51 protein-coding genes, 8 tRNA genes and 1 rRNA gene (1 of these 60 running past the window's edge) are annotated in these 57,671 nt (G+C 33.2%); 42 read left to right on the top strand and 18 right to left on the bottom strand.

What is annotated here, in order from left to right; all coding sequences use genetic code 11:
- The 8 genes from BUA73_RS05230 to dnaA all read right to left on the bottom strand — a co-directional run.
- Nucleotides 1-119 (bottom strand): 16S ribosomal RNA (locus BUA73_RS05230); the annotation flags it as partial.
- A 561-nt stretch (nt 120-680) separates the two neighbouring features.
- Nucleotides 681-3,161 (bottom strand): DNA gyrase subunit A, encoded by a 2,481-nt coding sequence (gyrA, locus tag BUA73_RS05235; RefSeq protein ID WP_072903108.1) that lies wholly within the window; start codon nt 3,159-3,161, stop codon nt 681-683.
- 30 nt (nt 3,162-3,191) lie between these two features.
- A complete protein-coding gene (gene gyrB, locus BUA73_RS05240; RefSeq protein ID WP_072903109.1) occupies nt 3,192-5,099 on the bottom strand; it encodes a DNA topoisomerase (ATP-hydrolyzing) subunit B in 1,908 nt (635 codons plus the stop codon).
- Between the two features lie 122 nt (nt 5,100-5,221).
- Complete coding sequence (remB, locus tag BUA73_RS05245; protein ID WP_072903110.1) at nt 5,222-5,521, bottom strand: extracellular matrix regulator RemB; 300 nt, start codon at nt 5,519-5,521, stop codon at nt 5,222-5,224.
- Between the two features lie 12 nt (nt 5,522-5,533).
- Nucleotides 5,534-6,640, bottom strand: a complete 1,107-nt coding sequence (gene recF, locus BUA73_RS05250; protein WP_072903111.1) for a DNA replication/repair protein RecF — start codon at nt 6,638-6,640, stop codon at nt 5,534-5,536.
- Nucleotides 6,641-6,709: 69 nt separating this feature from the next.
- Complete coding sequence (locus BUA73_RS05255) at nt 6,710-6,916, bottom strand: RNA-binding S4 domain-containing protein (RefSeq protein ID WP_072903112.1); 207 nt, start codon at nt 6,914-6,916, stop codon at nt 6,710-6,712.
- A gap of 76 nt (nt 6,917-6,992) precedes the next feature.
- A complete protein-coding gene (gene dnaN, locus BUA73_RS05260; RefSeq protein WP_072903113.1) occupies nt 6,993-8,099 on the bottom strand; it encodes a DNA polymerase III subunit beta in 1,107 nt (368 codons plus the stop codon).
- A 290-nt stretch (nt 8,100-8,389) separates the two neighbouring features.
- On the bottom strand, nt 8,390-9,751 hold the full coding sequence (gene dnaA, locus BUA73_RS05265; RefSeq protein WP_072903114.1) for a chromosomal replication initiator protein DnaA: 1,362 nt from the start codon (nt 9,749-9,751) through the stop codon (nt 8,390-8,392).
- Nucleotides 9,752-10,432: 681 nt separating this feature from the next.
- Here dnaA and rpmH point away from each other — a divergent pair.
- From rpmH to BUA73_RS05325, 12 genes are all read left to right on the top strand, one after another.
- On the top strand, nt 10,433-10,567 hold the full coding sequence (gene rpmH / locus BUA73_RS05270) for a 50S ribosomal protein L34 (protein ID WP_072903115.1): 135 nt from the start codon (nt 10,433-10,435) through the stop codon (nt 10,565-10,567).
- Nucleotides 10,568-10,631: 64 nt separating this feature from the next.
- Entirely contained in the window at nt 10,632-10,964 is a 333-nt protein-coding gene (gene rnpA, locus BUA73_RS05275; protein WP_072903228.1) for a ribonuclease P protein component, read from the top strand.
- A gap of 1 nt (nt 10,965) precedes the next feature.
- Nucleotides 10,966-11,175 carry a membrane protein insertion efficiency factor YidD gene (gene yidD, locus BUA73_RS05280; RefSeq protein ID WP_072903227.1) on the top strand — a complete coding sequence of 70 codons (210 nt, stop codon included), beginning with the start codon at nt 10,966-10,968 and terminating at the stop codon, nt 11,173-11,175.
- Nucleotides 11,176-11,194: 19 nt separating this feature from the next.
- The gene (gene yidC, locus BUA73_RS05285) at nt 11,195-11,866 is read left to right on the top strand and encodes a membrane protein insertase YidC (RefSeq protein WP_242942334.1); all 672 of its coding nucleotides are present in this window, start codon (nt 11,195-11,197) and stop codon (nt 11,864-11,866) included.
- A 59-nt stretch (nt 11,867-11,925) separates the two neighbouring features.
- Nucleotides 11,926-12,558: an RNA-binding cell elongation regulator Jag/EloR gene (gene jag, locus BUA73_RS05290; protein WP_072903116.1), complete on the top strand. Its 633-nt coding sequence runs from the start codon at nt 11,926-11,928 to the stop codon at nt 12,556-12,558.
- A 144-nt stretch (nt 12,559-12,702) separates the two neighbouring features.
- Nucleotides 12,703-14,094 carry a tRNA uridine-5-carboxymethylaminomethyl(34) synthesis GTPase MnmE gene (gene mnmE / locus BUA73_RS05295; protein WP_072903230.1) on the top strand — a complete coding sequence of 464 codons (1,392 nt, stop codon included), beginning with the start codon at nt 12,703-12,705 and terminating at the stop codon, nt 14,092-14,094.
- A 7-nt stretch (nt 14,095-14,101) separates the two neighbouring features.
- The gene (gene mnmG, locus BUA73_RS05300) at nt 14,102-15,982 is read left to right on the top strand and encodes a tRNA uridine-5-carboxymethylaminomethyl(34) synthesis enzyme MnmG (protein WP_072903117.1); all 1,881 of its coding nucleotides are present in this window, start codon (nt 14,102-14,104) and stop codon (nt 15,980-15,982) included.
- 25 nt (nt 15,983-16,007) lie between these two features.
- The gene (gene rsmG / locus BUA73_RS05305; RefSeq protein ID WP_072903118.1) at nt 16,008-16,727 is read left to right on the top strand and encodes a 16S rRNA (guanine(527)-N(7))-methyltransferase RsmG; all 720 of its coding nucleotides are present in this window, start codon (nt 16,008-16,010) and stop codon (nt 16,725-16,727) included.
- Between the two features lie 92 nt (nt 16,728-16,819).
- On the top strand, nt 16,820-17,602 hold the full coding sequence (noc, locus tag BUA73_RS05310; RefSeq protein WP_072903119.1) for a nucleoid occlusion protein: 783 nt from the start codon (nt 16,820-16,822) through the stop codon (nt 17,600-17,602).
- A 216-nt stretch (nt 17,603-17,818) separates the two neighbouring features.
- On the top strand, nt 17,819-18,589 hold the full coding sequence (locus tag BUA73_RS05315) for a ParA family protein (protein ID WP_072903120.1): 771 nt from the start codon (nt 17,819-17,821) through the stop codon (nt 18,587-18,589).
- A 2-nt stretch (nt 18,590-18,591) separates the two neighbouring features.
- A complete protein-coding gene (locus BUA73_RS05320) occupies nt 18,592-19,473 on the top strand; it encodes a ParB/RepB/Spo0J family partition protein (protein ID WP_072903121.1) in 882 nt (293 codons plus the stop codon).
- Between the two features lie 99 nt (nt 19,474-19,572).
- Entirely contained in the window at nt 19,573-20,043 is a 471-nt protein-coding gene (locus BUA73_RS05325; RefSeq protein WP_072903231.1) for a DUF4446 family protein, read from the top strand.
- Between the two features lie 36 nt (nt 20,044-20,079).
- Here BUA73_RS05325 and yyaC read toward each other — a convergent pair whose 3' ends face one another.
- Nucleotides 20,080-20,694: a spore protease YyaC gene (yyaC, locus tag BUA73_RS05330; RefSeq protein WP_072903122.1), complete on the bottom strand. Its 615-nt coding sequence runs from the start codon at nt 20,692-20,694 to the stop codon at nt 20,080-20,082.
- A gap of 97 nt (nt 20,695-20,791) precedes the next feature.
- On the bottom strand, nt 20,792-21,949 hold the full coding sequence (locus BUA73_RS05335; protein ID WP_072903123.1) for an aminotransferase class V-fold PLP-dependent enzyme: 1,158 nt from the start codon (nt 21,947-21,949) through the stop codon (nt 20,792-20,794).
- A 205-nt stretch (nt 21,950-22,154) separates the two neighbouring features.
- Between BUA73_RS05335 and yedF the strand changes: the two genes are divergently transcribed.
- From yedF to BUA73_RS05395, 12 genes are all read left to right on the top strand, one after another.
- Nucleotides 22,155-22,733 (top strand): sulfurtransferase-like selenium metabolism protein YedF, encoded by a 579-nt coding sequence (gene yedF / locus BUA73_RS05340; protein WP_072903124.1) that lies wholly within the window; start codon nt 22,155-22,157, stop codon nt 22,731-22,733.
- 10 nt (nt 22,734-22,743) lie between these two features.
- A complete protein-coding gene (locus BUA73_RS05345) occupies nt 22,744-22,989 on the top strand; it encodes a putative Se/S carrier protein (protein WP_072903125.1) in 246 nt (81 codons plus the stop codon).
- 44 nt (nt 22,990-23,033) lie between these two features.
- Nucleotides 23,034-23,222 (top strand): DUF951 domain-containing protein, encoded by a 189-nt coding sequence (locus tag BUA73_RS05350; protein ID WP_207649863.1) that lies wholly within the window; start codon nt 23,034-23,036, stop codon nt 23,220-23,222.
- Between the two features lie 108 nt (nt 23,223-23,330).
- Complete coding sequence (rpsF, locus tag BUA73_RS05355) at nt 23,331-23,618, top strand: 30S ribosomal protein S6 (protein WP_072903127.1); 288 nt, start codon at nt 23,331-23,333, stop codon at nt 23,616-23,618.
- A 27-nt stretch (nt 23,619-23,645) separates the two neighbouring features.
- Nucleotides 23,646-24,095, top strand: coding sequence for a single-stranded DNA-binding protein (locus BUA73_RS05360; RefSeq protein ID WP_072903128.1), 450 nt, complete (start codon nt 23,646-23,648; stop codon nt 24,093-24,095).
- Nucleotides 24,096-24,118: 23 nt separating this feature from the next.
- Entirely contained in the window at nt 24,119-24,358 is a 240-nt protein-coding gene (rpsR, locus tag BUA73_RS05365) for a 30S ribosomal protein S18 (protein WP_072903129.1), read from the top strand.
- Between the two features lie 212 nt (nt 24,359-24,570).
- Nucleotides 24,571-24,897 carry a MazG-like family protein gene (locus BUA73_RS05370; protein WP_072903130.1) on the top strand — a complete coding sequence of 109 codons (327 nt, stop codon included), beginning with the start codon at nt 24,571-24,573 and terminating at the stop codon, nt 24,895-24,897.
- 1 nt (nt 24,898) lies between these two features.
- A complete protein-coding gene (locus tag BUA73_RS05375) occupies nt 24,899-25,897 on the top strand; it encodes a DUF2232 domain-containing protein (RefSeq protein WP_072903131.1) in 999 nt (332 codons plus the stop codon).
- Between the two features lies 1 nt (nt 25,898).
- Nucleotides 25,899-27,878, top strand: a complete 1,980-nt coding sequence (locus BUA73_RS05380; RefSeq protein WP_072903132.1) for a DHH family phosphoesterase — start codon at nt 25,899-25,901, stop codon at nt 27,876-27,878.
- Nucleotide 27,879: 1 nt separating this feature from the next.
- Nucleotides 27,880-28,329, top strand: coding sequence for a 50S ribosomal protein L9 (gene rplI / locus BUA73_RS05385; RefSeq protein WP_072903133.1), 450 nt, complete (start codon nt 27,880-27,882; stop codon nt 28,327-28,329).
- A 92-nt stretch (nt 28,330-28,421) separates the two neighbouring features.
- The gene (lonC, locus tag BUA73_RS05390; RefSeq protein ID WP_072903232.1) at nt 28,422-30,278 is read left to right on the top strand and encodes a Lon family ATP-dependent protease; all 1,857 of its coding nucleotides are present in this window, start codon (nt 28,422-28,424) and stop codon (nt 30,276-30,278) included.
- 55 nt (nt 30,279-30,333) lie between these two features.
- On the top strand, nt 30,334-31,662 hold the full coding sequence (locus BUA73_RS05395; protein ID WP_072903134.1) for a replicative DNA helicase: 1,329 nt from the start codon (nt 30,334-30,336) through the stop codon (nt 31,660-31,662).
- A 36-nt stretch (nt 31,663-31,698) separates the two neighbouring features.
- Here the strand turns inward: BUA73_RS05395 and trpB are convergent, their stop codons facing one another.
- Nucleotides 31,699-32,862, bottom strand: coding sequence for a tryptophan synthase subunit beta (trpB, locus tag BUA73_RS05400; protein WP_072903233.1), 1,164 nt, complete (start codon nt 32,860-32,862; stop codon nt 31,699-31,701).
- Nucleotides 32,863-33,395: 533 nt separating this feature from the next.
- On the opposite strand from trpB, the gene BUA73_RS05405 reads away from it, so the two are divergent.
- Nucleotides 33,396-33,752 (top strand): hypothetical protein, encoded by a 357-nt coding sequence (locus BUA73_RS05405; RefSeq protein WP_072903135.1) that lies wholly within the window; start codon nt 33,396-33,398, stop codon nt 33,750-33,752.
- Between the two features lie 62 nt (nt 33,753-33,814).
- Here BUA73_RS05405 and BUA73_RS14055 read toward each other — a convergent pair whose 3' ends face one another.
- Complete coding sequence (locus tag BUA73_RS14055; RefSeq protein ID WP_178139228.1) at nt 33,815-33,967, bottom strand: hypothetical protein; 153 nt, start codon at nt 33,965-33,967, stop codon at nt 33,815-33,817.
- Between the two features lie 180 nt (nt 33,968-34,147).
- Between BUA73_RS14055 and BUA73_RS05410 the strand changes: the two genes are divergently transcribed.
- The 3 genes from BUA73_RS05410 to BUA73_RS05420 all read left to right on the top strand — a co-directional run bounded on the left by BUA73_RS05410 (nt 34,148) and on the right by BUA73_RS05420 (nt 36,802).
- A complete protein-coding gene (locus BUA73_RS05410; RefSeq protein WP_072903136.1) occupies nt 34,148-35,470 on the top strand; it encodes an LCP family protein in 1,323 nt (440 codons plus the stop codon).
- 116 nt (nt 35,471-35,586) lie between these two features.
- Complete coding sequence (locus tag BUA73_RS05415) at nt 35,587-36,546, top strand: 3'-5' exoribonuclease YhaM family protein (RefSeq protein ID WP_093426678.1); 960 nt, start codon at nt 35,587-35,589, stop codon at nt 36,544-36,546.
- A 43-nt stretch (nt 36,547-36,589) separates the two neighbouring features.
- A complete protein-coding gene (locus BUA73_RS05420; RefSeq protein WP_072903137.1) occupies nt 36,590-36,802 on the top strand; it encodes a DUF3006 domain-containing protein in 213 nt (70 codons plus the stop codon).
- Nucleotides 36,803-36,840: 38 nt separating this feature from the next.
- Here the strand turns inward: BUA73_RS05420 and pgsA are convergent, their stop codons facing one another.
- Both pgsA and BUA73_RS05430 read right to left on the bottom strand, forming a co-directional pair.
- Nucleotides 36,841-37,353 carry a CDP-diacylglycerol--glycerol-3-phosphate 3-phosphatidyltransferase gene (gene pgsA, locus BUA73_RS05425; RefSeq protein WP_242942339.1) on the bottom strand — a complete coding sequence of 171 codons (513 nt, stop codon included), beginning with the start codon at nt 37,351-37,353 and terminating at the stop codon, nt 36,841-36,843.
- A 68-nt stretch (nt 37,354-37,421) separates the two neighbouring features.
- Nucleotides 37,422-38,651: a BaiN/RdsA family NAD(P)/FAD-dependent oxidoreductase gene (locus BUA73_RS05430; RefSeq protein WP_072903139.1), complete on the bottom strand. Its 1,230-nt coding sequence runs from the start codon at nt 38,649-38,651 to the stop codon at nt 37,422-37,424.
- Nucleotides 38,652-38,911: 260 nt separating this feature from the next.
- Between BUA73_RS05430 and BUA73_RS05435 the strand changes: the two genes are divergently transcribed.
- The 8 genes from BUA73_RS05435 (at nt 38,912) to BUA73_RS05470 (ending at nt 39,615) form a co-directional block, all read left to right on the top strand.
- Nucleotides 38,912-38,986, top strand: a tRNA-Glu gene (locus BUA73_RS05435).
- A gap of 24 nt (nt 38,987-39,010) precedes the next feature.
- Nucleotides 39,011-39,086: transfer RNA gene (locus BUA73_RS05440), tRNA-Val, on the top strand.
- Nucleotides 39,087-39,092: 6 nt separating this feature from the next.
- Nucleotides 39,093-39,169 (top strand) — tRNA-Asp (locus BUA73_RS05445).
- Between the two features lie 14 nt (nt 39,170-39,183).
- A tRNA-Thr gene (locus BUA73_RS05450) sits at nt 39,184-39,259 on the top strand.
- Nucleotides 39,260-39,267: 8 nt separating this feature from the next.
- A tRNA-Glu gene (locus BUA73_RS05455) sits at nt 39,268-39,342 on the top strand.
- Between the two features lie 24 nt (nt 39,343-39,366).
- Nucleotides 39,367-39,442: transfer RNA gene (locus tag BUA73_RS05460), tRNA-Val, on the top strand.
- Between the two features lie 6 nt (nt 39,443-39,448).
- Nucleotides 39,449-39,525, top strand: a tRNA-Asp gene (locus tag BUA73_RS05465).
- A gap of 14 nt (nt 39,526-39,539) precedes the next feature.
- A tRNA-Thr gene (locus tag BUA73_RS05470) sits at nt 39,540-39,615 on the top strand.
- An 85-nt stretch (nt 39,616-39,700) separates the two neighbouring features.
- Here the strand turns inward: BUA73_RS05470 and BUA73_RS05475 are convergent.
- Both BUA73_RS05475 and BUA73_RS05480 read right to left on the bottom strand, forming a co-directional pair.
- Complete coding sequence (locus tag BUA73_RS05475; protein ID WP_072903140.1) at nt 39,701-40,693, bottom strand: ATP-binding protein; 993 nt, start codon at nt 40,691-40,693, stop codon at nt 39,701-39,703.
- Nucleotides 40,686-41,672, bottom strand: a complete 987-nt coding sequence (locus BUA73_RS05480; RefSeq protein WP_072903141.1) for a DnaD domain protein — start codon at nt 41,670-41,672, stop codon at nt 40,686-40,688. Before BUA73_RS05480 ends, BUA73_RS05475 begins: the two co-directional genes overlap by 8 nt.
- A gap of 649 nt (nt 41,673-42,321) precedes the next feature.
- On the opposite strand from BUA73_RS05480, the gene BUA73_RS05490 reads away from it, so the two are divergent.
- The 3 genes from BUA73_RS05490 to BUA73_RS05500 all read left to right on the top strand — a co-directional run bounded on the left by BUA73_RS05490 (nt 42,322) and on the right by BUA73_RS05500 (nt 49,652).
- Complete coding sequence (locus BUA73_RS05490; protein ID WP_072903143.1) at nt 42,322-43,212, top strand: DUF6414 family protein; 891 nt, start codon at nt 42,322-42,324, stop codon at nt 43,210-43,212.
- Between the two features lie 178 nt (nt 43,213-43,390).
- Nucleotides 43,391-44,257 (top strand): type I methionyl aminopeptidase, encoded by an 867-nt coding sequence (map, locus tag BUA73_RS05495; protein WP_072903144.1) that lies wholly within the window; start codon nt 43,391-43,393, stop codon nt 44,255-44,257.
- Between the two features lie 37 nt (nt 44,258-44,294).
- On the top strand, nt 44,295-49,652 hold the full coding sequence (locus BUA73_RS05500) for a tetratricopeptide repeat-containing diguanylate cyclase (RefSeq protein WP_072903145.1): 5,358 nt from the start codon (nt 44,295-44,297) through the stop codon (nt 49,650-49,652).
- A gap of 69 nt (nt 49,653-49,721) precedes the next feature.
- Here the strand turns inward: BUA73_RS05500 and pgmB are convergent, their stop codons facing one another.
- Together pgmB and BUA73_RS05510 are read right to left on the bottom strand one after the other, a co-directional pair.
- Nucleotides 49,722-50,375: a beta-phosphoglucomutase gene (gene pgmB / locus BUA73_RS05505; protein WP_072903146.1), complete on the bottom strand. Its 654-nt coding sequence runs from the start codon at nt 50,373-50,375 to the stop codon at nt 49,722-49,724.
- A gap of 26 nt (nt 50,376-50,401) precedes the next feature.
- Nucleotides 50,402-52,732: a glycoside hydrolase family 65 protein gene (locus BUA73_RS05510; RefSeq protein ID WP_072903147.1), complete on the bottom strand. Its 2,331-nt coding sequence runs from the start codon at nt 52,730-52,732 to the stop codon at nt 50,402-50,404.
- 265 nt (nt 52,733-52,997) lie between these two features.
- Here BUA73_RS05510 and BUA73_RS05515 point away from each other — a divergent pair, with 265 nt between their 5' ends.
- The 3 genes from BUA73_RS05515 to BUA73_RS05525 all read left to right on the top strand — a co-directional run.
- Entirely contained in the window at nt 52,998-55,925 is a 2,928-nt protein-coding gene (locus BUA73_RS05515) for an insulinase family protein (protein WP_072903148.1), read from the top strand.
- A gap of 24 nt (nt 55,926-55,949) precedes the next feature.
- On the top strand, nt 55,950-56,516 hold the full coding sequence (locus BUA73_RS05520; RefSeq protein WP_072903149.1) for a hypothetical protein: 567 nt from the start codon (nt 55,950-55,952) through the stop codon (nt 56,514-56,516).
- A 153-nt stretch (nt 56,517-56,669) separates the two neighbouring features.
- A protein-coding gene (locus BUA73_RS05525) for a DUF342 domain-containing protein (RefSeq protein WP_072903150.1) crosses the window boundary here: on the top strand, nt 56,670-57,671 show its 5' portion. 783 nt of this gene lie beyond the right edge of the window; only the first 1,002 of its 1,785 coding nucleotides appear in the window; it begins with the start codon at nt 56,670-56,672; its stop codon lies off the right edge, out of view.

Raw genomic sequence — 57,671 nt, forward strand, 5'->3', positions numbered from 1 at the left:
CCACGTGTTACTCACCCGTCCGCCGCTAATCCATCCCCGAAGGGATTTCATCGCTCGACTTGCATGTGTTAAGCACGCCGCCAGCGTTCGTCCTGAGCCAGGATCAAACTCTCAATTTAAGATGATGCTAGAAACTTGTTTCGTGCAGCATCTTACTCATCAGCTGCGCTGAGGAGTTCCTTGCTACCCTAACTTGTATCTGCTCTTTTATTGAGATATTATCTCTTGCTCGAAGCATTACTTGCTAAGCATTTTACTTACTTGTTATTCAAAAGAATACGAGTTTGTTTATTTCTTTTATTCTGTTTAATTTTCAAAGACCATTTATCTTCGTCGCCCTCAAGCGACTTCTTTATTCTATCAAATCTGATTCATCTTGTCAACAGTTTTTTTAACTTTTTTCTCTTGTTAACTGCGTCTCAGAAAAGACAAGATATATAATATCACATTGATTTTAATGCATTACATATATTATAACTATTATTTTAAATTATATTCATATTTCTTTATTTATCTCTTATTTTCATTGTTTTTTACCTATAGATACACAAGGAAAAGTTTATCTTATGGCTAGACCTTGTAACACCCCTCTTATAGGCGAGAGCTGACATATGACAACCCCTATATAAGAAATTTTTTAAAAAAGCTGTATCAAAATAAATTTGATACAGCCCATTAATTTATTCTTCAGTTATTTTTTCTTCATTACCTTCGATTTTCTCTTCGCCATCCCTTATGATTTTTGCTATAGCAACTACAAATTCGCCCTCTTTGGCCCTCATAAGTTTTACACCCATGGCATTTCTACCAGTGGATGATATGCCATTTACTTCAAGTCTTATGGCAACCCCAGTGTCATTTATAAGCATAATTTCATCTGTATCATTTACAATTCTAGCCCCTACTAAAGCACCTGTTTTGTTAGTTACTTTGTAAGTAATAACGCCTTTTCCACCCCTGTGTCTTAGGGTGTATTCTGCTACAGAGGTTCTCTTGCCATATCCCTTTTCACTTACTACAAGAAGTTCCTGGCTCTCTTTTACAACTTCCATGCCAACAACAATATCTGATTCTCTAAGAGTGATTGCCTTAACACCTGTTGCAGATCTACCTGTTGACCTTACATCATCTTCATTAAATCTAGTGGAATAACCATTTTTTGTTATGATAAGTATTTCACTACTACCGTCGGTCATTCTTACAGATACAAGCTCATCATTTTCTCTAAGCTTAATAGCAATTACTCCATTTTTTCTTATAGATGAGTATGCAGCTAACGGAGTTTTCTTTATTATACCGTCCTTTGTACCCATTATTACATATTTGTCTTCTTTTGATTCCTCAGATTTCTTCACAGGAAGTACAGCTTGAATTCTCTCATCTTGATCGAGTGGAAGTATGTTTACGATATTCATACCCTTTGCTGTTCTTCCACCTTCAGGAATTTCATATACCTTTAGAGAATATCCTCTTCCTTTGTTTGTAAAGAATATTATATTGTCAAGAGTTGATGACACAAACACATGCTCAACAAAGTCATCTTCTTTTGTTGTCATAGCCTGGATACCCTTTCCGCCTCGCTTCTGTGCAGTATAATTATCTACAGGTAGTCTTTTTATGTATCCATTGTGAGTAAGAGTTATGACTACTTCTTCGTCATCTATAAGATCCTCAATATCGATTCCAGATTCTATTACACTGCTATCAATTTCAGTTCTTCTCTCATCCCCATACTTTTCTTTTATTTCTATCAATTCATTTTTAATAACTTCTTCAACTAGTTTCTCATCCCCAAGGATAGCATTTAATTCACTAATCAACTTCATAAGCTCATTATATTCTTCCTCAATTTTTTCTCTTTCAAGACCAGTAAGCCTTTGCAATTTCATATCAAGTATAGCTTGAGCCTGTTTTTCAGATAAATTGAACGTGTCCATAAGCCCATCTCTTGCTTCAGATGTGCTCTTTGATGCCCTTATGAGTTTTATAACTGCATCTATATTGTCCAATGCAATCTTTAATCCCTCTAGTATGTGAGCACGCTCTAAGGCCTTATTAAGGTCAAATCTCGTTCTTCTTACAATGACTTCTTTTTGGAATGTTATGTAATGATTTAGCATATCCTTTAGATTCAATACTTTTGGCTCACCATCTACAAGTGCAAGCATAATAGCACCAAATGTATCTTGCATTTTGGTATGCTTAAACAGTCTATTTAAAGTTATGTTTGCATTGGCATCTCTCTTAAGTTCTATAACAATTCGCATACCATCTCTATCTGATTCATCTCTAAGATCTGATATACCATCTATCTTTTTGTCTTTTACAAGTTCTGCAATGTTTTCTATAAGCCTTGCCTTATTTACTTGATAAGGCAGTTCTTTTACTATAATTCTCTGTCTTCCTTTATGCTCTTCAATTTCAGTTTTGGCTCTTACGATTATTCTACCTCTTCCAGTTTCATAAGCGCTTTTTATACCAGATCTGCCAAGTATTATGCCTGCTGTTGGAAAGTCCGGTCCTTTTATTTTGCCCATAAGATTGCTTATGGTGATATCTGGATTTTCCATTAACATTACTACTCCATCTATTACCTCACAAAGATTATGTGGCGGAATGTTTGTAGCCATACCAACTGCTATACCTGAAGATCCATTTACAAGAAGGTTAGGGAATCTAGATGGAAGTACCACTGGCTCTTCTTCCTCACCATCAAAGTTTGGCATAAAATTTACAGTGTCCTTGTTTATATCTTTTAACATCTGTATTGCAATTTTATCCATCTTAGCTTCTGTGTATCTCATAGCAGCTGCTGGATCGCCATCTACAGAACCAAAGTTACCGTGACCATCAACCAGTGTATATCTAATAGAAAAATCTTGGGCCAATCTTACAAGAGCGTCGTATACAGATGCATCTCCATGTGGATGGTATTTACCAAGGACATCTCCGACGATTCTTGCACATTTTCTATATCCTTTATCCGGTGTAAGTCCTAAGCCTTGCATAGAGTAAAGAATTCTTCTATGAACTGGCTTTAACCCGTCCCTTACATCTGGAAGAGCACGACTTACGATTACACTCATGGCATAATCGATATACGACGTTCTCATTTTTTTCTCTATATCAACTTCTAACACTTTTCCAGTATTATTATCCATGTACTACACCTCTTTAAATTTTGATTATCTTTAAACATCAAGGTTTTTAACGTATTTTGCATTTTCTTGTATAAATTCTCTACGCGGTTCAACCTTATCTCCCATTAAAATCGTGAATATTTCATCTGCAGCCATGGCATCCTCTATAGAAACCTTAAGAAGAATTCTATTCTCAGGATCCATTGTTGTTTCCCATAACTGTGAAGCATTCATCTCTCCAAGACCTTTATATCGCTGTATAGACGTGTTCTTGTCCTTTCCTCCCATTTCCATAAGAGTTCTTTCTAGTTCATCATCACTATACGCATATATATCTTTTTTATTTTTGCTTATTTTATATAAAGGTGGTTGAGCAATATACACATGGCCAGTCTTAACAAGCTCATTCATGTATCTATAGAAAAATGTTAATAGCAAAGTAGCAATGTGGGCACCATCAACATCGGCATCCGTCATGATTATAACCCTATTATACCTTATTTTTGACACGTCAAAATCACTAGCAACACCAGCACCAATAGCTGTTATTAGGTTTCTTATTTCATCGGAATTCAGCATTTTGTCTAGTCTTTGCTTTTCCACATTCATTATTTTACCTCTAAGAGGGAGTATCGCTTGAAAAGATCTGTTTCTTCCTTGCTTTGCAGAACCTCCCGCAGACTGACCCTCTACTATATACATTTCACATTCGTCCGAATTTTTTGATGAACAATCTGCAAGCTTTCCTGGAAGAGAAGTACTATCTAAAACGGATTTTCTTCTTGTAAGTTCTCTAGCTTTTCTTGCAGCCTCTCTAGCCCTACTTGCTCCAAGAGCCTTGTCAACTATGATTTTAGCAACCTGAGGATTTTCCTCTAAGAAATATCCAAAAGCTTCACCAAAAATAGAATCTACAATACCCCTTACCTCACTGTTTCCAAGCTTTGTTTTTGTCTGCCCTTCAAACTGTGGTTCAATTATCTTTACCGATACAACAGCTGTAAGTCCTTCTCTTATATCTTCTCCAGATAAGTTTTTATCATTTTCCTTTAGAAAACCAAACTTTTTTGCATAATCATTAAGCACCCTTGTAAGAGCAGTTTTAAAACCTGCAAGATGTGTACCACCTTCAATAGTATCGATATTGTTTGCAAAGGAGAATATGTTTTCAGTGTAGGAATCATTGTATTGAAGAGCGAGCTCCACAGTGGTTGTATCCTTAATTCCCTCTACATAAACAGGCTCTTCATGAAGATTTTGCTTATTTCTATTAAGGTACTGTACAAAAGATTTAATACCACCTTCATAATGGAACTCTTCCACCTTTCCAGTTTTTCTAAAATCTAAATGAATTTTTATACCTTTGTTAAGAAAAGCTAACTCTCTCAATCTCTGCGATAATATATCATATTGAAAATCTATTTCTTCAAAAATTTCAGGATCAGCCTTAAAATAAACTCTCGTACCATGTCTGTTTGTCTGTCCTTCAATTTCAACTTCAGTCAATACTTTACCCTTTGAAAATGTTTGTTTATATACATTTCCATCTCTTTTTACTTCTACTTCACAAAAGCTAGATAAAGCGTTTACCACTGATGCTCCTACACCGTGAAGTCCTCCTGAAACCTTATAACCTGATCCACCAAATTTACCGCCAGCGTGAAGCACCGTCATAATTACTTCCATGGTAGGTCTATGTAGCTTAGGATGCATTCCTACAGGCATACCTCTTCCATCATCTATAACCTCAACTGAATCGTCTTCGTGCACTATTACCTTTATATTCTTACAGTATCCGGCCAATGCCTCATCTATACTATTATCTACAATTTCATAAACTAATTGATGAAGCCCCCTAATACTTGTACTTCCAATGTACATACCTGGTCTCTTTCTAACAGCTTCTAATCCTTCTAAGACTTGTATTTGGCTCTCATCATATACTTGTTCTTTATTCATGATTTACTGCTACTAAAAATACGGGCCAAAACACTCTAAGTACTTTAAATGCCATGAGCATTCTGCCTAGTAGCAACTCCTTTCTTAATTTTTTCTTTCTAGTGTCCATATTTACTTAAACACTATTTTTTTAAATCGAAGTCTAAACTAAAGCCCCCCTCTGACAAATCAGAGAAATTTTCTACTCTTTTAGCTAGAGTTGTAGATGATATTGGAGATAGAAACACTTTACTTTTTTTATCTACCTCGGCAATAATAAAAGATTTAGGTCTTTTATTGTTTATGCGCTCCACAAATCCATCTTCCTCCGATAGTCGCAAAAACTGTGCCGTATCACAACTATACATAGTGGTTTCCATATCGAAAATACCGATAATATCTTCAATAGGAACCACAATATTTTTACCTAAATGTAAAAACATATATTCCCTCCTTTAACAATGCTTACTTATATTCCCACTTGAAACATTAAATATAGCACAGTTGTTTAAATTTACATATTCTCGAATAGAATTTATACCCGTACAAGTTATTATAGTCTGCACATCGTTTATAGAATTTAAGATATATTTTTGCCTTGTCACATCTAACTCTGACAGTACATCATCAAGTAAAAGCACAGGATATTCTCCAGTAAGTGATTTTATTATTTTTAGAGATGAAAACTTTAGGGTCAATACCGCCGTCCTCTGCTGGCCTTGTGAGCCATATACTCTTGTATTAACGTTGTTTATCTCTATATCAAAATCATCTCTATGAGGTCCCACCGAAGTAATTCTGTACTCTATATCCTTTACCCTATTTTTCACTAGTGCTTTATACATCTTATCACGTATAATATTTTCATCATTTTCATTTATCTTAAATATATTGGTCACATATTCAAAATGTATTTGCTCTCGATTTTCAGTAATTTCACCATGTATTTCTTGAGACATTTTATTTATAAGATCAATGTATTCAATTCTCTTTTTTACAATATACGCCCCAATTTCACTTAATTGAGTGTCATATACATCTAGTAGTTCTTTATCTTTTATTTTTTTCAAGACCATATTTCTTTCAGATAAAACTTTTTTAAATTGTCCTAGATTATAAAAATACTTGCCGTCAATTTTTGAAATTTCAATATCTAAAAATCTGCGCCTATACGACGGAGATTCTTTTATTATTTTCAAATCTTCCGGTGAAAAAATGATCACGTTTAGAACACCTATAAGCTCAGATAATTTATTTACTTTTATTGAGTTAATATTTACGCCTTTAATCCCCTGCTTAAATATTTTTAACTGTATTCTCTTATCTATGGGATGCTTTATTACCTTCAAATCAACATAGGCCTCTTGAGCTTCCCAGTTTATCAATTCTTTATCGGAGCTAGTTCTATATGACTTTCCTATACTACACATATATATTGCCTCAATGATATTTGTCTTTCCCTGAGCATTATCCCCTACAAATACATTCACATACTTATTTAGACTAATATATTGATTCTTGTAGTTTCTAAAGTTAATTAAATTCATATCTTTTATATACATAAAATACACCTAAATTTCATTATAGCATAAACAAGTGATTATTACTATTATGCCTATGTTATATGACCTCTATACCACTTTGTAATCCTCACTATTATAGCTTACAATATCACCCTTATATAGTTTTTTCCCTCTTTGAAACTCAACTTCACCGTTTACCTTAATTTCGCCATCATTTATAAGAAATTTGCCCTCTGCACCCATGCCAGTAATGCCAGCCCATTTTAAAAAGGAATCAAGTTTTATAAATTCTGAATTTATGCTTATTTCTTTCATGTTTACTACCTTCCCCATATTTTGTTGTTAATTACTATTTTACTCTTTCCAAAATTTTTTTTCTAATAAAAATTTACTATCTGCTTTCCATTATCCTTACTGGTAACAATAAGTATGAACAATTATCAGTTTCTTTATTTTTTATTACACATGGACTTATGCTGCTTGAAAGATCCATGATTACATTTTCTTCATCCATGATTTTAAAAACATCGATAAGATACTTTGAATTAAATCCTATTCTTAAACTTTCGCCCTCTAGTTTAATTTGAACCTCTTCTCTAGACTTACCTAACTGAGAATTTGATGTGATTATTAAAGTATTATCTTCAATTTGGAGTTTTACAAGATTTGTGTTACCTTCTTTTCCCACCAAAGATGCTCTTTCTATAGCATTTAGAATGTCAAATCTATTTACTTCCAATCTTAAATTGTATTCCTTTGGAATAATACTTTCGTATTTTATAAATTCACCTTCTAGCAATCTAGATATAACTCTTGTATTTCCAAGGTTAAATAGAATGTGATTTGGGGTGAAGGTTATATTTGTTGGGGTTTCATCATCAAGTAGTATTTTCGAAACCTCATTCAATGTCTTTCCTGGTATAACCGCTTTAATATTTTCATCAGTATTTATATATTCACTTCTCAATGCAACTCTATATCCATCAAGAGCTACAAGATTAAGTTTATTATCTTTAACCTCAAATAGAACTCCAGTAAGTATTGGCCTTGATTCATCTTGAGCAATGGCAAATATAGTACCCTTAATCATGTTTTTTATAAGTCCCTGTGGAATTCTAAACATGTTATTATCATTTATTTTTGGCAGATTAGGATAATCTTCGCCTTTCATGTGAATAAGTGCAACTGCTGATTTTAAACATGTAAGGTTAATGGTATTTTCATTCATAGATTCGATAGTTAATGTTTCGTTTGGAAGTTTTCTTAGGATATCTCCAAAAATTTTTGAATCAATAACCATAGAGCCTTCTTCTTCGATATGAGCTGCAATCTTTGTTTCAATAGTTAAGTCTTTATCTGAACCAATTACTGTGAGTTCATTATCCCGTGCATTTATATATATACCTTGTAATATTGGCATAGTAGTTTTAACTGCAATTGCTTTTTGAGCATTAAATACGGCATCTTGTAATATGTTTTTCTCTATTGATATTTTCATAAATCTTTTAGCTAAAAAATTAGCATCCTCCTTATTAATTTCTTAAAGTTATTAACAGCTGTGCGTTGTTATATAGGTAGAGAATATATATATTTTTATTAGTAGTAATAGTAGTAGGGGGAGTGGATATGTGGATAAGTGGTTACACCATATAAAACACAAGGATTCTGTCAAAAAAAATACTGTGGATAACCTAAAGAATAACCATCAAACATATCCACAGTAATCCACAAGTAATTGTGTCATTTATAATTACCCACAAATTATCAATACTATATTATCAACAACTGTTAGTTTTGTTTTATTTTTTTCGTAAGTTCTAATATGACACTGTCTAGAGTTTCATCTTTTTTTATACCTTCTGAGATTTTATCATAGGCGTGTATTACGGTGGTGTGGTCGCGCCCACCGAATTCTTCACCTATTTTAGGCAAGCTCATATCAGTTAGTTTTCTAGAAAGGTACATTGCTATTTGTCGCGGAAAAGCTATGTTACGTGTTCTCCTAGAGGATTTTAAATCTTCTATTTTTAAATTGTAATAGCTTGAAACTATATCTTGTATGCAGTCAATAGTGATTTGCTTTGACTGTTTGTTGGATATTATGTCTTTTAGAGCTTCAGCTGCAAGATCCACACTTATGTTTTTATTTGTGAGAGACGAATATGCAACGACTCTGATAAGAGCTCCTTCAAGCTCTCTTATATTGGATTTAATTTTGTTTGCTATGTATACGAGAACTTCATTGTCTATGTCAAGATTTTCTACGTCTGCTTTTTTCCTTAATATAGCTATTCTAGTTTCAAAATCTGGGGCCTGTATATCTGTTATTAATCCCCACTCAAATCTAGAGCGCAGTCTATCTTCTAGTGTTGGAATCTCTTTTGGAGGACGATCACTAGATAGGATTATTTGTTTATTTGCTTCGTGAAGAGCATTGAAGGTATGGAAGAACTCTTCTTGTGTCCTTTCCTTTCCGGCAATGAATTGAACGTCGTCTATAAGTAAAACGTCTACGTTTCTATACTTGCTTCTAAACTCTTCATTTTTATCATCCTTTATGGAATTGATAAGTTCATTTGTGAATTTCTCAGAGGTTACATATACAACTCTGCTTCTAGAATCATTTTGCAATATATAATGCCCTATAGCGTGCATAAGATGGGTTTTCCCCAGTCCCACTCCCCCGTATATAAAAAGCGGATTATAGGCTTTGGCAGGAGATTCAGCTACTGCAAGAGAGGCTGCGTGTGCAAATCTATTGCTGTTGCCTATGACAAAGGAATTAAAGGTGTATTTTGGGTTTAGTGTTGATGAATAAGTATCCTTGAAAGATGAATTCTTTTCGTTTCTGACAGATTTATCTCTGTCATTTTTTATTTCTACAGGTTCATCTATATAATTTCCGCCTATTACAAGGTTTATTGTATATTGTTTGGAAGAAATCATTTGTATTGCATTGTTTATTAATGTTATGTATTTTGCTTCTAAAATATCTTTTGTGAAAGTGTTTGGGACAGACAATGTCAAAGTTGTATCTTTTAGGGATATTGGATCTATACTTTTTATCCAGGTATTGAAGCTAACTTCAGATAATTCACCCTTAATTATGTTTATACACTTTTCCCATAATGTTGCCAGTTGTATATCCATTTGTATTCCTCCGTATATAGTGATTAAAAAAATTTTTATCTTGCTATTTTATCAACACATTATAAACATATAATTATTATAAAAAATAGTTCTATTTATGTTGTTAACAAATTCAAATATATTTATACACATGTTGATAATTATGTGTATAGATAAAAAAAGTAACAAAAGATTATTGTTACGTATAAAAAGTTATGCACTACACCTATTTGTATTTTATCTGTAGTTTCAATGGAAATGAGGTATTAAAGATTATAATCAACAATTTATATAACAAGTTATGCACAATTTTATCCACAGCCTGTGCATAACTAAAGTTATCCATATGTTAATAACATTATAACATAAATATATCAAATTTCTAAGTTGTATTCAATAAGTTATCCACAAAAACCACAATTTAATATTAAAAGTTATGCACAAATGGCCAATTTTATATGACATATAGCTGTCTGTTTATAAGACTTATGGCACTGAGATTTGTTTGATTAAAATGAATAATTTTATTTCTTATTGAGACAATACTTTTCTTGACATAATTGAAGAGTGACTATATAATTGAAGAGTGATACTCAAAATGAGTTATAATTTTAATATGTTAATACATATTTATAGGCAATGTCTAAGAGACAGGACTATGATTAAAAATAACAATAACTAAAAAGAAAGGAGTGGATACATATGAAAATGACATTCCAGCCAAAAAAGAGACAGAGACAGAAGGAACATGGCTTCAGAAAAAGAATGAGCACTGCTAATGGTAGAAACGTTCTTAAGAGAAGAAGACAAAAAGGAAGAAAGAAATTAACAGCATAGGCCGCTTATGTGGCCTTTTTCTGTAGAAACAGAAAAAGCTTTAGGGAGCCATAAGATGAAAGAGATTAAGAAATTTAAAATAAGGAAGAATTCTGATTTTCGTATCATATATAGGAAGGGAAAATCTTTATCAAATAAATTTCTTGTGTTGTACGTTAAAAAGAACAATCTAGGTTATAATAGAATAGGTATTTCTGTAAGCAAAAAAGTTGGTAAGAGTGTGGTTAGAAGTCGAGTTAAAAGATTAATAAGAGAAAGCTATAGATTAAATGAATTTAATTTTAAAAAAGGATTTGATTTTGTTATTATAGCTAGGGTAGCTTCTAATAGTCAGAAATACAGTGTTATGGAATGTGCTTTGAAGGATTTATTTAAAAAGGCAGGTTGTATTGGTTAAAGTGAAAAAAATATTGATTTTTATGATAAAATTGTACAGGAAGTATATATCTCCGTTAAAGCGCCCTTGTTGTAGGTTTTATCCTACATGTTCTCAATATGCCATGGAGGCAATTGAAAAGTATGGTGTCTTCAAAGGTGGAATTATGGCTATAAAAAGAATATGTAAATGCAATCCTTATAATAAGGGAGGATATGATCCTGTAAAATAACTTTAGGAGGTATTATTAAGTGAATTTTTTAGTAAAGCCCATGGAAGCGGTATTAGAGTTTCTTCATAGTTACATGGCTATGGTATTTTCAAATCCAGGTGTAGCATATGGTTTAACTATTATACTGCTTACTTTTATTGTGAGACTTATAATTTTCCCTTTAAATTACAAGTCAACTAAATCTATGATGAAGACAGCTGAGATTGGTCCTAAAATGAAGGCAATCCAAGAAAAATATAAAAGCAATCCTCAAAAGCAAAATGAAGAAGTTATGAAGCTTTATAAGGAGGAAGGTGTAAATCCTATGGCTGGATGTCTTCCTTTATTAATCCAAATGCCTATATTATTTGGTCTCTTTGGTGCGTTTAATGAGCTTAAAGGTATACAAGGAGTAAGCTTTTTGTGGTTACAGGATCTTGCATCACCAGATAAGTTATATATTTTACCTATGTTATCTGGAATAACTTCTTATTTTATCGGAAAAATTACTCCTACTGTGGTTATGTCAACAGATAGTGCTCAGCAAAACCAGCAGAAGACAATGAATATTGTGATGACAGTGATGATGGTAGTTATGACTATTCCAATAAAATCAGCTCTTGCTTTGTATTGGGTTACTAGTAATGTAATTCAATTGATTCAAAATCTATTTATGATTTGGATATTTAAAAAACAGAAAAAAAATGATTAGCCTTTAGGGGGAAGACGTTCCTTTCTATGAGTTTATTAAGATTGAGGTAGGTGTTTAGAGTGAAAACCTTAGAAATGACAGGGAAAACTGTAGATGATGCTATTGAGAATGCATTGTTGCAGTTGGATGTTGTCAGAGATGATGTAGATGTTGAGATAATTGAAAAAGGTAGTAAGGGTTTTTTTAGTATATTTGGTGCGAAACAGGCTAAAGTTAAAGTAATGGTTAAGAAAAACTTTGTAAAGGATGCTCATAAGTTTTTATCTGATGTTCTAAATACCATGGGAGTTAAAGCTGAAATTTCCATTAATGAAGTTAAGGATACATTGCATATAGAGTTAATTGGTGATGGAATGGGCATACTTATTGGCTACAGAGGTGAGACATTAGATGCACTACAATATTTAGTAAGCTTAGCTATAAACAAGGGCATTGACGATGGATATAAACGAGTTGTGCTGGATACTGAAGGTTATAGAAAAAAACGTGAGGAAACATTATTAAGGCTTTCGGATAAATTGGCAAAGAGAGTTAAATTGTATGGTAAAACTGTTAAGTTGGAGCCTATGAATCCGTATGAAAGAAGAATTATTCATTCTAGATTACAGAACAATCCTTATGTAAAGACTTATAGTGAGGGTGAAGAACCTTACAGAAGAGTTATTATTGAGTCAAAAAAGACTTTCAGATAGTGAGATTTCTTTTGAGCTGTTGACTTTTGTCAGCAGCTTAATTTATTTAATTTTAAACATAATAATTTTGAAGCTTAATTGTATATGTGGTAAAATAGTTTAAGTGGTTTTCCATATATGATTGATTTAGAAAGGAATAGAATTATGAGAGAATTTGATACCATCGCTTCAGTTGCTACAAGTATTGGTGAAGCAGGAATTTCTATAATAAGAGTTTCCGGAAAGGATTCTCTTAAAATTGTGGGAAAAATTTTTAAATCTAAGAATGGTGAAGATATAAATCAGATGAAAACGTACACCATGAGATACGGTTTCATTGTTGATGATATGGGAAATGAGATCGATGAAGTTATTGTTAGTTTTATGAAGGGGCCTAGAAGTTTTACTGCAGAGGACACTGTGGAGATAAATTGTCATGGCGGTGTTGTTGTAACTAGCTGTGTTTTAGAGCAGGTTATAAAATCAGGTGCAAGATTAGCTGAGCCTGGTGAGTTTACAAAAAGGGCTTTTCTAAATGGAAGAATTGATTTGAGTCAGGCGGAAGCCGTCATTGATATTATACAGGCTAAAACTAAATTAAGTGCTCAAACCGCTATAAGGCAGTCAAAGGGCATGATTTCCAGGGAAATACAAGAGCTTAGAGAAAATATTCTTGATATAATAGCAAAAATAGAAGCTACTGTTGATTATCCAGAGGAAGATTTAGAGGAAGTAACCAATGAAATGGCTACAGAAGAGATTAAAGTTTTAATTAATAAGATTGATAACCTTTTAGTGAAAGCTGATGAGGGAAGGATTATTCGCCAGGGAATCCGCCTCGTCATAGTTGGAAAGCCTAATGTAGGAAAATCTTCGCTTTTAAATGCTCTTTTGAAAGAGAAAAGGGCTATTGTAACGGATATTCCTGGAACTACTCGAGATGTAATTGAGGAGTTTATAAATATTGATGGTGTTCCCGTTCAAGTTGTGGATACCGCAGGTATAAGAGATACAGAGGATGTTATAGAGAAAATTGGAGTTGAGAAATCTAAGGAAAAAATCGGCGAAAGTGATCTTATAATATTTATGTTAGATACTAGCAGGAAAATTGACAATGAGGATAAGGAGATTTTTAACTATATAAAAGATAAAAAATATGTAGTTCTTTTAAACAAGGTTGATTTATTTTCAGAGCAAGATAAGGACGCGGCTCTATGTGAAGATTTTATTATGTCTATGGAGGCAAAAAAATACTTTATATCCGCTAAAACGGGGCAAGGTATTGATATGTTAAAGCATATCATTAAGGATATGTTCTTTAAAGGCCAAATTGATACTGATGACATATTTATCACCAACAATAGACACAAAGAAGCTTTGGTAAAATCTAGAGAAAACCTTTGCAATGCTCTTGAAACTCTATCTAATTGCTTTGCTATTGATCTTGCTTCTATTGATTTAAGAAATTCGTGGAGTGATTTAGGTCAGATAACTGGTGATACAATGGAAGAGGATATTGTACATAAAATCTTTTCAAAGTTTTGTCTAGGAAAGTAGAGGTGATATTGTGTATAATGGCGGAGATTTTGATGTAATCGTTGTGGGTGCAGGTCATGCTGGTTGTGAAGCAGCTTTAGCTTCATCTAGAATGGGATGCAAAACCCTAGTTTGTACTATAAACTTAGATAGTATAGCCCTTATGGCTTGTAACCCTAATATAGGTGGTACGGCAAAGGGGCATCTTGTAAAAGAAATAGATGCCCTTGGTGGTGAAATGGGAGTTAATATAGATAAGACTTTTATTCAATCTAGGATGTTGAATACTTCAAAGGGCCCAGCTGTTCATTCTTTGAGAGCTCAGGCAGATAAGAAGAGGTACTCGGAGTCTATGAAGCATGTGCTAGAAAATCAACCTAACTTGACTTTAAGGCAGTTGGAAGTTGTTAGCCTTGATATTGAAGATAATCGTGTTAAGGGTGTTGAAACGAGAAATGGTGCCTATTTTAGCGCAAAAGCCGTGGTAATTACTACGGGAACGTATTTAAAATCTAATATTATTATAGGAGATGTTCAATTTCAAGAGGGGCCTGCGGGCCTAAGCTCTTCATTATATTTGTCATCTTCATTAGAAAAGGCAGGTTTAGCTTTGAGAAGGTTTAAAACCGGAACTCCTTGTAGAGTTAATAGGAGAACTGTGGATTTCTCAAAGATGACAATTCAAAATGGTGACGAAAATATAGTTCCATTTTCATTTTTAAATGATGGTTTGGATGTGGAACAAATCCCATGTTATCTTACATATACAAATGAAGAAACTCATGATGTTATAAGAAAAAATATCAATAGAAGCCCTTTGTATAACGGATCCATTAAAAGTACGGGTCCAAGATACTGCCCTTCAATTGAGGATAAGGTTATGCGTTTTCCTGATAAGGAGCAACACCAGGTATTTATTGAACCAGAGGGGTTAAATACTGAAGAAATGTACGTTCAAGGTATGTCTAGCTCTCTTCCAGAAGATGTGCAAATAGAGATGCTTAAAACTATCCCAGGTCTAGAAAATGTGGAGATCACAAGGACGGGGTATGCTATTGAATACGATTGTATAGATCCAACTGAATTGAAGTTGTCTTTAGAAACAAAGAAAATACAAGGGTTGTTTACTGCAGGGCAGATAAATGGAAGTTCTGGATATGAGGAGGCTGGCAGTCAAGGATTAATTGCTGGCATAAATGCAGCTAGGATGGTGAAATGTCAGGAGCCACTAGTATTAAAGAGGTCTGACGCATACATTGGGGTATTAATAGATGATTTAATAACTAAGGGTACTAATGAACCCTATAGGATGATGACATCAAGGGCTGAGTATAGATTGGTTTTGAGACAGGATAATGCTGATTTAAGGCTTACTGAAATAGGTAGAGAGTTTGGGTTGGTAGATGATATAAGGTATAGCAAGTTTATCAACAAAAAGAATCAAATAGAAGATGAATTAGATAGAATAAAAAAACTCCAGGTAACTGGTAAAAAGGAAATTGAAGAATTTCTTATTGAGAAGGGTTCTACTCCTTTGAAGAAGCCAATTTCTCTGTATGAGCTAATTAAACGCCCAGAATTAGACTATTTTATTGTAGAAGGTTTAGATGTCAGTAGGCCTGAATTGCCCCATGATGTCAGAGAACAAGTTAATATTATGGCAAAATATGAGGGGTACATCACAAAGCAGCTAGAACAAATTTCTCAGTTTAAAAAGTTTGAAAATAAGAAGATCCCTTATGATATAAATTATGAGGAGATAAGTGGGCTTAGAATAGAAGCAATTCAAAAATTAAGTAAGCTTTCTCCGGACAATATAGGTCAGGCTTCTAGGATATCTGGTGTTTCACCAGCGGATATTTCGGTTTTACTTGTATATCTTGAACAATATTACAGAAATAATAAATGATTAATAAAAGGTAAGGTATGTGTATATGATATACTATGATATTTTAAATGAAGCATGTAAGGATGTTGGAATTGATTTTAATGAGACTATGTATAATCAGCTCATTCTTTACAAAGATTTAATAAAAGAATGGAATGAGAAGATTAATCTTACTGCAATTACTGAGGACCACGAGATTATAACGAAGCATTTCATAGATTGTATAAAAATTTTTAAGTTTGATGAGCTTAAGGAACAAAAAACAGTTATCGATGTGGGAACTGGTGCAGGTTTCCCTGGTATACCTATGAAGATTGTATGTCCCTCTATGGAAGTTGTATTGCTTGATTCACTTAATAAAAGAATTAATTTTTTAAATCTTGTAATTGAAAAGCTGAATTTAAAGGGTATTTCAACTATTCATGGAAGAGCTGAGGATTTTGCAAGGCCTGACAAGTTAAGAGAAAAATTTGATGTTGCAGTTTCAAGAGCTGTGGCAAATATGTCTGTTCTCAGTGAATTTTGTATGCCTTACGTAAAGAATGGTAAATTCTTCATTGCATTAAAAGGGCCTGCAGTGGAGGAGGAGTTGAAAGAAAGTAGGTTAGCTATTGAAAAGCTCGGCGGAAAGATGTATCAATTAATTCCTGTGGATATTCAAGATAGTGATTTAAATCATAATCTTGTTGTTGTAAAAAAAATCACAAATACACCAAAACAATATCCTAGAAAAGCTGGAGTAATAACTAAAAAACCGCTAAAGTAGTGTCTATTTAATTCACATAAAATGAATAATGTAGTAAAATATAGATATATGGTGGAAATAATTTCTTATATTTAGGGAAAAGGAGTGTTTTTATGGAAAGTAAGGTACATACCATTTCAATTGAGTGTATTAGACCTAATATAAATCAACCAAGACAGATTTTTAATGACGAGGGTATAGAGGAATTGTCACAGTCTATAAAGGCTTATGGCATACTTCAGCCATTGACTGTAAGATGTGTTGGAGTCAATAAATATGAGATCATTGCAGGTGAAAGGCGCTTTCGTGCAGCTCAGATGGCGGGACTTACACAAGTTCCAGCCATAATAAGAAATGTTGATGACAAGGATTCTGCTGTTCTCGCTTTATTAGAAAATCTGCAAAGGGAAGATTTAAACTTTCTAGAAGAAGCAGAAGCTTTTCAAAATCTAATCAAGACGCATTCTTATAAACAAGAACAGTTAGCTGAAATTATTGGAAAGAGTCAATCTACTATTGCCAACAAGCTCAGGGTTTTAAAGTTGGACAAGGATATTAGAGATTTATTACTTGAAAATAATCTAACCGAAAGACATGCTAGATCTTTATTAAAATGTAAGACCAAAGAAATGCAAATGTATGTTATGGATTCCATCATTAAAAAAGATTTAAATGTTAAGGAAACAGAACGATTAATTGAGCATTTATTGTGTAAAGAAAGTGATGAAGAATCGAAAAAGAAAAAAAAGGCCATCAAAGGTTATTTTAATCCTAAAATATATGTAAATACAATAAGAGAAGTTTTCGACAAATTTGGCATAAAAGCAGATTATAAGTCAAAGGAGTCAGAGGATTTTGTAGAAGTTACGGTTCGTATAGCGAGGAAAGATTTATAATATGAAATTATAACTATAGATAATTAAGCAAACAGAAAAACCTCAAATTTTGAGGTTTTTTTATGTTTCACGTGAAACATTCTTAATATACCTTTTAAAGTTATGGAAATGATTATATAATAATATTATAATGTTAACAAGGGCTAATAAATAAGAGAGAATCTAAATAGTATATTTTGTCATGTGTAAAACATAATATGAAGATGAGGTGATATTTTGAAAGTAATCTGCGTTTTTAATCAAAAAGGTGGAGTAGGGAAAACCACTACAAATATTAATTTATGTACATACCTTGCATTATCGGGATACAGGGTACTTTCCATAGATATAGATCCTCAGGGAAATAGCACTAGTGGTTTTGGCATAGAAAAATCTAAATTGGAAAAATCTATGTATGATGTGCTTGTGGATGATACCTCCTTAGATGATGTAATTATAAAAATGGAGGATATAAAAAATCTGTATGTGGCCCCATCCACTGTGGATTTGGCAGGTGCAGAGATTGAAATGATTGATGTTAAAAACAGAGAATTAGTGTTATTAGACAAATTACTTGATATGCAGCAAAAATTTGATTATGTATTTATTGATTGTCCACCATCCTTAGGGTTGATTACCATAAATGCTTTGACAGCAGCTAACAGTGTTATTATACCTATACAATGTGAATTTTATGCTTTAGAAGGTGTGCAGCAATTAATGAACACATACAATCTTGTAAGGCGATCTTTAAACTCTGATTTAAAAATTGAAGGTGTAATTTTGACCATGTTCGATAATAGAACAAAGTTGTGCAATGAAGTAGCTGCGGAAGTTATTAAGACATTTAAGAAGAAAGTATATAAGTCTGTGGTTACAAGAAATGTTAGGTTAGCAGAGGCTCCTAGCTATGGTATGCCGATAGCATTGTATGATAATGAAAGTAAGGGGGCTAATTGCTATAAAAATATTTGTAAGGAATTTATTAAAAGACAAAAGGGGGAATAACTTTGGCTAAAAGACAAGGTGGTCTTGGAAAAGGGTTAGGTGCTCTTATACCTGATAGATCAGATACAATGGAATTAAGCAATAATTGTGAGGATAAAAAAAATATGGTCGAGCTAAATCTAATTAAGCCCAATCCAAATCAACCGAGAAAAAATTTCGATTATGAAAAGATAAAACAGCTTTCACAATCTATAAAGGAAAATGGAATAATACAACCTATAATTTTAAAAAGAACTTCTGAGAACACTTACATAATTGTAGCTGGTGAAAGAAGATGGAGAGCTGCGAAGGAATTGGGGCTAAAGCAAGTGCCAGCAATATGTGCAGATGATATAACTGATGAAAAATTGTTAAAGCTTTCTTTAATTGAAAACATTCAAAGGGAGGATTTAAATCCTATTGAAGAGGCTCAAGCCTATGAGAAGTTGATGAATGAACTTCATATGACTCAACAAGAACTAAGTGAATCCATGGGAAAATCTCGTACTGCTATTACAAACTGTCTTAGGTTATTAAACCTTAACAAGGATGTTCAGGAGTATTTAATCGATGGAGTAATTTCAGAAGGCCATGGTAGGGCACTGTTAGGTCTTAATGAACCGGAATTGCAAAGTGAGTTGGCGAAGAAAATAATTGATGAGAGCCTGTCGGTTCGTCAAACAGAAATGATAGTGAAACACATAAATGATAAAAAAGTGGTAAAGACAAAAGATAGACTTTCTCATTTAAATCAACCTTATTATAAAGATATTAAGCAACGTTTGGAAAATTACTTTGGTACCAAGGTGGCTCTGAATTGTAAGAATAACAATAAGGGGAAAATTGAAATTGAGTATTATTCTGAAGAAGATTTACAAAGAATAATAGAAATCTTAAATATATAATATAAAATGTTTCACGTGAAACATTTTTGAAGGAGAGTATTAATTTTGGACGTTATAACACAGTTTTTACAGGAATACAGCGATGTAGTTATAATTGTAATGGGAACTATGATACTTTTATTGACCATTATAGCTATAGTATTGTTTGCTAGAATAAACAAAATAGAAGATAGATATTTGAAATTGGTTAGGGGAACGAATGTTAAAAATTTAGAGAGTACTATTGTAGATTATTTTGACAGAATTGATGAGACAAAAGGCAAAATTGATGAAGTATGTGATGAGATGAAATCTATAGATAAGAGAATTGGTAGATGCGTTCAGAAAATGGCTATTATGAGATATCAGGCTTTCAATGACGTTGGATCGGATTTAAGTTATTCTATGGCTTTATTGGATTATAAGGACAACGGTGTTATTTTAACAAGTATATACGGAAGAAATGAAAGTACATCTTATGCTAAGCCCATCGACAAAGGTATATCTAGATACGCATTGTCAGAGGAAGAACAAGAGGTACTTGAAAAGGCAATTAACGATTATAGTACAAAATACGATAAGGATATTTAGCTAGAAGCCACCGCAAAATGAACGGTGGCTTTATTTTTATGCTCTTTCATCCTCAGATGATAGGAGAGAAGGTTTACTAAAGTTTGTCATAAAATTAAAGGTGTTAGAGTGCGATAGTTTTTGAATACAGGTAGATATACCTAAAGAGATTTTATCTGCTAGCGTCATAACTGTGTAAAGGCGAGTGCTTTGTAGTGTCATAAACTCCATGGCACCGTATATGTTTACAATGCCTGTAATACTTAAATCTCCTACGGCAGGCAGGGATTTAGACAAAGCGGCACCTGGGGTCAAGGATTTTTCCTCTATGAATATCTTGCCGATGTTTTCTGCGGATCCAAGGGCAGAATCTATTGCTACTATATAAGGGTTTGAAAAGGTGGTATTGATAAATTTAATAACATCGCTAAGATTAAGAGCGTGTACGGGTGAAGACAAGTTTCCAACTATGGAGAAATTGCTCTTGGAACGATATTTTAGTTTTTCACCTACCAAAGGCCCTAAACAATCACCAGTGGCTCTGTCTGTTCCTATGCATAAAAATACTATGTGCTTATTTTCTTCTATAACAGGTGATAAGATGGTGGAAAGATTACTGGCAAGCATGTGTGAACAACCGGGTTCGCATGTATTTAAAACGATTTTATTCATAAAAAACAACCTCTCATAAATAGATATTTCGAAACAACAAATATATCTATATTATTGACAGGTTGTTGGTTTTATATACCATGAATAAAATGTTTACTTATATACACGTCTTTATAATTTTGTTAATGCAATCAACTGCATATTTTACATCAGATACGGTATTGAATACTCCAAAGCTAAATCTTATTGTTCCAGTAGGAAATGATCCGATGGTTTCGTGGGCCAATGGAGCACAGTGTAAACCAGTCCTCGTAGCTATGCCGTATTCGGAATCTAAAATATATCCTAATTCAGAATTGTCAATTAGAGATGAATTAAGAGAAACGGTGGATGTCCTCTTGCTGCAATCCATAGAACCATAAACTTTAATTGAATCTATGTTGATAACATCATTAATGAATTTTGAAGTTAGTTCTTGTTCCTCATTTTTTATAGTCTCAAGACCTGTAGAATTTATGTACTCAATTCCGGCCATAAGTCCTGCTATTCCAGGAGTGTTTAAAGTACCACTCTCAAACTTGTCAGGAAGAAAATCGGGTTGTACGACACTAGAAGAAATACTACCCGTACCTCCTTCTATTATGGTACGGACATTGTTGTTTAAGTGGTCATTTATTAAAAATCCTCCTATTCCCTGAGGACCTAAAAGACTTTTATGACCGGTAAAGGCTAGAGCATCACAATTCAAGTTTTGAAAGTTTAGATCTAGAACACCAGCTGTTTGAGCTGAATCTATTATGAAAAATATTCCTTTTTCTTTGCAGATAGCTCCTATTTCGCTGACAGGCTGAATGGAACCTATAATATTGGAAGCGTGGGAAAGAACCACTAATTTTGTGTTTGATTTAATGGCATTTTTAAAATCTTCTACGGAAATAAATCCTTCTTCTGAACACTTTACAATGGTAAGGTCAATAATATTATCGTTTTTTAGCTGAGTTAGTGGGCGCAAAGTTGCGTTGTGATCCATTGATGAGGTTATTGCATGATCCCCCTTCTTTAAAAGACCTTTAATGAGAATATTTAATGACGTTGTTATGTTGTTTGTAAAGATTATATTCTCGCATTTTGGAAATTTAAAAAAGGATGCCAGAGCTTCACGGCACTGAAATACAATGTGGCCACTTTTTACTGAAGAAGATGAGCTTCCGCGTCCAGGATTTGAGCCTAAAAAACACATATAGTTTGACATGGCATTTACCATGGATGGCGGCTTTGGAAAAGTTGTAGCAGCATTATCTAAATACAATTTCATAAGAACACATCCTTAAAATATCGATTAATATTAATATTGAATAAACTTTATATTATTTTAGCTTTAAAATACTAGAATTTAGCATTATATTTGTTATAATAATAATAGTTATAGAAAATATCTATAACTATTATATGATAAAATAATATAAAGTCAAATTAAAGTTATGGAGGTGGAATCCACAATAAATTTGTGGATAAATATTATGAAAGAAATAGATTGCAGAAATTTAAATTGTCCTTTACCAGTAGTGAATACAAAAAAATATTTTGATGAGATTGAAACAGGAGAGGCTACAATAGTAGTAGACAATGAAACAGCATTTAAAAACGTAGGAAAGTTTGCAAAGTCAAATGGTTTTAACATGGATTTTAAAGAGGAAGATGGTATATATTATCTTCATATTGTCAAGAATGAAAATAGTGCTGTGGAAAGTAGCAGCAAAAATGAAAAATTCACAATAGTTGTAGGTACAGATAAATTAGGAAAAGGCGATGACAAACTAGGTGCTATACTTATGAAGAGTTACCTTTTTGCTCTAAGCGAAAATAGCAATCTTCCTACTGATATGCTATTCTTTAATGCAGGGGTAAAGCTTACTGTAAAAGAATCTGAAAGCCTTGACTGCATAAAAAAACTACAAGAAAATGGGGTAAACATACAAGTTTGTGGTACTTGTCTTGACTTCTTCAATATAAAAGATAGCTTAGCAGTTGGAGAAGTAAGTAACATGTATTCAATAGTTGAGACCATGAATACATCAGATAAAATTATAACATTATAGAGGTGAAATTTTGGAAAAAAAATATATAGTAACATTTAAAAATACTCATGATGCTATAAAAGCGGAAGAAAGGTGCAAGGAAAACTCCATTAAAATAACCGTTATACCAACCCCAACTTATATAACCTTAAGCTGCGGTATAAGCATTAGATTAGAAAATGGGGCTTTTGAACAATTTAAAGGTATATGTGAAAACATAGATTACAAATCAATTTACCAACAGGAAAGCAATGAATACCATGAAATAAAACTGTAAACTTTAAAAATTTTTTAGTGAGGAATGGAAAGAAATTTCCACAGATGATTATGATAGATATAAATATAGACGACATAGTAGAAATGAAGAAAACTCATCCTTGTGGAAGCAAAACGTGGAAAGTCATAAGAGTTGGCGCAGATATAAAGATAAAGTGCACGGGTTGCAACAGAATTGTTATGCTATCCAGAGGAGAATTTGAAAAGAAAATGAAAAAATTAATAGAAAGTTAACAAAAACCTCTTGAAGTTTCTTATAAAACAGTGTAAACTTAATTAGTGGATTTCCCTGCTGTATACTAGATATACAGCCGTTTAGTCCGAAGGGAGGAGGTGAATATAATGAGAGCATATGAAGTAATGTTCATATTGAAACCATCATTAGAAGAGGAAGCTGTTAAAGCTAACGTAGAAAAATTCAAAGGTATAATTGAGGCGAATGGTGGAACAATCGAAAACGTTGATCTTTGGGGCAAAAGAAAGCTTGCTTACCCTATCGATAAGGTTAATGAAGGCTATTATGTATTAATTAACTTTAATTCAGAGTCTGAGTTACCAAAAGAGTTATCAAGAAATCTTAAGATTTCTGATGCTGTAATAAGAGATATGATCGTTAAAAATGAAAAGTAATATTTGATTACATAGGCGGTGTTTTGTTTGAATAAAGTAACATTAGTCGGAAGACTTACGAAAGATCCAGAATTGAAATTTACTCCTGGAGCAGGAACTGCTGTCACTACTTTTACTATTGCAGTAAATAGAAGGTTCAAAAGAGAAGGCCAACCAGATGCAGATTTTATCCCTGTAGTAGTATGGGGAAGACAGGCAGAGGTTACAGCCAACTATATGAGCAAAGGAAGACAAATTGGAATCTGTGGGCGTATAGAAACAAGAAGCTATGAAGCTAAGGATGGAACAAGAAGATATGTTACTGAGGTAATTGCTGAGGACGTTGAATTCTTAGGAAGTAAACAGACAGCTGATGGAGAAGGGAATTACAATTACCAATCAGGTAATAGTAATGATTTTGGAAACCATGAAAGCTTTCAGCAACCTGAATATGGAAATGATGTTACCCCTATAGAGAATGAAGATATACCATTTTAGCGGTACGATAAGGAGGGAAGAAGATGGCTTTTCAAAAAAGACAAAACGTTAGAAGAAAGAAGAAAAAAGTATGTGCTTTCTGCGTTGAAAAGGCTCAGAGCATAGACTATAAAGACATAAATGTTCTTAAGAAATACATAACTGAAAGAGGTAAAATACTTCCAAGAAGAATTTCTGGGAACTGTGCAAAGCACCAGAGAATGCTTACTTTAGCGATAAAGAAGTCAAGAAACGTTGCTTTATTACCATTTACAATTGACTAATATTTAGACATAAGCAGTGCCGAAGGGTGCTGCTTTATTTTTTAAATAATTTTTAAACAAAATGTTGCATAAAATCCAAAAAATTACTACAATAGAAGTATGTATATTAAAATCGTCAAGATGAAAATTTATAGGGAAGGAAGGTGAAAACCGTTATAAATTTACTTAAGGTAACTATAATTAGGGGGTAAATTTTATTTAATGGTTGGGGTATGAAAAAAGAAAATCTTAATATTATGGCCAATGTTAACACTATAGAAAGATTGAAGGCCGAGCTCATAAGTATTATAGGGGATTTATTTAAACTTCTATGCAAGGGAAGTAATGTGGTACAAGATTCGATTTTGCATTGTATATCGGGTTCCATAATTATTTTGTATATATTGGCAAGCAGATTAGGCTATAGTCATTTATCTGTAGATGAATGTATGAAACAGAAGCTTAAAGATGGTATAATAGAAGGAGATCAGTTAGAAAAGGATAATAAGGATCTAAGCAAGCTATACAGTCATCTTAAGGAACGTAAATATGGAGGTTAAAATGGTCAATACTATTTGGAGAAGTGTGAACCCTAAAATTGAAAATATAGTAGTATTATTTATTAGCTTTATATCAATAATTTTATCGGGTATTTCGCCAGACATAACTTTGTTTGGTATGGTGGTTTTTCCTATACCAATTTTATTGTTATATCTTAAAGTGGACAAAATTAAATTTTCTATCTTTTCAGGACTCATGGTTTTAGCAAGTCTTGTTGTAAACGGTTTTTGGGGTACTTTTAGTTGCTGCGTTGGCACTATATTAGTGGGCATAGTGGCAGCAGAAGCTATAAAGAGAGGAAAGAATGGGGTAGCAATAGTAAAAGCTCTTACCCTTACTATAATGATAGCAGTTTCTATTATTGGCTTTGTATTTCTTATAAAAACTGGTGAGTCTCTAAATAAGCTCTTAGATGATGCACAGAAATCTTATGAGCAGAGGATAGACAGTATGGCTCAACTTTATAGGGATAATAATATGAGCGAAGATATTGTAAAACAGCTATTACAGTACAAAAGCCAATTTGATATTAATGAAGTGGTAAATCAGTTGCCGTATATAGTAGCTTTTTCATCGCTTATAATGGCAACTATAACATACTTACTTATGAGAATGGTGCTAAGCGAAGCCAGTATTAAACTTCCTCAAAAAGCAGGATTTGGCTACTTCTATTTTAGCAATTTGTATGGAGCTTTTCTTATAGGTATTTTTAGTATAGGAATTATATTTAAAAGCTTTAAGTTCCAAATAGGGGATGTTATTTCTTATGGAGCAATGAGTATACTTATGTACTCTCTTATACTCAATGCATATGCAACAATTTATTATTTTTTAAAAAAGAAATTTAATTTTAATGGAGCATTAATCTTAGCTATTTTAGTATTGAGTAGTTTTCTTGTAGGAAATGTGACTGTAGCTATAGCTGGATTTGCGGAAATGATGTTGAATTTTAGACATTTAGATCCGCATAGTCTAAGAAAGGTAAAAAAGGAGCATTGATATGAGTAACTCGAATAAGGGATTTAGAATGCAGAGTGGGATATATATTCTTATAATTTTTTGTGCTACCATTATATTATTTTTTTATGGTCATAAAGTAGAAGCTATGATACTAATCGGTGTTATAATTGTACTTATTATATATAGCCTGTGGAAAGTAAAAAAATCTGCAGAGGATTGGCAGAGTTTCGTGCAAGATTATTCATCTAAAGTTAACATGGCAAGTACCAGCAGTTTTCTAAACTTGCCATTTCCTTTACTCATGTTAAATGAGAAAGGAAATATTATCTGGTATAATAATAATTTTAGCAACATACTGGACAACAAAAATATGTTAGGACAAAACATTCGAGAAATATCTAAGGATATAAATGTGAAATACTCTGTTGATGGTAAAAAAAATACCATTAGCGACGTTAAGCTTAAGGACAGATATTTTGATGTTGTTTCTACAGTAATGGATCCCACTATTCAAGGTCAAACCACGGTTTTGTATTATTTTTATGATGTTACCGAAAATCACAAGATGAAAATGGATTTGCAAGATAATAAATACAGTATAATGCTTATTGAAGTGGATAACCTAAATGATGTCTTGAAAACTACAGATGAGGACAAATCACCTTTGTTGGCTGCTGAGATTGAAAGGACAATTAATAATTACTCTCAAGGTCTCGATGCCATGGTAAAAAAGTATGCTACAAATAAATACGTTGTAACAGTGCAAGACAAGGCTATACAACATGAAATAGAGAACAAATTTAGTATATTGGATACAGTAAGGGAATTAGATTATGGAAATAAGCTTTTAGTCACATTGAGCATTGGTGTTGGAAGAGGAAATAGCACTCCACAGGGCAATTATTCATTGGCAGAATCAGCTAAGGAGCTTGCCTTAGGAAGAGGTGGAGACCAAGTTGTTGTAAAAACAGGCGACAGCATTTCATTCTTTGGTGGAAAAAGCAAAGAGGTAGAGAAAAAAACTAAGGTCAAGGCCAGGGTTATCGCATTAGGTTTATTAGACCTTATAAAAGAAAGTTCCAGAGTCATAATAATGGGCCATAAGAACATGGATATAGACTGTTTAGGGGCCTCTATAGGTATCCATAGCTCCTGTAGGCAATTAGGTATAAAAAGCAATATAGTGTATAATGAGAGTGATATGACTGTTGATGAAGTAAAAAAGTCTCTTATGAAAGAGGAGATATATGAGAATGTTTTTGTAGATGTAAATATGGCAAGAGATATTGCAGATGAAAAAACATTATTAATAATAGTTGACGTGCACAATGAAAACCATGTTGAGGATATGAAACTGGTAAAAAAATGCTCAAGGGTAGTTATCATAGATCATCACCGAAGAGCGGCAGATTATATTCAAGACACCATATTAAATTATGTAGAACCGTATGCCTCATCTACTTCAGAACTTGTTACTGAGATGATTCCGTATCTTGTGGAGAAAATAAGCCTTGAAAAAATTGAAGCGGTGTCAATGTTAGCGGGTATATATTTAGATACAAAGAGTTTTTATTTTAAAACTGGAGTGAGGACTTTTGAAGCAGCATCTACACTTAGGAGGATGGGTGCGGATACTATTGAGGTAAAGAAACTATTTAGAGAAGATTTAAAAACAATCATATTGAAATCTGATATAATGAAATCAGCAGAGATATTTCATGGCATAGCATTGGCTGTTTGTCCAGAGAATATAAGTGATAGTGTTATAGCTGCCCAAGTTGCTGACAATCTTTTGGATATTAGAGATATAGGAGCTTCCTTTGTGCTTATAAAGGTTAAAGAGCACGTACTTATAAGTGGCCGATCACTAGACAATCTCAATGTACAGATTATATTGGAAAAATTGGGTGGAGGGGGACATATGACTATGGCAGGTGCAAAACTGCAAGATGTAACCCTAGGTGAAGCTAAAGAAAAATTAAAAGCAGTAATTGAAGAATATTTGCAGGAGGTTGAGTAATATGAAAGTTATATTATTAAAGGATGTAAAGGGACATGGTAAGAAAGGTCAGGTAGTAAATGTAACGGATGGTTACGCAAGAAACTATCTTTTCCCAAAAAATCTTGCTGAAGAAGCGAATGCAGGAAATCTAAATGTGTTAAATAAAAAAAATGAAATAGAGAGAAAAAAGAAGTTAGAAGAGATTGAAGCTGCTCAAAAAGAAGCAGAAATGCTGAAAAATAAAGAGATTGTTATAATTACAAAGACAGGCGAAAATGGCAAGCTGTTTGGAGCAATCACCAATAAGGATATTTCTATAGAAATAAAAAAGAATTTTGGTTTAGATATTGATAAAAAGAAAATTGATATGGAAACAATAAAATTGGCAGGGACTTACACTATAGATGTGAAACTTTATGCAGAAATATCTGTGAAAATGAAAGTCATTGTAAAGGCACAAGAAGAATAATTAAACCATATAGAGAGGGGGAATCACATGGACGTTTTTTGTCTGTGTGTTCGAATTTGAGTACAGATTTATTAAATCAACTTACTAATAGCATGAATGATTCCGATATTTCTCCAGAACTACAGGTAGAACTATTGTATCGTATTATAAGAAAAATACTAAATGACAAGGTTGTGGAAACAAGAATAGTAAAGTTTGGGCTTAGAAAATATGTCAATAGCAATGATATATACAGAAGGGCTTATGCACTTAACAAGATTATCACCAACGGTCAATGTGCAGATGTTGTTCCAAATGAAAAGAATATTAAAAAATATATAAATGGTGTAAATTCAGCTCTTATTGATGAGGTAGCTAAGCGATATGTCAATTTGAAGATTGAGGCAGAGGTAGAAAAAAGCATAAATGAAAAGCAGGATAAGTATGTTGAAGAAATAAGAATGGGCATACTTAAAAAACAAAAGGGTCCTGAAAATAAAAAAACCATAGGAAAATACGAAAAGCTTTTAAAAAAGGACTCCAGGGAAACCATAAATAATATTTTAAATGTGTTGAGGCCACAAAGCTTTGATGAGATCGTGGGGCAAGAGAGAGCTATAGAGGCACTTATTTCAAAAATTGCATCTCCATATCCACAGCACATCATTTTATATGGACCTCCAGGCGTTGGTAAAACCACGGCTGCAAGAATAGCTTTGCAAGAGGCAAAGAAGCTATCATATACTCCTTATGATGAGGACTCTAAATTTGTAGAGGTAGATGGTACGACACTAAGATGGGATCCTAGAGAAATTGCAAATCCTCTTCTTGGTTCGGTTCATGACCCCATTTATCAAGGATCTAAAAGAGACTTGGCTGAAGGAGGCATACCTGAGCCTAAAACAGGTCTTGTTACGGATGCACATGGAGGGATACTTTTTATCGATGAAATTGGTGAATTGGATAGCACTCTTCAAAATAAGCTATTGAAGGTTTTAGAGGATAAAAGAGTAGAATTCTCCTCATCATACTATGATCCAGATGATGAAAATATACCTCAATATATAAGGTATCTTTTTGAAAAGGGAGCTCCAGCAGATTTTATTCTAATTGGAGCTACAACAAAGGAACCTAAGGATATAAATCCAGCTCTAAGATCTAGGTGTACAGAGGTTTATTTTGAACCTTTAAGCGATAGTAATATAGAGAAAATTGTATTACAGGCTGCTGAAAAAATAAATGCAAAGCTAAAAAAAGGCGTTGCTAAATCTATAAGTACATACACTGTAGAAGGTAGAAAAGCTGTAAATATACTTTCGGATGTGTATGCACATGTTATATTTGAAAAAAACCTAGATCCTAATATGCCCGTGGAAATTTCTATGAAGGATTTAGATGAAGTAATATCCATCAATAGGTTAAATTCTATTGAGCCATTGAAGGGCACGGAGGAAAAAAAGGTAGGTCACATATATGGCCTTGGTGTCTCCGGTTATATAGGCTCTACCATAGAAATAGAAGCGGTGGCATTTAAATCAGAAAAGGGAAAAGGAGCAGTAAGATTTAACGATACTGCAGGTTCTATGGCTAAGGACTCAGTTTTTAATGCTGCAAGTGTTATCAGGAGTATAACAGGGGAAAATATAAAGGATTACGATATACATGTAAATGTGGTTGGTGGAGGAAAAATAGACGGTCCATCAGCAGGTGCTGCCATTACTATGTGCATAATGAGTGCCATACTTGAAAAGCCATTAAGGCAAGATATTGCCGTAACAGGGGAGATTTCGCTTAGAGGTGACATTAAACCTGTGGGAGGAATTTTTGAAAAGATATATGGGGCAAAGAGAAGTGGGATAAGAGAGGTGTTTATTCCAAGAGACAATATTAGGGAGATTCCAAAGAAGTTACAGCAGATTAAGGTTGAAACCGTTGAAACTATAAAAGAGCTTATGGATATAGTGTTTTAGTGTATAAGAGCTTGTACATGGAAACCCCAAACATAGAAAGGAGAAGGTTGGGTAAATGGAAAATATGATGAAAACCCTTCCTGTAAATCTTGAGGCGGAACAGTCTGTGCTGGGCTCCATGATAAAGGATAAGGATTCTATAGCAGATGCCATCGAGGTTTTAAGGCCAGAGGATTTCTATAAGGATGCTCATAAAATTATTTTCGCTACAATTTATGCGCTTTATCAAAAAGACATACCAATTGACATGATTACTCTGTTGGAGGAATTAAAATCTACTAATAAACTAGACGAGTGCGGTGGTATAACTTATGTATCTGAAGTTAGTGGATCCGTTATATCTACAGCCAATGTAAATTCATATATAAAAATTGTAAAAGATAAATCTATGTTAAGAAAATTGATAAGTACTTCCACAACTATTATTGAGGAATGCTATGACAATCAAAATAATGTAGAGGCCGTAATTGACAGTGCAGAAAGTAAAATATTTAATTTGGTAGAAAATCGAAACACCAGCGATTTTGAACACATGAGTGAAATCCTTGAACGAGGTTTTTTGCAGATAGAAAGGGTATTTAATAATAAAGGCCATGTAAGTGGAGTGGAGTCGGGATTCACTGAATTGGATGCAAAAACATCAGGTTTCCAAAAGGGCGATATGATTCTTATTGCAGCTAGGCCTTCTATGGGTAAAACTACGTTCGCACTAAATATAGCTGAAAATGCTGCTTTAAGGGGCGGAAAAAAAATAGCTATATTTTCTTTAGAAATGTCAAAAGAACAGTTATCTTATAAGCTGCTTTGTTCACAAGCTAATATAGATATGTTAAGGCTTAGAACCGGTGAATTGGAAGATAAGGATTGGGAGAATATCGCTAGGGCTTCTGGCCCGCTTTCTACAGCAGAAATATACATTGATGATACTGCTGGTACATCTGTAATGGAAATGCGTTCAAAGTGCAGGCGTTTGAAAATGGAACATGGAATAGACATGATAATTATAGACTACCTTCAACTTATGTCTGGAAGTAGACAAAGTGAAAGTAGGCAACAAGAAGTTTCGGAGATTTCAAGATCTATAAAAGCATTGGCCAAAGAGATGGAGTGCCCAATAATAGCGTTATCACAGTTATCACGTGCTCCGGAACAAAGAGCAGATCATAGGCCTATGCTGTCGGATTTAAGAGAATCTGGATCTATAGAGCAGGATGCCGATGTTGTTATGTTCCTTTATAGAGATGAGTACTATGACAAAGATACCGAAGATAAGAATATAGCTGAATGTATAATTGCAAAACAAAGAAATGGTCCAGTTGGCACTATAAAGCTTGCTTGGCTTGGCCAATACAGTAGATTTGCTAATGGAGATTTTCAGCATTAAAAAACTATCCGCATTTTAAAGTGCGGATAGTTTTTTTTAGATATATTTTTGAATTGTATGAATGTCTTTGTCACCACGACCAGAAAGATTTACGATTATTATCTTATCCTTTGGCATAGTTGGTGCCACTTTCATTGTGTATGCTATGGCATGGGAGCTTTCAAGAGCAGGAATTATGCCCTCAATTTCGCATAATGTTTTGAAGCCCTGGACAGCTTCCATATCTGTAACACTGGAATATGAAACTCTTTTAGTATCCTTAAGGTATGCATGTTCAGGTCCAACTCCAGGGTAATCAAGCCCAGATGAAATAGAATATGAATCCATAAGGTTGCCTTTTGGGTCTAGTAGGAAATAGGATTTCATACCGTGAATTGTAGCTACAGAGTCTTGGGCAAAGGCACAGCTATGTTTTCCTGTTTCAATGCCTAAACCAGCAGCTTCTACTCCTGTCATAGCAACTTCTTTATCATTTACAAAAGGTGCAAATAATCCGATGGCATTACTTCCACCACCAACACAAGCTATTAGAAGATCAGGAAGTCTGTTTTCTACCTGTAATATTTGCTCACGAGCTTCCTCTCCAATTATCTTCTGGAATTCCTTTACGATCATAGGATAAGGATGAGGTCCAACAGCGGAACCCAGCACATAGAATGTATCATCAGAAGCATTGACATATGCCTCTAAAGCTGCATCAACGGCATCTTTTAGAGTTGCTTCTCCAGAGGTAACAGGAACAACTTCAGCACCTAATAGTCTCATTTTATACACGTTTAGTGCCTGTCTTTCAATATCAGTGGCCCCCATGTATACTTTGCATTTTAGTCCGAAAAGGGCACAACCTGTAGCAGTTGCTACTCCGTGCTGACCAGCACCAGTCTCAGCTATTATATTAGTTTTACCCATGCGCTTTGCCAACAATATTTGTCCCAACACATTGTTTATTTTATGGGCACCTGTATGGTTTAAATCTTCTCTTTTTAAATATATTTTTGCTCCACCTAGTTTTTCTGTTAACCTTTCGGCATAGTATAGTGGAGATGGTCTTCCAACATAATTATTCAAATAGTAAGCATATTCTTTTTTAAAATCTTCATCATCCTTGTACTTTATAAAAGCTTCCTCTAGTTCTTTTAAAACTCTTTGTGTTTTTTCTGGGACAAATTGTCCACCAAAATTACCGAAATTTCCATTCATCATAATAATAACCTCCAATTATTTAATATAAATATAATCAGATATTATCTTAAATAAAAAAGGCTACTTCATCCATCTGGGATGAAGTAGCTCATTATGCCACCCAAAAATATACACATAGCAACACTAAAGAAATATTGCATGTATTATAAATTTAGATACAAAGATAAATATCTTGATATCATACCTCTGTAACGTGAGGACACGACTTTTACTACTAAACGCAAAGCATTGTTTGCAAAAGCATCTCATGAAGCCATTCATCTGAAGCTTTATTATGGAACCTCGCACCTAACGTCCACTCGCTGAAATAAATATCATCAGATTACTATTTTCAATCATTGATTTTATTGTATAAACATATTATAGTCAGTAACTTTTGATAAGTCAATATATTTTTTTAATAACTTATCAAGTTTCTATTAATAAAAAAAATATGCTCCATAAGTGTGGTTCACACATGAAAAAGTATGATATAATAAATTACTAAGTTCTAGGCAAGTAGTAAAATGAGGAGGATATTGTAAACCTTTGTGTTACAATTTATTAAAAATATGGATGTTAAGAATGTAGAAGTATTGGAAGTAAGGAATAGCACCTTAGATAACAGAGTAAAAAAAATCATTTTGCAGATAAAGAATGGGTTTAACACCTTTAAATTTGAAATAACAAAAAGAGAACTAAAATACGATCAGTTAGAGAATTGGGATAATTATATTGAGGATTTCACTATTAAGGCGGTTTTTTATGCAAGAAATTGTTGTAAGAACTCCCCAGTTATTATTTTGAACAGCGAAAATGAGAACGATCGTGATGAGATTACAATGGTACTTAAAAAATGCTTAGAATTAAAGGGAAATGAGATAAAGGAAAGATTGGAAGTACTGTAGATTAGTTTATAAGTTTAAAGAAGCTCTGTATTCGTTAATACAGAGCCCTTTTTTGAAATAAATTATTTCAAGTTGTTGTTATTGTTTTTTGCTTTTTTGTTCTGCTTTGAATTTGTAGTGTTTTCCATGCTGTTTTCAGCGTGGTCAACTGAATCTCTACAGTTTTCTACTACGTTTTCCATGTTGTTTTTAGGATTGTTTTTATTAGATTTCATTGCAAAGCCTCCTGTTAATTTTATTTACAAAGTTATTATTTCCCGTATTAATTTTTTTATGTATATAATAGTTTACTTAATTGTAAATATAAATTTAAAAAAATATTAGTTATTTAAATATAACCGTAGTATAATAAGTAGATGGTATTATAATATAAAATGACTAAAGGAGATGGTATTTTGTCTAAAACAAAAAAAGCCATAATACTCATAATTACAATAGTATTTACTGCATTTATGTCTGTTTTTCTATATGCATGGCATAGATATTCTTCCATATATAAAACTCAGAAAGAAGATTTAAGTAGACTAGATGAGATAAATAGAAATCCAGAGAAGTATAAAAAAATTGAAGGAATAACAAACATATTGCTGATTGGAGCTGACACAAGGGTAAATGGAGAGGTATCTCATTCAGATGCCATTACAATTTTAACCATTGATAGTACTAGAGATAAACTCAAGCTTACGTCTATACTAAGGGATTCTTTAGTTGATATTCCAGGCCATGGGCAGCAAAAAATTACTCATGCATATGCTTATGGTGGCATAGAATTGTTGAGAAAAACAATTGAGGATAATTTCGATATGAGATTAGATAAGTATGCTAGTATAGATTTTAATGGTTTTAAAAGCCTTATAGATGCAGTGGATGGATTGGAATTAGAAGTAAAAGATGAGGCGGAAGTAAAAGAACTAAACAGATGTATGCATATTGAGTTAGATGATAACCCCAATCTTTCAAAGGATGACATACCTTATGTAGAGAAGCCAGGATTTCAGAAGTTAAATGGGCGTCAAACTCTTGCGTTTTCAAGGATGAGATATGTAGGAAATGGCGTATATGATAGATCTAGAAGGCAAAGAGAGGTAATTGAAAAATTATTAAGCAAAATGAAGGATACTTCTATTATGAAATACCCAGCTCTTGCAGAAAGTATATTGCCTTATCTAGAAACTAACGTTCCATTTAAAGAGGCTCTTAGTTTAGCATACACAATTAGCGCTATGGATGGGCTTAATGTAGACAAACTACAAATACCTACAGATGAGTTAAATGAGGGTATTGAAGTTAATAGACGAATTGGATGGGTAAATGTTATGGACTTACCTGCTAATAAACAGGTTTTACATCAGTTTATTTTTGATGATATACATTATGATAAGACTCAGCACACTCAATTTACATATGAAGGTAGTGAAGAGCAGAAAAAATATAACCCTGCCTATAGCAGTGGAGGAAAGTCAAACAATAATAACAACCAAGATAAGAACCAAGGTAAGGATCAGGATAAGAATAAAGTTGATGAAAATGTTGTGGTAAAACCAAGTAAGCCTACGAAACCAAATACGAACACTACAAATAAGCCTGAGACTCCAACCACGCCGCAGCCACCAACAACACCGGAACAAAAACCTGAACAAAAACCAGAGCAAAAACCTGAACCGGATACGAAGCCGGAAGATGATAAAGTAGAAAATGGGGATGAAAAAACCCAATAAACAGCGAGATAGTTAACAAAAACTACAGATTTTAGCAATAAGTCTGTAGTTTTTGTTGTATGTTCCTAATTAAAGAGTTAAAATTAAATAAGAATTATTAATTAAGGAGTAGCAAGATGGTAGATAATAGAATGAACGTGAACCAATTACAAAAAGGCGATAAGGTGCAGGAGTATTACTACATTAAGGACTGTGTTTGTAAACTTACAAACGGCAACAATGCAAAGTTTTTAGATATTAACCTTATGGATAGAACTGGCATTATAAATGCAAAGTTGTGGAATTATAGAGAAGAGCAGGATGATTATATAAAGAGCAATATTATTGTTTTTGTCACAGGAAATGTTATAGAGTGGAAGGACAAATTACAACTTAAAATAGACTACCTTCGAAAGATTACTGAAGAAGATAAGGTGGAGGTAGATGATTTTGTACCTGTAGCACCATATAGTTCTATGGATATGTACGAGGAAATTCTAAAATACAAGGAAAACATAAAAAACCAGGATATTAAAAATATCGTTGAATATATATTAAATGAGGCAGGGCCAAAGGTTATGTACTATCCTGCAGCTAAATCAAATCACCATTCAGTTCGTTCAGGACTTTTGTATCACACATTAACTATGTTGAAAGCTGGAAGAGCACTTTCTGAGATATATGATTTTGTAAACTCAGACTTATTGTATGCGGGAATTATACTGCATGACATGGCAAAAGTTCAGGAGATGAATTCTAGTGAACTTGGAATAGTAGAGGAATACTCTGTGGAGGGACAACTACTTGGACACATTATTATTGGTGTGAGAAATATAGAGACAGCTGCAAGAGCGGTAAATGCTTCAAAAGAAGTTTCCATGTTGTTACAGCATATGATACTTACACATCACTATGAACCAGAATACGGAAGTCCTAAAAAGCCTATGTTCCCCGAGGCTGAATTATTACATCATTTAGACTTAATTGATGCCAGGATGTACGATATGAACAAAGCATTGTCTAGTACAGAACCTGGAATGTTCTCAGATAAGATATGGTCTTTGGATAATTTATCCGTATACAGAAATAAGCTATAATTTAAAAATAACTTATAATTTAAAAAAGTGTGGGGTGAAGTTAGTGAGAGGAATAGTTGATAGGTTTGAGGGCGATTTTGCTGTGGTGGAGATGGATGATGAATCTATGTTGAACATCCGAAAAGATAGACTTCCTAAAGGCGTTAGAGAGGGAATTGTCCTTGTAATCGAGGATAACTGCATAAGAATAGATGAAGAGCAAACAAAGCGATTAGAAGAGGAAATAAAGGCTCTTGAAGAGGAATTGTGGAAGTAGAATAGATAAGAAAAAATAGTGATTTCAATGGAAAATCACTATTTTTTTTGTTTCTTAAATTTAATATAGTTTTGAACGTAGGATATAAAAGCAATGATGGACGATATGACACAACAATATAACATATAAATTCCCATAATCCTATGGAAACACAGTGTTACTATGGCAATATAGAAAAAGAAGGTAGATAGCTTACCAAAGATGTTGGAAGGAATAACTGTATTTTTTTTATAAAGCAGTATGCCACCCATGATCATTATGGATTCTTTTATTAATATTATTATTGGCACACAGTTAGGAATAACTTTTTTTATGGTCAATGATATAAGCACGGTTAACAACATTAGTTTGTCAGCTAGAGGGTCTAGCACGGTCCCCAATTTTGTAATAAGATTATGTTTTCGAGCTAAGTATCCATCAAGGATATCAGTAATACCTGATATAATAAAAATTACTATGCTAAGGATTAAGCTGTGCTCCGCATTGGAAAAAAACACTAAAAGAAATAAAGGAATAAGTAACAATCGAATTAACGTCAATATATTAGGCATATTCACAATAATAGTCCTCCTCAAAATAACATCAAAATTATTAATATTATATCATAAATATGGTTAATTTAAATAGTCCTCATATTATTAACTGCTGTAATAGCTGAAGCCCATGCCCATTGAAGGTTGAAACCTCCACAATCTCCATCTACATCTAAAATTTCACCTGCAAAGTATAAATTGGGGACAATGCGAGATTCAATAGTTTCGTTGTTCACATCAGTGGTATCTACACCCCCACAGGTAACTTGAGCATTGCTAAAAGTGTTTACGCCGCTGACATTAAAACTCCAACACTTCATAGTGTTGATGATGGATAATTGTTCATCCCAAGTTAGATTGTAAACCTCTTTATGTATTTCCTCCACGCCACAACATTTAAGAAATACGGGTATGAGTTTTTTATTTAGAATGCCTATTAGAGAGTTGAATACACTTCTGTATGAGAATAGTGCCCAATGATTTAGAAGAAACTCTTTTAATTCATTGATAGACATATTTGGTAAAAGATCAATGTGAAGTTTAACATTTTTTTTGTCATACAATTTGGAGGCAATTCTACTAACTTGAAGCACAGGAGGTCCTGAGATTCCGTAATCTGTGAATAACAATTCACCATAGCATTTTCTAAGGGCTTTATTGTCTTGGCATATTTCGCAAGAACCCTCTAAGCGTATGCCGGACAATGCTTTTAATTTATCAAAATCCAGTTTTAGCTGTACCAGACAAGGCAGAGGGGTTATTATATGGTGTCCAAGAGATTTTGCCAAGGAGTAACCAGAACCATCGGAACCTGTACTGGCATAGGAGTTGCCACCAGTGCAAATTAAAAGATTCTTACTACAAAAAGAAATGTCTTCCTTGGAGTTTATGTGAAAAATATTGTTTTGTAAATTAATATTCTTTACTTTATAATTATATTCTATATTAATATTTCTCTCTTCTATGGCGAGCTTAAGAAGATCTACCACAGAAGAAGCTTGGAGTGACATGGGGTAAAGCTTATTTCCCTCAAGTTCTATAATTGGAAGTCCTATAGTATAAAAAAAATCTTTTGTATCTTTGGAAGAAAAATTTTCGATAACACTTTTAAAAAATAAAAGATTATCGCTGTGATAGTCATTTTTGCAAGAAGAAGAATTTGAAATATTGCATCTACCATTTCCCGTAATTAAAATTTTCTTGCCTAGACGAGAATTCTGCTCCAATAAAAGCACATTCATACCCCTGTCTTTAGCACTTATAGCAGCGGCAGAGCCGGCAGCTCCTGCACCTATTATTATCAAATCATAAACCATTGTTTTACCGTCCTTAATTATAATCTTGTTATCAATATATTATACCACGAAGAAATGTAAAATAAAAAAATGGCGAAAAATAATAAAATATATGTTGACATATGGACTAAAATTGGGTATTATATACCTTGTCGGGTCTGTTAATACAAAATGATTTTCAACGTGAGCAAAACAAATTGTAAAAAAAATAAGTTATAAAAACAAAAAAAGTGTTGAAAATGATTTCAAAGTATGATAAGATAATTAAGTCTTTAAAATATGGCTCCTTGGTCAAGCGGTTAAGACACCACCCTTTCACGGTGGTAACAGGGGTTCGATTCCCCTAGGAGTCACCATTTAATAATTAAATAATAAAACATGGTCGCATAGCTCAGCTGGGAGAGCATCTGCCTTACAAGCAGAGGGTCATAGGTTCGATCCCTATTGCGACCACCAAAAAATGGCCTAGTGGCTCAGTTGGTTAGAGTGTCGGCCTGTCACGCCGAAGGTCGAGGGTTCGAGTCCCTTCTAGGTCGCCATTTTTTTAAAACATGCTGGCATGGCTCAACTGGCAGAGCAGCTGACTTGTAATCAGCAGGTTGTAGGTTCGATTCCTATTGCCAGCTCCAAAATACATGGCTCCTTGGTCAAGCGGTTAAGACACCACCCTTTCACGGTGGTAACAGGGGTTCGATTCCCCTAGGAGTCACCATTTATATAATTAAATAATAAACATGGTCGCATAGCTCAGCTGGGAGAGCATCTGCCTTACAAGCAGAGGGTCATAGGTTCGATCCCTATTGCGACCACCAAAAAATGGCCTAGTGGCTCAGTTGGTTAGAGTGTCGGCCTGTCACGCCGAAGGTCGAGGGTTCGAGTCCCTTCTAGGTCGCCATTTTTTTAAAACATGCTGGCATGGCTCAACTGGCAGAGCAGCTGACTTGTAATCAGCAGGTTGTAGGTTCGATTCCTATTGCCAGCTCCATAATTGTGTTGATAACTTATGTAAAACATAAGTTTTTTTTAGTTGTTTTAATAAAAAATCCTGCAAAAGATCTTGCAGGATTTTTCTATCTAAGTGATACTGGGTTTTTTATTAAATTCAATTTTACTCTTATATCTTCACCGTAGAACTTACATAAAGTAAAATTCCCCAAAAGTCTAGATGAAATTCTATCGCTATAGATTTCCATTATTTTTTCTAAACTAAAATTAGAAGAAATAATCATTTTTTTATTTGTCAATAATCGCTTATTAATAAGATTGAAAAGTTCGCTTTTAGTAAAATCATTGTTAAACTCTGTGCCAAGATCGTCTATAATGAGAAGATCGCATTCTAAAAGTAATTCTTGAAGTGATTGATCCTCTTTAAACCTTATTTGTTTAAAATCTCTTATAAGATCATCACAAGTTCGATATAGTACAAGTACACCACTATCTAGAAGTGCTCTAGCTATGGAACAAGAAAGAAAAGTTTTGCCGATGCCAGGACTTCCATAGAAGAATAAATTTTCATCGCTTCTATAAAAATTCTTAACAAAATTTATAGAGACAGCTAGATTTGTTTCCATATTATCCCTTGGGGACTTTGGTTCACGACCTGTTATCTTGTCTTCATAAAGATTGATATCAAAAGTTGCAAAATTGCACTGAGACAATAAATCCTTTAAATTTGATGATTTATAATAAATCTCTGTGAGGTACTTTTTATAGCAAGAACATTTTTTGTTTCCCACGTATCCAGTGTCCTGGCATTTCTCACAAGTGTAAGGTAGATTTAGATAATCCATAGAATATCCATGGGCTACTAATAGCTCAGATTTTTTAATTCTCAGATTTGTTATTTGTTCTCTTAAATCTAAAAGAAATTGCTCTCTATTGTCCATCTTTTTTAAAGTGCTAATGGAAACATCAATGCATAGCTTTGCAATTTTCTCTTCTATTTCTATAACTTCAGGTACTTCCTTTGCGATAGTCTCTCTGTTGCGCTGAAGAATATCTTTGTTTTGCTTTCGTATATTTTCGTATTTCTCAGAAAGCTCCCTATCATATTTTTTAATCATTATTATCCCATCCTAATAATTTTTTCTCTAAAGTCGCAAAATCATAAGTTCTTTGCTCATAATTCGTAAAGTTGCCCTTGCTACTGGAAGAATTGTTGTTGCCATACTTCTTGTAATTTGGCTTAGTATTTATGTCGTGTTTCTCAATATCCTCTAAAGTAGTTAGATTTGCCTTGAACCAATTTCCCAGAATGGCATCAATATACTTAAAATCAGTTTTACTAAGGCGTTGGAAGCAAATATCACAAGCTTTGTAAATGATATTTAGCTGGAATTTATAAGTGTTAATCCACTTATTCAATAAATCCTCTTGAGGTTTCATCATGTCTGAATTGCTCATTCCAAGATAAGTTCTGATTTGGTTTATTTTAACCCAGGTATCTTCTCGTGACTTTATAGACATTTGTGCATCATCCACAGTTTTGATATTATTGTCAAACCAAGAAATAGCTATTTTCTCTATATACCTGTAATCAGTTTTATTTTTTGAAGCACAATATTGGATTAGCAGCAGTATCATCTCAGGAGAAAAGTTGAAATCCTTTTGCCAAGACAGATACATAGTTATTTCTTTTGACGACAGCGTTCTTCCAAGAAGCTTTTCAATATCTTTAAGCATATCCTTTATATTTTTATTATTTAATTCTTCTAATAAATTTATACTGCTTTCTGAAGAAACTTCTTCTCTATTTAAATTTAGGAATTCAATAGAATAACTGCCGTTGTTAAGGGATTTAAGCCTTATTACATTTTTGTCATTCCAGTACATCCACGCATTTAAAACATCGGATTCAAGTAAATCAAGCTTTTGAGCTATGACAGAGGAGGAAACCCCTGGTTCACCGCAACAAGAGTATTTAAGCCCTAAGATATATATTTTTACGTACTCCCCCCTAGCTTCAGGCATGTAGTTTTCTATGAAGGTGTTGCTTACAGAGGTGTAGGCACTATTTTTGTTGTTGAAAATAAAAGTATTCATTATATCATCCTTTAATTTATATTTAAAATAATGTTAATAGAATCCACAACTCTACGATAATATAAATATCTTATTAATTTATTTATAAAGATAGTTTAGTTTTAGAGGAGTAGAGTGTCATGACCATTAGCATTTTAAGCAATGTATTGTATACTGTCAGTCTGTATGGTTCTATTATAACATTGTTTTTCAGTTTAATTATAAATATGTTCAAAATTAAATTATTTAAAACTTTGGGAAAGGTTCTTTGTAGATTATTTATTATATTTTGGGTTTTTTATTTAGCGCTTAATATATATATTCTTTTTGCCAGCACTTAGCCATAAGAATAAAAACTTTTTTGGTATACAATAGGGGTTCTCAAAAAAAGAGAGCTCTTTTGTTTAACCCCATGTGGATAGAAAAGGGAATTTTGGATATGAAATTAGCATATTATAAAAAGAGACATACAGAGAGGGATCTTACTGTATGCCTTAAAATTGCTAATAGCTTTTTGAGAAGGTAAAAACTATTAACACGTTATAAACAACTTATCAACAACTTATCAACAAACTATAATTAGATTTTACCAAAATGTATTATAAAATACAACACAAATTTACTAATGGTTAAACAATATTCTATTAGAAGTGTTTTTGGGGGATAATATATGATGAATAAAAGTGCTATAATACCATTATATTTGAACTCGATTATGGTGGATAATTTATTTACAATATTAGTGGAGGAATTATCTCTCTCATTAAAAAATGATTTAAGGGAACAAGTCGTTGTTAACATAGATACCCCTTTAAGAGAATTAATTAAGGGGCAATATGTACAGGGAGATTTTAAGCTACAACTTTTAAATGAATACTCTAGGGAAAATTATGCACAAATACGGGTAAAGAGAATAGACGTTTTCGTACAATTAATGAGAATATTAAGGCAACAAAGTATGATAAAGAAAATAGATCAAGATGATATAAATCCCACACAAATAAATGCGGGAGATTATATTGAAGTCCATTGTGAACTGATGGAGGATCATCTTATAAGATGGTTTCAGGAAATTGAATCCGTTGTAAATAGTATGTCTTATTTAAATAAGAGCAAAGCCTCCCAATTAAATGATGTGGATTTAGTTCAAAAAGCTCATGACGAGTTAAGAAAATATAATGAAAGTAAAAATACAAGACTTATTACGGAGAAATTCAAACACAATAATATTAGATTTACATTTATAATAGAAGATGAATTTATAGAGGGGGCTTTTGGAAATATGCTAGAAGGCCCTGTTACCATAATAGGAAAGGTAATAAAAAAATTAGAGCCATCACAAGAGTCGGAGGTTGTTGACAAAGACAATAATAATAATAAAAGTAGAAGAGTTTGCACATATTGTGACAAATTTATCAATTATATGGAAATGGATAAGCTGGAAAATAAAATTAATGATATAAATAAAATTACAGACAATATTAGAATACCTGACAATTTTTTGGAAGATAATAATGGGGACTGCATATACAAAATAATACCCCTGGCTATATATTTTTAAACTGTTTGACAATAGGTGAAAATATATTATACTAATAATTAGAACGTATTTTATTTGCAAAATTATAACAAAAAAATTTTAGAAAATAAAATAAAAATAAAATTTTAATTATAATGCAAATAAGAAAGTGTATCTTAGGATGGAGGTGAGATTAGTTTAATAAATTAAACTAATGTCTATGAAAAATGTAAAAAGAAATGATTTATGTTGGTGTGGAAGTGGATTAAAATATAAAAAATGCCATATGGACCAAGATGAGTTTTTAAAAAAGTTAGGAAGACAGCTTGGATGCAAAATTCCTAGAGATATTATTAAAACTCAAGAGCAGATTGATGGAATACGAAAGAGTGGTGTTATAACCCATAATATTTTAGATTTAGTGGCAGATCTTATGAAACCAGGAGTGAGCACTGAGGAAGTCAACACTTTTGTTCATAATTACACTGTAGAGCATGGAGGAATACCTGCTACGCTAGGTTTTGAAGGGTACCCTAAAAGTGTGTGCGTATCAATAAATGAGGTTGTGTGTCACGGTATACCAAATGAAAAAACAAAGTTCAAGGAAGGGGATATAGTAAACGTAGATGTCACTACTATTCTAAATGGTTATTATGCTGATGCAAGTAGAATGTACATAGTTGGGGAAGCCAGTAAAGAAGCGGTTGACCTTGTAAATGATACTCGTACTGCATTGGAACTAGGGATGCAACAAGTGAAACCCTACAATACAGTAGGAGATATAGGGTATGCTATCAGCAAGTTTGCTGAGGAAAAAGGATATTCCGTTGTGTACGAATACGGTGGTCATGGTGTAGGTATAAAGTTCCACGAAGAACCCTTCATATCTCACATAGGAGAAAAAGGAGAGGGTATGATATTGCTGCCCGGCATGGTATTTACTATTGAACCCATGCTTAATTTAGGAAAGCCTGATATTAAGATACTTAGTGATGGGTGGACTTCTGTTACTATAGATAATAAGTTGTCAGCACAGTGGGAGCACACTTTAGTAGTTACAGATAGTGGATTTGATGTATTGACTTAATTTTTACAATAATATATGGGAAGGGAGGATATGGATAATGGACGTAATTAACAATAAATATAGGATAGTAAAAAAGTTAAATGAATATATTTGTTATGTTACTTATCTTGTGTATCATATATCAAATGAGGAAAAATACTACGAATTAAGTTTATTAAAAAATGACAGCATTCCTTCAAGTTACTTAACGGATTTTGAACGGATTGTTTCCTCAATAAAAAGAATACACACTGAAAACATCGTAAGTATAATAGATTATGATATTATTCAATCCATAGATGGAAAACTAACAGATGATATAAAGTACTATTATGTTTGTGATTATGATGATAATCAAGTTGATTTGTCAAAGATATCCTCTCTTGGCAGTGAGAAAATAAGTGAAATATTTATTGATCTCTGCCAATCCATAGCGTTACTGCATGCCAAGGAAAGAGTGTATGAAAATATATGTTTTGAAAACCTTATGCTTAAAGAAAAAAACGGCAATTTTAAGCTTGTGCTAAGGGATATGTACAGCAGCAAGTTTATTAAGTATGAAAAGAAGTACTCCTCTTATGAAGATCTGTCGGAGTTGAGCAGGTTTAGATTTCAAAGTTCTTACGACAAGGATATGTGTGCTCTTGGAGTGCTGCTCGTTGGACTTATAAATGGAATAACCAACGGGAAAGCAGCGGTGGAGATACTTCGTTCATATTATGAGAATGAAGTATACAATCATGTAGACAGTGGTAATTCATATGATAAACTTATGAAGCTAGCATTTCTTATGGTGTTTAAGAAGGAAATCTTTAGTGTGCGCCAAGCAATACTTAAGTACAACAGTATTTTTAATGCTAGTTATCCAGTGTTTAAAAATTTAGAACCAGAACAGTTGAATTTTGATACGGAACTTACTTCTCGGCAAGAATACGTGGACAATGTAGTTGAATCATATAACAGGTTTAAAATAGATAATAGTGCAGAAAAGGTGTACGTTCTTTACGGAGAAGAGGGTATAGGAAAAACTAAAGTTTTAAAGAGCGTGGCTTACTATCTTCAATCCATGGGGGAAAGAGTTTTTTCAAATATCAATAAGAGAATGGATTCAAAGGATGAGAGCATTAGTTTAAACATAATAAGCAAAATGATAGAGAATTGTCCTGATGATGTTATGGCCCAATATGAAGATACCATAAATGATATTTTGGTGGGAATGAAAAACAAGAGTGTTCTTTTACAGAAAAACTCCTCTGGTACGGACAAGATTAGAATGATTTTTATAAATAGGGCAGCTTCCTTTATAAGAGAATATTGCAAGGCAAGGCCTATAATAATAATAATAGATGATATAACATCGGCAGATGACATTACTGTGGACCTTATAAAATATATATGCAGTATGAACTGTAAGGTGTTTATTATCATGGCTTGTAGGTGTGAGAAACTTTCCATGAAATCGGATTTTGAAAAGTGGATCACTGAGCCTTCAATAGATAATAACGTTATAAAAATACAATTAAAACCCGTGGGTAGATTTGAAAGCGATAAAATAGTATCGCAAATTTTAGGCGTAAAAGAGTTGCCATCCCACATTGGTGCCAATATTTACGAGCGTTCAAAGGGAAACCCTCTTCTTATAGAAGAGACTATTAAAAATCTTTACGTTACAAAAAGAATATATACAGATAAAGATACAGGCATGTGGCGAATTAATACAGCTCTTAGCAGTGTTGAACTTACAGATATAAAAGATGCTGCAAGAGAACAACTTAAGGGCCTTGATGCAAAAGAAATATATGCACTGCAATTGCTCAGCATATTTAAGAATCCAGTTAGCAGCAAGATCATCGAAGTTGCAAAGAGCAAGTTAGAGATTTATGGCAAAGAAAATTATAGCAAACTTATTAATGGAAACATTTTAGAAATAGTCTACGATGAGGATGATTACACTGTGGATTTTAATAATCGTTATATGAAAACTGCCATAAGAAACACAATAAATAAAGAACTTCATGAGTATATAGCTATGATTACAATAGGTATCCTTGAGGACATATATAACCTTGGTGATATATCCATATTAGATGAATTAATTTACCAAGTGGATACTGTGAATGATAAAAAAAGAATAATAAAATACAACGTAGAAAATGCCCATTTGTGCCTACAAGACAATTTAGAGAATAAGGCATTAACTTACTTCGATAAAGCATTAAAGGCGTACAATAGGGGTGAATCAGATAATCTAAAAATTAATATAATGATAAGCATGGGAAGATTGTATTTCAAACAATTTAACTTTGAAATGTGCCAATTAATTTATAAACAGGCTTTTGAAGATAATTCTAAACTAAATGATAGAGATACAAGTGTAGTAATACTTGAAAACCTTTGTAACGTCTATGAATGTACAAGAAATGAAAAGAAGTTAGAGTTGTATATATCAAAAATGGAAAATCTACTAGAAGACAATTGTGATAACTACAATGCAGCGAAGATATGCCATCTTAAGGCCACTTATCATAGTTACAAAAATGAGATTAAGCAGAGTAAAGATTTATGCTTAAAGGCGCTGGATATCATAAAGGAGGATTATGATGTTTTAAAAGCGGGTATATACAACACTTTATGTTATGTATATATAACAATTGGTCACATTGAAGAAGCTTTAAAAACTGCCAATATGGCTATAAAATATGCAGTGGAATATGACAACAAACTTGTTTTATATAAAGCATACACAAATCTCACTGTTATATATTGCGATTACTATCAAAATGCAGAAAAAACCGTTAAATACAGTAAATTGGCAAAGGATATTTCCGAAGAATATGGTGAAATAATAAATATAATTAGGGCTAAAAATAATCTAGCTATTTCTTACTTTTATGGTCATGAATACGATAAGGCTATGAGGGAGTGCAAAGAGAATCGAGAATTAATGGGCGACTCTGAAAGTTTTTACAATATATATTGCAATGTAATAAATTGCAACTGTAATGTTATTTTAGAAGATATTTGTGAGGCATACGATAGCTACAGAATAGGTAGAATTTTATATGAAAAAATTGGAGAAACTGAGGAGAGCAATAATAAGTTAGAACATTATTCTATAATGATGTGCTTTAATCTTTGGATTGGAGACTACGAAAACACATTTTATTACGCTGAACAGTGCAATAAGATAAATCTAAACGATATAATAATATTTCACAACTATATAAGGATTTATGAGGCATCAGCTAACATTTTTATTGGCAAGAAAGTTTATAAAAACTTCCAAGTAATAAACCACAATTTGAAAAGGATAACAAACTACTCTTATAGCCTAAATATTATTACTCGCATAGCAAAACACTATGTTCTTCGTGATAGAGAAGAAGAGATTATCCCATTCATAAATTTAAATTTACCTCAAATAGAAGGTAAAATTGAAGATAATGATAAGGTGGATATGTGCAGTTACAATCTTTTAAAGGCCCTGGTAGAAGATAATTATGATAAAAAAATAAGGATATTAAAGGGGAATTTAAGACTAAGTAGAAATAAAAATTTAAATGAGTCTTGCTATATAACTGCCCTTTATATGAGAAAGTTGTACTTAAATAAAGAAAAACTTATGGATGCTGATATATGCCTTTGCATAGCAGCTATTTCTGTAAGAAAACTATTAAATAAGTGCACAAATAAATGCTATGAAACATATACAAAGGCGTTTAATCTAGAGCATTACTTTAAAAAAATATACTCTTCAGATAAGTATTTTGTCATAAAGGGAAAGCCTGTTGATAGTTTATATAACCTAGTTCACATCGATGGAGTTACCCTAAAAATGGATAGCTTTAGGGCGCAGATGAAGATAAGAAAGTTCAAAAACATATACAATTATTATGATAATTATATAATAAATGATTTTACATCCATTGTAGAAATGCTCAATGGCGATGACTATCACAATATAAATGTGTTAAACAAATATTTAAGTCATACTTTTTTTGCGGATAAGAGCGTAATAGTATCTAATTCCGATGACAGATTCCAGATAGTAGACAACACAGAGGACAATACCCAAATTGACATAAAGATGGATGAAAGACTTAGAAGATGCAAAACTACAAGGCAGATTGTAAAGGAGTATGAAGGTGATTTTGTAGTTACCTTTTGCATACCAATAATAGTTTCATGGGAAGTTATGGGGGATGAACATTTTATAAATGACAGGCGAAAAACTAATGTTAAAAAAGATAATCTGGTGGGATACATTTATATAGAGATAAATCCTATTTTCGAGTCTTACGTTGAAAAGAGAATATTTAAAATCGGAAATGTTATCAAACTTGCAGGTATAATTCTCGATAAAATTAACCTTAAAAATAGTGCGTTCTACGATAGGCTAACAGGAGCACTTACAAGAAAATATTTAGATATTACCTTAAAAGAAGCATTGGAGGAAAGCAAGAAAAACAGAAAGAAATGCAGTATTTTGATGTTGGATCTGGATAAATTCAAATATGTAAATGATAACTTCGGCCATCAAGTAGGAGATAAAGTTTTAAGGGAGACATCAGAGCTTATAAGAAATAAAATAAGAAGTGCAGATATTTTTGGAAGGTATGGTGGAGAAGAACTTCTAGTAGTTCTTCCAAACAGTGACAAGACAGCAGGAGTAACCTGTGCTGAGAAGCTTAGAAAATCTATAGAGGAAAGCAAAATGCTTGGGGAGAGAAGGAAAGTTACGGTGAGTATAGGTGTCTCTTGTTTCCCGGAGGATGGTCAAGATAGTATAGAACTTATCGAGAAGGCTGACAAGGCGCTTTATATAGCAAAAAACAGGGGAAGAAATCAGGTTGTAGCTTGGTGCGATGATTTCGGACGGTTTTCTCACGGTATGCAGCATTTGTCTAGCACAGTTATGAAAGCTGTTATGCAGGAAGAAAAAAGATTTAGCTATGTATTGGAGATAATCAAGTTAATAAAGGAAGCTAGACCTGTTAGCGAAAAAATAGAGAAGGTCATCACTATAATATCAGATGTTACAGAAAGTGAGTTTTCTAATCTATTTCTCGTTGATTCTAATGAGTGCATAAACCAGTATATCCAGGTGAATGATAACTTGTATCAGAGGAATATAAAGTTCAATGAAAATCTAATAAGAGATGTAAAGAATGATAAAGAGGGAATATTCATGGTTGATTGGGATAACCCTTTTGAAGTGGATCCTATATCTAACTTTCCAGATTGGAAATCTGTTATTGTGAGCCCTGTTCTTTATTCTGAGAGAGTACTCGCCATAGTGTATCTTATTGTCTCTACAAAAACAAAGGAATTTTCTTATGAAGATTACAGTATGGTAAATTTATTATTAAGCATGGCTACACCATTGTTTATGGAGATAGGTCATCAAAAAATTTAAACATAAAAAATAACGCCATTGTGAAAAACTACAGCTTTTCTAATGGCGTTATGTGTCTATAGGTTTAAATTATAGATTTACTAGTTCACTACAATTGGTTTTTGAAAGATCTTCTCTGCATATAGTCGCTGTATTTTTACAGCACTTACAGGCAAACCCCACTGCAAGTACTTTCATTTTAGCTGCAAGGGCTGCTTGAACTCCGGCTTCAGCATCTTCTACAACTACACATTCTTCAGGTTTTAAATCAAGGGCTTCAGCACACTTTAGAAAAACTTCAGGATGAGGCTTGCTGTGGCTTATATTATTTCCATCCACTACAGCATCAAATTCTTTTGTGAGTCCAATATACTTCAGGATAGAAGGAGCATTTTTGCTAGAGGATCCTATGGCAACTTTTATGTTGTTATCCTTTAAATCTCTAAGTAACTCTATTACTCCAGGAAGTATATCCTCTGGTGTCAACTTTCTTATAAGATCCTTGTAGTAGTTGTTCTTTCTTTCTGTCATTTCATTCTTCTCTTCTTCTGAAAAAACACGACTGCTGTTTTCAAGAACAATATTAAGGCTTTCCATACGGCTTACACCACGAAGGCGTTCATTGATATCCCTATCAAAATAGACTCCTTTTTCATCAGCAAGCATTTTCCAAGCTTCATAGTGGTAATTGTCTGTGGTTACAATTACCCCATCTAAGTCAAATATAATGGCTTTTATACTCATAACCATAATCTCCTTTGTGTTATATCTTATATTTTAGCTATATCTCTTATTTCATTGTTGAATTTAATTTTCATGGTATCACAAGGACCTTCTAAGATCTTGGCTTCAATAGAGTTCATATTTAGCTTAATGCTTAGAAGATTTTCTTTAAAGTAAATTTTGAACTCCAAATTACCCCAATGCTCAGGGAGCCATGGTTTGAAGTAAAGCATACCATTTTTATCTACACCCATACCTGCGAAACCGAACATTACTGATTGCCATGTTCCACCGGAAGATGCTGCATGGAATCCTTCTCTAGTGTTGCCCTGATTGTTGTGAAGGTCTACAAGAGCAGAGCGCTTAAGATATTTATAGGCCATGGAGTGATCCCCTATTTTTAGTCCCATAATGGAGAAAATACTTGGACTTAGTGAAGAACGATGAGATGTACGTTTTTCATAGTAGTCATAGTTTATCTTCTTTATGTCATCATCAAATTCCTCAGGTAGAAGGAACATAAGCATTACCACGTCAGCCTGTTTATTTATACAAGTGTTTCTAAGGCCCATTTTTCTAGCTTCTTCGGGAATTATAGGCATATCATTTTCATCGTATTCGCTTATAGTGAAATCAGGTAATTTAAAGTATCCTTCAAATTGTTCCATAAGTTTATCTTGTTTATTAAATGGAATATAAATTTTATCATAAACTTCCTGCCATTGTTTTAACTCATCTTCAATAAGACATATTCTAGATACTATATCATCATACTCTTTTGAGTAGTCCTTTTTAAGCATATCTAGCATTTCAAAACCTTTTCCTATGTTCCATCTTGCCAGGTAATTAGTGTAGCAGTTGTTATCAACAGGCTCATGCCATTCGTCTGGGCCAGTTACTCTTGGAATCTCATATCTGTCCATTTCACTGTTGTATATACATCTAGATACCCAAAAACGAGCAGTTTCAAGGATTATTTCTGCACCCTGTTTCAACATGAAGTCTATATCCCCTGTTAATGAGAAGTAATTGTATATACCAAAGGCCACATCGGCAGTTATATGGTGTTCATAGTCTGCCACATAGCACCTATAGCAAGAACCATCTGGTTCAATTGTCCATGCTGGGCATTGTTCTGTACCGTCATCAGCTGATTCCCAAGGGTATTTTGCTCCACGGTAGCCACTGCCAATGGCATTTTTACGAGCCATAGGAAGAAGATTGTATCTATACTCTAGCAACGTTCTTGCAGTGTCAGGACTTGTAAATGCGAAGAATGGCAACATAAAGATTTCTGTATCCCAGTAAGTGTGTCCACCATACTCTTCACCGTGAAGAAGTTTTGCTCCAAGGCTTACAGTATTGTCGTTCTTGTTGGCAGTGCTCATAAGATGGAATATGTTAAACCTAAGAGCCTTATCTACAAGTTCATCCCCATTAATTTTAATATCGGCTATATACCATAGCTTTTCGTAGTGTTCTATATGTCGTTGAAGTTCTTTCTCCATAGTAGTTTCAATGAAATCACTGATTTCCTTATCTACGCTGGCTTTTACAAGATTTCTAGGTACTTCCCTTTCGGTATATATGGAATTAAATCTATCTATAACTATGGTTTCGTTTTCTTTAACATCAAAATCAGAGAATTCTAAGGATACTTCTCCAAAAGTAGAGTATCGTTTACTTTTTATAACATTGTGATTATTTTCTAACTTATGTACCCTCACTACGGAGCCTGTACCAATATGATAATCTCTATCTCTAGTTTTGCATTCAACATAGCATCCACGTCCATTAAGATTGCTTACCTCTAGAGTTTCGGTATGTTTTACTCTAAACCTTGGAAAATCCTTAAAGTTTAGAACAGTTCCATCAATAATTTGCTCCATTTCCATGATCCCTGAGTAGTTTAGAGGAGTAACAAAGAAACGGCTTCCAGCTCTATGAAGGTTATCCCTACTTACAAACCTATATTCTTCAATAAGTGTTTCTTTTCCTTCAATGTCTCTAAGCTTAAATCTCTTAAACAAAATGCCTTTTTTCATATCAAGAGCTCTTTTAAACTCCAATATTTCGCAGTCCTCTATACCAATGAGGTTTCTCTCTACGTACAGTTTTAATGGAACAAAATTCGGCGTATTGGCAAGTTCCATCATAAAAGCCTCAGATTTGTCGAATATACCTGCAAGGTATGTACATGGAAGGCTATTTCTTGTCTCCTCTTCATGGGAACCTCGAATGCACATATACCCATTTGTCAGTGCAAAGTTCGTTTCATACACAAGGTTATCTTTTTGGCAGTATTCAGTTTGTTCAATTATCCAAGAATCATCACTGATTAAGCCACTTAAATTTTTAGAAAAAAAGTTTTTAATCATCAAACCACCCTTTACAATAAATAATAATATAAATTTGTTACAATTCTAATTATACTATGACATATACATTAATGTACAATGCAATTTTACATTTAAAATTTTGTATTAATTTTTTAATTTCTTGTTATTTTCTATGATATATACTAAACTTATATTAATACTAGGTTTACAATGTACGATAACTACCTAAAGGGTGTGCAATATAGTATTAAGCACTGATTTTAGGGGACAATATAATTGATTTGAAATGGAGAGGAGACTGTATATGAATTTTAAAATTAATGAAGTGTATCATGGATTTAAACTAATTGAAGAAAAAGATATTAAAGAGATAAATGGGATAGGAAGAATATTTCAACACGAAAAGAGTGGAGCAAGATTATTTGCTTTAAATAACGATGATGATAATAAGGTATTTACTATTGCATTTAGAACACCAGTAGAGGATAGCACTGGAGTTCCACATATATTAGAACACTCTGTATTATGTGGTTCAGACAAGTATCCTACAAAGGAGCCTTTTGTAGATTTAATAAAGGGATCACTGAATACATTCCTTAATGCCTTTACATTCCCTGATAAAACCATGTATCCTGTAGCAAGTAAGAATGACAAAGATTTTATTAACCTCATGTCTGTATATTTGGATGCCGTTTTTTATCCTAACCTTCGAGACACTAAGGAAATTATGATGCAAGAAGGATGGCATTATGAAATCGAAGATAAAAATGAGCCATTGACATACAAAGGTGTCGTGTATAATGAAATGAGAGGAGCATTCTCATCTCCAGAAGGAGTACTATTTAGAAAGATACAGGAAACTTTATTTAAAGATACAACATACTTCTACGAATCAGGTGGAGACCCTGAGTTTATTCCAGACCTTACACAAGAGAAGTTTGTTGAATTCCATAAAAAATACTATCACCCATGCAATAGTTATATAACACTATATGGAAATGGCGATTTAGATAAGCAGCTTGCTATGATAGATGATGAGTATTTGCAGAACTTCGATAAAATAAATGTGGATTCACATATTGATATACAACAACCATACAGTGCAAGAGTTGACGTGGTAAAACCATATGCTATATCCGAAGAGGATGATGACACCGATAAGGCTATGATAAGTTTAAACTATGTGACTGGGTCGCAGAAGGATGTAACAGATCACTTAGGTATGGATATACTAGAGAGTATTTTGCTAGAAACACCAGCATCTCCATTAAAAAATGCCCTTATTAAAGCTGGAATTGGAAAAGATGTATATGGAAGTTATGATGGCGGAATTCTTCAGCCAACTTTCAGTATAATCGTGAAGGATACTGATGAAAACAGAAAAGAAGAATTCTGCAAAATAGTAAATGAAACTCTGGCAAAACTGGTGAAAGATGGTATAGATAAAAAGTTAGTTGAAGGATGCGTAAATTCCACAGAGTTTAAATTGAGAGAGTGTGACGGTTCATATTATCCAAAGGGGCTTATATATGCTATGAATTGCCTTGAAAGTTGGTTATATGATGAGAGTCCATTTAACTATATAGAGTACGGAAAGTTATTAAAAGACATAAAAGAAGGTGCTGAAAACGGATATTTTGAAAAACTTATAGAAAAATATCTTCTTGATAATACTCATAGTTCAGTACTAACTCTTGTACCGGATAAAACCTTAGCAGCTAAAAAAGACAAAGAGCTTAAAGAAAAACTAGCTAAGATAAAGGCCAATATGAGTGAGGAACAATTAGAGGAGATTATAGAAAATACTGTAGCCTTGAAAAAGAGACAATCAACACCGGATACACCAGAGCAATTAGCAAAGATTCCTTTATTATCACGAGATGACATTAATAAAAAAGCCGAAGAAATAAAAGTAGTGGAAAGAGAAGTTTGCGGTGAGAAGGTACTGTATTTAGATGAGTTTACTAACCAGATAGTTTACTTTATTGCGTCCTTTGATTCTTCAGCTGTGAAAAAGGAGCTTATACCTTACCTAAGTGTGTTATCTTATATGCTTGGAAAGCTTAGTACTGCAAAGCATAATTACAATGAACTTTCCAATGAAATAAATATTAATACTGGAGATATATCTTTCTCAGCGGATTCTTATGCATCTATAGATGATACTGATACTTTCTGTACTAAGTTTACCATGAGAGGAAGAGCACTTACTGAAAAAACTAAGGAAATGCTTTCACTTATGGCAGAGATAATTTCATCTACAAAGTTTGATGAATTTGATAAAATACATGAATTTATAAGACAATTAAAATCTAGAATGGAAATGAGTATGATTGATAGCGCACACAGAATGGCAATTCATAGAGTAATGTCATATTTCTCTGATGGAGCAGCTTATGCAGAACAAGTTAGCGGCATAGATTTCTATAAATTTATTTCTATTTTAGATAAAGACTTTGAAAATAAAAAAGAAGAAATAAAAACTAACCTAGAAACAGTGGCTAAAACCGTATTCAATAAAAATAATCTCATAATAAGTGTGGCAGGGGAAGAAGCTGAATTTAAGGCTGTAGAAGAGAACTTAAGTTTAATTACGGATGTATTGGAAAGTAGAGAAATTGAAGTGCAGAAGTACGAATTTGAAAAAGGCAAAAAGAACGAAGGCATAGAAACACCGGCGGACGTACAGTATGTATGCAAACAGTACAACATAACAAATCTAGGATACAAGTATACCGGAAAGCTTCTAGTGGCAAAAGTTATACTTGGACTCGATTATTTGTGGAACAAAGTAAGAGTTCAAGGTGGAGCTTACGGATGCCCTGTTGTTATTACTAGATCTGGAAATATAGGCTTTGCTTCCTATAGAGATCCTAATTTGAAGGACACATTGAATATTTATGATGAAATGTGGAAATATCTTAAGGACTTCAAGGTAGATGAGAGGGAAATGACAAAGTATATAATCGGAGCTGTAAGGGACTTAGATATGCCTATGTCACCTTCCGTAAAGCTTACAGCAGGTCTTGTGAACCATATAAAGGGAATATCCCAGGATATGATACAGCAGGAAAGAGACGAAGTATTGTCAACTACTGAAGAGGATATAAGAAGTTTCAGCGAAATGTTCAAAAAGTTAATGGAAGAAAATTATATGTGTGTAATAGGAAATGAAACAAAAATAAGAGAAAATAAAGAGCTGTTCAATAATATTATTAAATTGTTCCAGTAATCATTAAAAGTATGGGGGTAAGACATGAATCATCAGATGAGAAAATCGCTTGAAAGAGCAGAGACAGATAAAAACCTTAACGAACAAAAGGAAAAGCAAAGGGAAAGACGAGAAAATCTAGATATATTTACTAAGAATAATTTGATTGTTTTTTTTACGCATATTGTTCTTGTGTTGTTATTTGTTTTAGTGGCCATGGCCTTCGACAGAAAATACATTAATTGGATAATATACAGATTAGCTGCGTTTATATTTGTTATTCCCTATGTTATAATGGGTTATAAATTAAATAACAAATTGAATAAGAAATTTGATTATCTGTCAGGAACCATAGTTACTATAATAGGTTTTGTTATTTCTACTATTGTATTTATGGTAGGTGATGGTAAAATTCTTGCCGAAGCTGCTAATTCAAGTATGTTCTGGAGATTGTCCTACAGTTATATAGACATATTTTATAGAGCATTTTTATGGGGATGGACCAATTTTAAAAATATGTACTATATAAATCTAATATTGTGTTTAGTACCATCTTTTTTAGTAGGTCTTGGTATGAAGTTAAGAAGATTTATGGAAGAACCAATGGAGTAAGAAATTAAATATGTAAACTTAGAAAAGAGTATTCAATTGCAAAATGCAAGGGAGTACTCTTTTGTTCTACCTTTGTTAACGAGCACCTATAAATTTGTATGAAAACTACGATAATATAATAATATTGAGAAATATAAGGGATGGGGTGACGTTGTGGTAAGTAATAATAGCAATACTATTGAACAGTTAAAGGAATTATTAAACAAGGATGAGCTCACTGAGATAAGCGATAAATACAATATTGGTATTACAGATATATTACTAGGTGTGCCAACTTCTGATGAGGAGCTAGATGTATGGAACAATATGAGTGAACAGGAAATTCTTGAGATGGCACTATTATCGCAATCAGAAATGCCTAATTATTCAGAATCTCAATTTGAAGTTCTAGGAGATACCGTAAATAAGATAAAAGTGAACGAACTGAAACAGCGCCTTGCAAAGGCTAGAAAAAACAACGGTAGCAAGGATGGTGGAGGGGATATTGGAGAGAGTGTTGAGAGATTCATAGAAGTTATGGACAACAATTCAAGGGAGAATATTAGCATTCGACCGGTAAATGAGAGAATACAGATTGACATTGGCAAGGATTTGATGGAAGCTAGAATATCTATAAAACATCCTATTGGAAATGAGAGAGAAGTCACAGTAGAGGATATAAAGGAAGTGTTAAGTAGTAAAAATATAACAACGGGTATCAAATATGAGTATATTCAAAGGTTAGTTGAAAATCCCATTTACGATACTTTCTTTAAAATAGCATATGGAAAGCCCGCTGTTAACGGAACGGATGGAAAAGTGGAACTTTTGTTTAATAAGGATACTAAGAGTGTAAGAGATGATAATAAAACTGTAGATTATAGAAATATAAGTACAATAAATTCTGTAGAAAAGGATGAATTATTATGTAAAATTCATCAAGCAACTTTAGGTGAGGATGGCTATGATATAAGAGGTAAAATTCTTGTGGCAAAAAACGGAGTACCGGTAAAAAATCCTGCGGGCAATAATGTATATTTTGATGAAACAGGGACTTCTCTTTATGCGGAGTGCAATGGTGAGGCTACATACAACAAATATAAAGGAACTGTCAGTGTAAATAAACTCCTTGTAATTGATAATGTGGATATTTCCAGTGGAAATATAAATTTTGCT

Source organism: Hathewaya proteolytica DSM 3090, from assembly GCF_900142225.1.
Classification (GTDB): Bacteria; Bacillota; Clostridia; order Clostridiales; family Clostridiaceae; genus Hathewaya; species Hathewaya proteolytica.

Bases quoted from the DNA above. Each gene is read 5' to 3' on its own strand.
- map (WP_072903144.1), top strand. From the start codon at position 43,391: ATGAAAAATGTAAAAAGAAATGATTTATGTTGGTGTGGAAGTGGATTA.
- BUA73_RS14055 (WP_178139228.1), bottom strand. From the start codon at position 33,967: ATGAAATCTAATAAAAACAATCCTAAAAACAACATGGAAAACGTAGTA.
- BUA73_RS05395 (WP_072903134.1), top strand. From the start codon at position 30,334: ATGGAAAATATGATGAAAACCCTTCCTGTAAATCTTGAGGCGGAACAG.
- pgsA (WP_242942339.1), bottom strand. From the start codon at position 37,353: ATGCCTAATATATTGACGTTAATTCGATTGTTACTTATTCCTTTATTT.
- BUA73_RS05475 (WP_072903140.1), bottom strand. From the start codon at position 40,693: ATGATTAAAAAATATGATAGGGAGCTTTCTGAGAAATACGAAAATATA.
- BUA73_RS05515 (WP_072903148.1), top strand. From the start codon at position 52,998: ATGAATTTTAAAATTAATGAAGTGTATCATGGATTTAAACTAATTGAA.
- lonC (WP_072903232.1), top strand. From the start codon at position 28,422: ATGAATGATTCCGATATTTCTCCAGAACTACAGGTAGAACTATTGTAT.
- gyrA (WP_072903108.1), bottom strand. From the start codon at position 3,161: ATGGATAATAATACTGGAAAAGTGTTAGAAGTTGATATAGAGAAAAAA.
- mnmE (WP_072903230.1), top strand. From the start codon at position 12,703: ATGAGAGAATTTGATACCATCGCTTCAGTTGCTACAAGTATTGGTGAA.
- BUA73_RS05510 (WP_072903147.1), bottom strand. From the start codon at position 52,732: ATGATTAAAAACTTTTTTTCTAAAAATTTAAGTGGCTTAATCAGTGAT.
- BUA73_RS05520 (WP_072903149.1), top strand. From the start codon at position 55,950: ATGAATCATCAGATGAGAAAATCGCTTGAAAGAGCAGAGACAGATAAA.
- rpsF (WP_072903127.1), top strand. From the start codon at position 23,331: ATGAGAGCATATGAAGTAATGTTCATATTGAAACCATCATTAGAAGAG.
- noc (WP_072903119.1), top strand. From the start codon at position 16,820: ATGGAAAGTAAGGTACATACCATTTCAATTGAGTGTATTAGACCTAAT.
- BUA73_RS05255 (WP_072903112.1), bottom strand. From the start codon at position 6,916: ATGAAAGAAATAAGCATAAATTCAGAATTTATAAAACTTGATTCCTTT.
- BUA73_RS05490 (WP_072903143.1), top strand. From the start codon at position 42,322: ATGATGAATAAAAGTGCTATAATACCATTATATTTGAACTCGATTATG.
- rpmH (WP_072903115.1), top strand. From the start codon at position 10,433: ATGAAAATGACATTCCAGCCAAAAAAGAGACAGAGACAGAAGGAACAT.
- yyaC (WP_072903122.1), bottom strand. From the start codon at position 20,694: ATGAATAAAATCGTTTTAAATACATGCGAACCCGGTTGTTCACACATG.
- rsmG (WP_072903118.1), top strand. From the start codon at position 16,008: ATGATATACTATGATATTTTAAATGAAGCATGTAAGGATGTTGGAATT.
- pgmB (WP_072903146.1), bottom strand. From the start codon at position 50,375: ATGAGTATAAAAGCCATTATATTTGACTTAGATGGGGTAATTGTAACC.
- BUA73_RS05325 (WP_072903231.1), top strand. From the start codon at position 19,573: ATGGGAACTATGATACTTTTATTGACCATTATAGCTATAGTATTGTTT.
- remB (WP_072903110.1), bottom strand. From the start codon at position 5,521: ATGTTTTTACATTTAGGTAAAAATATTGTGGTTCCTATTGAAGATATT.
- BUA73_RS05480 (WP_072903141.1), bottom strand. From the start codon at position 41,672: ATGAATACTTTTATTTTCAACAACAAAAATAGTGCCTACACCTCTGTA.
- BUA73_RS05500 (WP_072903145.1), top strand. From the start codon at position 44,295: ATGGACGTAATTAACAATAAATATAGGATAGTAAAAAAGTTAAATGAA.
- BUA73_RS05335 (WP_072903123.1), bottom strand. From the start codon at position 21,949: ATGAAATTGTATTTAGATAATGCTGCTACAACTTTTCCAAAGCCGCCA.
- gyrB (WP_072903109.1), bottom strand. From the start codon at position 5,099: ATGAATAAAGAACAAGTATATGATGAGAGCCAAATACAAGTCTTAGAA.
- rplI (WP_072903133.1), top strand. From the start codon at position 27,880: ATGAAAGTTATATTATTAAAGGATGTAAAGGGACATGGTAAGAAAGGT.
- recF (WP_072903111.1), bottom strand. From the start codon at position 6,640: ATGTATATAAAAGATATGAATTTAATTAACTTTAGAAACTACAAGAAT.
- BUA73_RS05375 (WP_072903131.1), top strand. From the start codon at position 24,899: ATGGTCAATACTATTTGGAGAAGTGTGAACCCTAAAATTGAAAATATA.
- BUA73_RS05380 (WP_072903132.1), top strand. From the start codon at position 25,899: ATGAGTAACTCGAATAAGGGATTTAGAATGCAGAGTGGGATATATATT.
- BUA73_RS05415 (WP_093426678.1), top strand. From the start codon at position 35,587: ATGGTAGATAATAGAATGAACGTGAACCAATTACAAAAAGGCGATAAG.
- rpsR (WP_072903129.1), top strand. From the start codon at position 24,119: ATGGCTTTTCAAAAAAGACAAAACGTTAGAAGAAAGAAGAAAAAAGTA.
- dnaA (WP_072903114.1), bottom strand. From the start codon at position 9,751: ATGGATATACAACTGGCAACATTATGGGAAAAGTGTATAAACATAATT.
- BUA73_RS05430 (WP_072903139.1), bottom strand. From the start codon at position 38,651: ATGGTTTATGATTTGATAATAATAGGTGCAGGAGCTGCCGGCTCTGCC.
- yedF (WP_072903124.1), top strand. From the start codon at position 22,155: ATGAAAGAAATAGATTGCAGAAATTTAAATTGTCCTTTACCAGTAGTG.
- dnaN (WP_072903113.1), bottom strand. From the start codon at position 8,099: ATGAAAATATCAATAGAGAAAAACATATTACAAGATGCCGTATTTAAT.
- BUA73_RS05370 (WP_072903130.1), top strand. From the start codon at position 24,571: ATGAAAAAAGAAAATCTTAATATTATGGCCAATGTTAACACTATAGAA.
- BUA73_RS05350 (WP_207649863.1), top strand. From the start codon at position 23,034: ATGATTATGATAGATATAAATATAGACGACATAGTAGAAATGAAGAAA.
- trpB (WP_072903233.1), bottom strand. From the start codon at position 32,862: ATGAATGGAAATTTCGGTAATTTTGGTGGACAATTTGTCCCAGAAAAA.